Source organism: Streptomyces daliensis (genome assembly GCF_054782395.1).
The window spans coordinates 87,849-145,519 of sequence record NZ_BAAGSO010000133.1 but is presented as its reverse complement, the minus strand read 5'-3'; the positions used below and the strand labels follow the sequence as shown (position 1 = coordinate 145,519).

Sequence of the window (57,671 nt, the reverse complement as noted above, 5' to 3'; positions counted from 1 at the left end):
GCACGAGTCCGCTGACGCGCACGGAGGCGTACTGGCGCGCGGCCCCCGCGGAGCTGCGCTCCCCCGCGATCCGTGAGCCCTGGCGCGAACAGGGCCACACCCTGCTGCGCACGGTCTCCTTCGCGGGCGCCGCCTCGGCCGGTATCGAGGTCTCCTACGGCGACTTCGCGCTGCCCCTGCGCGACGCGTTCCTGGACCGCGCCTTCGAGTGCTGGGTGCACGCGGGGGACATCGCGGACGCCGTCGACTACCCGTACGAGCTGCCCTCGGGCGAGCATCTGAACCGGATGGTGGATCTGGCGGCCCGCCAGTTGCCCGTCACCATCGCGGGGCGCCGCCGCGCGGGGCTCGCGGCCCCGCCCCGCCGACTGGGCGCGGCAGGTGCGCCGGGACGCACGCTGCACCTGGAGGTCGAGGGCAGCGGCGGCGGCCACTGGTACATCCCGCTGGACTCACCCGGAGCGGTCCCCTCCAGAGCGGAGGAGGTGGCGCACGTGGCGCTGGACCGCATGGAGTTCTGCCAGCTCGCGGCGGGCCACGTGCCGCCCCAGGACGCGGCGGCCGGACAGGACGGCGACCGCGAGGCCATCCGCGACGTCCTCTTCGCCGCCGCCTCCCTCTCCCGCCTCTAGGGGGTCTGCCGATTTCGGGTGCGGGTGTTGTTGGGGTTCCCGTTCCCGACCAGGTTGTCCGGGGGCGTTGCGCGGGACGGTTCGCCGGTGTGGTGGGTGCCGTAGGGTCCCGCGCTGATTTTTGCGCCGTTGCACGCAGGGGGGGGTGGCTTGGCGCCGTTTTTCGGGTGCGGCTGTGTGGCTTCGACGCGGCGTGTGGTTGCGGTACGACGCGGCTGGCGCCGCGTGATTCTTGGCTCGGACCGTGGTTGTGGGGTGCTGGTGGGGGTCGGTGCCGTGCCGGGGTGTCTCCTCGGGCGGCGACAAGTGCGGGTCGGCTTTTCGGCTGCCTGTACATACTCGTCGCCACCACTTGCGGGGACACCCCACCACGTCCCCTCCCACCCGGTGGCCAACCTCCGGTCCGCTCCAACTGTTGTGGGCAGGCGTTCCGCATGGCGGAACGGGTGGGCACAACCCACCCACCGGCCCGCAGCCGCGCACGAAACCCAAAGGGGCACCGGGCTACGCACCCCTGCGAAGGGGGGTGGGCGTCAGCCGACCCGGAACCGGATAGCGGGCCACCGGCGGGACGGGGACGGGGCGGGGTGTCCCCGCAGGTCGAGAAAGTCACCGGCCGAGAGTCGACAACGAGACCTTCACGCCGAGGAGACACCCCGGCCCGGCACCGGACACCCCCCACCCACGCGCCCATAACCACGGCCGCAACCCGGAATCACGCGGCGCCAGCCGCGACGCACCGCAACCACACGCCGCGCCGAAGCCACCGGCCAGGCAGCCGAACACGACGCCCCGCCACACGCGCACCCCCGTGCAGCGGCGCAAAAATCAGCGCGGGACCCTACAGTGCCCACCACACCGGGCAACCGTCCCGCGCAACACCCCCGACGAACAGACCAACCCCCCGTTTCCTTCCGCACCCCGCGAAGGGGTTACGCGAAGACGACCGTGCGGTGACCGTTCAGGAGGACGCGGTGTTCGCTGTGCCACTTCACCGCGCGGGCCAGCGCCTGACACTCCACGTCACGCCCCACGGCAACAAGCTGCTCCGGCGTGACCTCGTGACCGACCCGCTCCACTTCCTGCTCGATGATCGGCCCCTCGTCCAGGTCGGCGGTCACATAGTGCGCCGTGGCACCGATGAGCTTGACGCCACGCGCGTGCGCCTGGTGGTAGGGCTTGGCGCCCTTGAAGCTCGGCAGGAAGGAGTGGTGGATGTTGATGATGCGGCCCGAGAGCTGCTTGCAGAGGTTGTCCGAGAGCACCTGCATGTAGCGCGCGAGCACGACGAGCTCGACGTTCTCCTCCTCGACCAGCCGCAGCAGCCTGGCCTCCGCCTCGTCCTTCGTGTCCCGGGTCACCGGGATGTGGTGGAAGGGAATGTCGTACGAGGCGACCAGCTCGGCGAAGTCGGTGTGGTTGGAGACCACGGCGGCGATGTCGACGGGGAGGGCGCCGATGCGGGAGCGGAACAGCAGGTCGTTCAGGCAGTGCCCGAACTTGCTCACCATCAGCACGACCCGCATCCGGTCCTCGGCCCGGTGGATCTGCCAGTCCATCTGGAACGAGTCCCCGACGGCGGCGAAGCTCGCGCGCAGCTTCTCCACCGACACGGGCGCGTCCGCCGAGAAGTGGACGCGCATGAAGAAGAGCCCGGTGTCGTGGTCCCCGAACTGCTGGCTGTCCTCGATGTTGCAGCCGGTCATGAAGAGGTAGCTGGACACGGCGTGCACGATGCCCTGTTTGTCCGGGCAGGAGAGGGTGAGGACGTACTGCTCGGGGCGCTGACCGCCGCGGGCGCGCACGTTCTCGCGGGGTGCCTGGTCAGGGTCGGGGGCGGGGTGCGACTGGCTCATGGGACAAGGTTGGCACACCCCGCACCGCACGCGGCGCCGCGCCCGCCCGTCGGACCGCGCCCGCCCGTCGGACCGTGCCCGTCAGACCTGGCGCAGCATGATCGCCAGCACGTCGAGGGAGCGGGGCGGCTCGTCGGGGTCCTCGCCGTCGTTGGTGGCCAGGCGTACGTGCGCGTCGCGCGCGGCCCGTACCGCCTCGGGCCAGCCGTGGTGCTCCATGTAGGAGGCGACGGGCGCGTCGGCCCCCACCTGGTGCATGATCCGCAGCACGCGGAGTACCGCGGTGTCGACCAGCGCGGCCTCCTGCGAGTCGCGGAAGATCGTTCCGACGTACTTCTCGGCCGACCAGTTGTCCAGCCAGGTGTCCTCGACGAGTCGGTAGACGGCGTCCGTCACATCGCCGTAGCCTTGCCGGCCCGCCGCCCAGCAGTCCTGCTGGAAGGTGAGGTCGGAGAGCATGTGCAGCGCGGAGCGTACGTTGGAGCGCCAGCGCCACCAGGGCATGTCGTTGACAGGCATGTCGCCCATGGTGGTGGACCGACGGCCGCGACGGGAAGACTTCACAGAACCTTGCTGCATGGTCATCGACCATACGTTCCCCGACGCCCCTCTTCGCACGGCCCCCGCTGTTCACCTCACGGCCACCTCACGTTGAGTGGACATCACTCCCGAATTCCGTGCGGAGCGGAATCGTACGGTCCCATGACCGCACGGCGCCGCACCCGTCATCGTCCTCGCACTCTCCTTCCACGCCGCGGCGGCAAGACCCTGGTCGCCGCCACGGCAGCGGGCGCCACCCTGCTGAGCCTGACCATGAGCGGCTGCGGCGTACTGCCCGGCACGGCCGAGGCCAGCGCCGACGACCCGATCACGGTGATGACCTGGGCACCGGAGAACACGGGCGCGACGAACATGCCGGGCATGCCCGCGATGGCGCAGGCGTACGCGCGCTGGGTCAACTCCAAGGGCGGCATCAACGGCCACCCCCTCAAGGTCCTCACCTGCAACGACCACAACGACACGGTGCGCGCGGCGCGCTGCGCGGCCCGCGCGGCGAAGAAGGACGCGGTCGCGGTCGTCGGCTCGTACAGCCAGCACGGGCGCTCGTTCATGTCCTCCCTGGAGGGCGCGGGCATCCCGTACATCGGCGGTTACGGCGTCGCGGACGAGGAGTTCACGAGCCCGCTCTCGTACCCCGTCAACGGCGGCCTGCCCGCCCTCATCGCGGGCAACGGCCGCCAGCTCGCGGCGGGGGACTGCGAGCGCGTCTCGCTCGTGCGCCCCGACACCATCGCGGGCGACCAGCTCCCCGCGCTCCTCAACGACGGCCTCGCGGACGGCGACGCCGACGCCGGGAAGGCCACCGACATCCGCGCCCCCGAGGCGGCCTCGGACTACACCAAGCAGGCCCAGCAGGCCCTGACCGCGGCGGGCGCCGACAGCGAGCGCTACGGATACGCCAAGTACGGCGGCAAGGCGAAGGGCGCCTGCGTCACGGCGGTGCTGGGCGGCCGTACCGACACCTTCTTCGACTCCTTCCGGCGGCTCCAGGAGGACAACCCCCAGGTGCGCACCGCGTCGGTGCTGGGCAGCCTGCGGCAGTCGCTGGTGAACCGCTCGGGCGGGAGCGACAGCCCGCTGGAGGGCGCGTACGCGACGGGCTGGTACCCGGTCGCGAGCGACGAGCGCTGGGACCCGATGAAGAAGGTGGTGCGCGAGCACGCGTTTGGCGACAACCGGATCGACGTCACGGACCCCGGCGTCCAGACGACGTGGATCGCCTACACCGTGCTGCACCACGTGCTGGAGTCGATCGACGGCGGGGTCACGGCCAAGTCCGTGCGGCGCGCCCTGGACACGGGCACGCCGGTCACGACGGGCGGCCTGACGCCGAAGCTGAGCTGGAGCTACGAGAACATGCTCGCGGCCCGCGACTTCCCCCGCATCGTCAACGCGATGGTCACCTACCAGCGGGTGCGCGAGGGCAAGCTGGTCGCGGTGCGCGAGGGCTTCATCGACGTGGAGCGCACACTGGAGGGCGAGCACGAGGGCTAGCCGACGGGGGACGGCGCCGACCCCGGGGGGCGGAGGCCACAAGTGCCGACCGGCTAGAGCTGGCCGAACTGGCGCTCGTGCAGGCCGTACTTCTTCGCCGTCGGGTTCCACAGGCCCGCGGCCTTCTTCTTGGCCGTCGTCGCCTTGCCGCTCTCGGTGTTGCCCGCCGCGGTGTGCCCTGTGGTGCGCGCCTTGCCCTTGGGACAGGCTTTCTTGCCCTTCTTCGCGACCTGGTCGGCCCAGGCGGCGTAGTGGCTGTCGGCCGAGGCCGAGGACTTCCACGCCTGGGTGAGCGAGGACTTGAGGTCCGCGTTGTCCGGGACCTCGTCGATCGTCAGCTCGTTGAGCCGGGTCACCAGGCTGTTGCGCTGCTCGGCCGCTGAACGCAGATCGTCGGCCGACTTGCCCAGCTTCTGGCAGGACTTGATGTTCTCGACGGAGCGGATCACCGTCGAGCGGCTGTTGTTGCTGTCCTGGAGGAGTTTGTCGAGCTGCTTGGCCTGGCCCTCGGCGGGGTCGGGCGCGGCCGAGGACTTCTCGGCCGCCGGAGCCTTGGCCGGCCTGCCCGCGGCACCCTCGTCCTCGTCGCCGCCGCCGCTGATGACGGCGCCCGCCACCAGGCCGACCACGGCGACGGCGCCGATGCCGACACCGATCAGCACGGCGGGCGACATACGGCTGCCGCCACCGCGTCCGCTGCCGCCACGGCCCGCGCCGTGACCGCCATGGCCACCGTGTCCGCCATGGCTGCCGTGACCGGCGTGGCTGCCATGGGCGCCCGCGCCGTGGCCGGCGGCGCGCCGTGCGGCGCGGCCCTGCGGCCCTGCGGCACCCTGGCCGCTCTGCTGATCGGCGGCGTGGTCGAACAGGGGCAGGCTCTGCGTGGAGCCGGGGTCGTTGGCGGGATCGTCCGCCGGATCGGCCCTGAAGAGGTTCTCGAACCCGGCGGGCGGCTGTCTTTCGGACCGCTTCCGCTGCTCACCAGGGGCACCGGGGGCGCTTGGACGGATGCCGTACGGGGCCGAGGCGGGCGGCGGTCCCGCCTGCGCCGAGGCGGACCGCGCCTGGCCGCCGCCGGTGCCGCCTGCGCCGCCGGACTCCGGCGGGAGCGGGGAGCGCAGCGTCGTCGTCGCCTGGGGGCCGCCCGCCGTCTGCGGCGGGATCATCTGCGTGGCCTCGGAGTCGCTCTCCGGCAGCGAACCGCCGTACTGCTCCCCGTAGCCTGGCCCGTCGTTGATGGGGTCTATGTACTGGGTCGCCTCGGAGTCCGAGCGCGCCGCGTCCGGCCACTCGCCGGGCAGGGGGCCGGGCTGCCGCGCCGCTTCGACCTGCACAGGCGGGATCATCTGCGTCGCCTCGGCATCGCTCTCCGGACCGCCCGGGCTCTCCGGCAGCGGCTGCCGTCCGGCGTCCGGCGCGCCCGCGGGCTGCGGCGGCAGCAACTGCGTGCTCTCCTCCGGCGCTACGGGCGCCGCGTGCGCGCCCGGCGCCTCGGCGGGCGGCATCGGCGCTGCGGCCGGGGGCGGGGGCGCCGAGGGCGGCGGGTTGTACGGCACCGGGGCGCCGTAGGACCCCTGGCCCTCCGCGGGGCCGTGGTCGCCCTGCCCGTCCTGGGCGCCGTGCGGGGGCAGCGGGCCCGCGCCGTAGGTGCCCTGGCCGTAGGCGCCGCTGCCCTGCGGGGGCGGTGCGGACTGCTGCGCGGGCGGGCCCATGGGAGGCAGCGGCTGCCCCCCGTATGTGCCGCCCACTTCCTGGCCGCCCTGCGGCGTCCCGGGCATCGGCTGCCGCGCGGGCTGCGGCGGCGCCGTCGGAGGCATGGGCGGCGGCATCGGGGGCGGGGCCGGTGCGGCGTACGGCGCTGACTGCCCGTACTGCGCCTGCTGGCCCTGTTGTCCCTGCTGGTCGTACTGCCCTTGCTGTCCGGGCTGTCCGTACGGCGCCGGCGGGGCCGCGTGTCCTGACCAGGCGTCGTACCCCGGCCGGCCGCCGTAGCCCTCGGTACGGTACGGGTCGGCCGCCTGATACGCGTCGGAGCCGTAAGCGCCCTGTCCCGCCGCGTAGCCGCCGCCGTCCGTCCCGGATGTCCCGGATGTCCCGTACGACTCGGCCGGAGGCTGCTGCGTGGCGGCGCTGGACTCGGGGCCCCAGGGCTGGCCCCACGGCTGGCCTGCCAGGGGCTGCGCGGTGGACTGGGCGACCTGCCGCTGCTGCTCGGGAGTCCACGGGTCACCGTTCGCGGGCAGCACGACTCCCTCGTAGAGGGGCTCGTCGCCCTGTCCACGTCCGCTCTGCGCTGTCACCGGGACTCCTCGATCAACCTGGCTTTCGGAATCGTCGGCTCACGCTACCGGGTCGCCAGGATGGTCGACCACGCCCCTGATCGGGGGACAGCAACCTTTCCCCTCACATAGTGCGGATTTGCCGTGAACCAGCCCGTTACGCCACCGCCGCCAGGTCCAGTCGCGCCGAGAACTCGCGGACGACCGGTTCGTCCGCGTACGGCAGCAACCGCTGGCGGAAGTCGTCCAGATACTCGACGCCGCGGTCCGAGCGCAGCCCCGCGAGGAGTTCCGTGGCCTTTGCTCCGGTATGGCAAGCGTGCTCAATGTCACGCTGCTGCACCTGCGCGCTGGCGAGCAGGAACAGCCCGATGGCCCGCCGCCTCGCCCGCCCCTCCGGGTGCCCCGCGAGGGCCTCCTCGGCGCGTGCGGTGGCGCCCTGAGGCTGGTTCAGGTCGCGGTGGCAGTGCGCGAGTTCGTCGGCGAGGTAGGCGCGGTCGAAGTGCGCGATCCACACCGGGTCGTCGCCCGAGCCCTCCTCGCCCTCGGCCCGTTCCATCGCCGACTGGGCCTGGCCCGACAGGTGCTGGCACGCCCGCGCGTCGCCCATCAGCGCGTGCCCGCGCGCCTCCGCCGCGTAGAACATCGCCTCGGCGCGCGGCGTGACCTGCCCACGCGCCCCCTCCTGCGCCGCGCGCGCCAACTGGGCGATCTCGCGCGGGTTCCCGAACGAGGCGGCCAGGTGGCTCATGCTGGCGGCCAGCACATAGCCGCCGTACGCGCGGTCGCCCGCCGCCTGCGCCATGCGCAGCGCCTGGATGTAGTAGCGCTGCGCCAGACCGTGCTGCCCGGTGTCGACGGCCATGTAGCCCGCGAGTTCGGTGAGCCGCGCGACGGCCGCGAAGAGCGCGCGCCCGACGGCCTCCTTGTACGAGCCCGCGAGGAGCCCGGACACCACGCTGTTGAGGTAGTGCACGACGACGGGCCTGATGTGCCCGCTGCCGAAGCGGTGGTCGAGCCGGGAGAGCGCGTCGGTCGTCGCCCGTACCGCCTCCACGTCCGAAGCACCCACGCGCGCGCCCGCGTTGCGCGCCACCTGGCCGTCCGGCGCCGTGATCAGCCAGTCGCGGCTCGGCTCGACGAGCGCGGAGGCGGCGACGGTCGACCCGGTGAGGAAGTCGCGTCGGCCCACGTCGCTGCGCCACAGCTCACAGACCTGCTCGACGGCGCCGAGCACGGTGGGCGCGAACTGGAGGCCCACGCCGGAGGCGAGGTTCTTGCCGTTGGCCATGCCGATCTCGTCGATCGTGACCGTCCGGCCCAGCTTGCGGCCCAGCGCCTCGGCGATGATGCCGGGCGCGCGCCCGCGCGGCTGCTGGCCCCGCAGCCAGCGGGCGACCGAGGTCTTGTCGTAACGGAGGTCGAGGCCGTGCTCGGCGCCGCACATGTTGACGCGACGGGCCAGCCCGGCGTTGGAGCAGTTCGCCTCCTGGATGAGTGCTTGCAGCCGTTCGTTGGGCTGCCTCGCGACCAGCGGCCTGGCGGCCATGTGATCCCCCTCTGGTGAAGGTTTTGGATGATCACTGCCCAGCGCATATGCAGAAATTCCGCATGAACTCCGGCACTTCGCAGCGCAATGCACCGGAGAGGGACTACCCGCGCACGGACGTACATCTGTGCACGCGCCCCCACACATGCATCTGTGCGCCGTTCCGAGCCCCGTCAGCGACCCCTTGTGAAAACGCAGGTCAGGACACGTACAACGTGGTATCCCGCCCCTCCCTCCGCCCGCCTGGGCCGCCCTCGTGCGGGCCCGCCGCGCGCCCCGTGCGCCGGGGTGACGGGACGGGCGGGGCGACGGCCGCGAAGCGCCCGGGAAGCGCTCGCGGAAGGACCGGGAAGCGCTCGCGGAGGGGCCCGGCGACGGGGTGCGCGGGATGCCACGGGAAGCCCCGAAAGGCCCCGTAACCCTTGCCCACAGGGGCAGTTGGGATGTGCGTGGAAGAGACCATTGGAGTCACATCAGGAATCACGACAACCCCGCACATCCCACAGCAGCGCGGCGAACCCCCGCTCGACCACGCGGTGCGCTACGCGGAGGAGCGGCACTGGGACGTGTTCCCCGGCACCTGGCTGGAGACCGTCGAGGGCGTGCCGCGCTGCACCTGCGGAGAGACCGACTGCGCGCACCCCGGCGCGCACCCCGCCAACCGGCGCTGGTCCGGGGACGCGACGGGCAGCGCGACCGTCGTCCGCCGCATGTGGACGAAGGAGCCCCGCGCGTCCGTACTGCTGCCGACGGGGCGCACCTTCGACGCCGTCGACGTGCCGGAGACCGCCGGCTGCCTCGCGCTGGCGCGCATGGAGCGGATGGAGCTGTCCCTCGGCCCCGTCACCTGCACACCCGACGGACGGATGCTCTTCTTCGTCCTCCCCGGCGGCGCGGCCAAGATCCCCGGTCTCGTACGCAAGCTGGGCTGGGCCCCCGGCGCGCTGGACCTGACGGCGCGCGGCGAGGGCGACTGGATCGCGGCCCCGCCGTCCCGGCTGGGCACCAGGGGCTCGGTCCAGTGGGCCCGCAGGCCCACGGCCTCCAACCGCTGGCTTCCCGACGCTGAGGAAGTGATCGCCCCCCTCGCCTACGCGTGCGGGCGCGACGCGGCGACGTCCCGGCACCAGGGCTGACGGACCGGGCGGGACCCGGCAGGCGGAGTCAGGCAGCCGGGGTCAGGCGGACGGGGGCGACGAAATGGCCGGAAGGGATGCGGCGTAGGGGGCGTACAACGCGGCGCACGGGGCCCAGGGGGAGGGCCCCGCACGTGACACAGCGGCGATCAGGAACTGGTCGCCAACGCGGCCTGGAGGAACGGATCCACGACCCGGCGCCAGTCCCCCGGCTGGTCGTAGTGGATCAGATGCCCGGCCTCCGGCACCTCCGCGTATATCCCGCGGGGCAGGACACGCACCATCTCCTGGGCCTCGGCCCGGCCCAGATCGCCGTCGATACCGCGCACGACGAGCGTCGGGCAGCGCACCTGGGCCAGCTCGTCCCAGTGCGCGTCGTTCACCCAGCCCTCGCGGACGGTCAGCATCTGACGCCGCGAGAACACCGGCCGCCAGCCGTCGCCCCGCTCCGCCATGACCTCGGCGAAGAAGTCACCGCGCGCCGGGTTGGGGCGCTCCAGCGACGGATCCTCCTCGCCGAACCACTTGCGGACGTCCGAAAGCGTCGCGAAGGGGACCGGCCAGGACTTGAACCATTCCTCCCACTCCCGCTGGGACTGCTCCCCCAGCGCCGAGGCGCGCATGTCGCAGACGACCAGGGCGTGCACGAGGTCCGGCCGCTTGGCGGCGAGCTGCCAGGCGGTGAGCGCGCCCATGGAGTGGCCTATGACGGCGAGGGGCGCGAGGCCCAACTGCTCGATCGCGGCCTCGGCATCGGCGACGAAGGACTCCCTGTCGTACGCCCCCTCGGTGGGCTTGTCGCTGCGGCCGTGCCCGCGCTGATCGAGTGCTATGGCCCGATAGCGCCCGGAGAGCCAGCGCGCCGTGCCGGCCCAGTGGGAGGCCCGGCCCATCAGCCCGTGCAGCAACAGCACGCCGGGTGGCTTCCGCGGCTGCGCCTGAGAGCCTTGCGCGGGACCGGCGTCGGGCAGGACCTCCTGTTCGGAGCCTCCCTTGGGCGGGTCGGCGAACTCCCAGGCTGCGAGCCTTACCCCGTCCGCTCCGGTCACATTGATCCGTCGCACCATGCGTCTTGGCACCCCCATTCCGTCTGACCGCTGCGTCACGCTATCGAACTTCTATTCGAACGTATCGACGTCCGCGAGGACACCCCTCGTTCGAGTGACCTTGCTCAAGGGTTGGCCGAGTGCGGCGAGGGGAGACAGCTACCGGGAGGGGGGTTGACCCTGAGAGCTCGGGGCTCCGGGTCACTTCGGGGGGAATTGGGGAAGCGGGGCCCCGGCTGCCGAAGGCGCCGGGGCCCTCGCTGTCGGCCCGGTCAGCTAGCTCGGCCCGCTTCATCGACGGCTCCCCTTCCGCGCGTATGTGCGTAGCCACAGCGTTGCACGCCGCGCACGCGACCGCTCGGATTCCGGCAACTCTGGTACCCGGAGGGCCGTTTGCGAAGTTCTTCCGCCTCCCACACGGCGCCGCCGCCCACGCCTGCGGCAGGGCGCCGCCCGCGCACACCTCCGCCCGCGGCTACCTCAGCCCCTGGTCAGCGCGCTGTTCGACGGTGCCCCGCCGTGCGTGGTCGCCCCGTGGGCGTGCGGGGGCGCACGCCGGAGCGGTGCCGCGAGGCGGGCCGTCGCGGAATGTGACGGTGCGGGGCGGCCGGACGCGGTCGGGTCGGGTCGGCGGGGAGGCGCGGTGGCCCGCAGGGCGGGCGTCGGGCGGGCCCGAGGGCGCGTCGCCGAGGGCGCGGACCGCCCGGGGGCCGGTGCCGGAGGTCCGTTGCCCGTACGTCCATGGGCCCCGTGGCCCGACGGGCCAGGGCCCGCACCCGCCCGCCGGACAGGCGGGCCGAGGCCCGCGGGAGCGGACGGACGTACAGGCGGGTGTCAGCGCTTGGCGACGAAGACGTGTGCCGCGATGTCCGAATCCAGCTCGGCCGCCTCGCCGCTGCTGCCGACCTGCACGCCGCCCGCCGAGCCCGAGTTCACACTGACCACGGCGCCCGGCTGCACACCGGCCCGCCGCAGCGTGTACATCAACTGCGCGTCCATCTGGATCGGCTCGCCGATCCGGCGCACGACGACGGTCTTGCCGTCCCCGCCCGGGTCCAGATCGCCCAGGCTCACCATGCCAGCGTCCAGGAACGGATCGGCCTCGGCCTTCTCGCCCAGCTCCTCCAGGCCCGGGATGGGGTTGCCGTACGGCGACTCGGTCGGGTGCCGCAGCAGCTCCAGCACGCGGCGCTCCACCGCCTCGCTCATCACGTGCTCCCAGCGGCACGCCTCCGCGTGCACCTGCTCCCACTCCAGGCCGATCACATCGACGAGCAGACACTCGGCCAGACGGTGCTTGCGCATCACCCGGGTGGCGAGCCGCCTGCCCTCTTCCGTCAGCTCCAGATGACGGTCCCCGGCCACCGTGACCAGGCCGTCGCGCTCCATGCGCGCCACGGTCTGGCTCACCGTCGGGCCGCTCTGATCGAGCCGCTCGGCGATACGGGCACGCATGGGGACCACGCCCTCCTCCTCCAGCTCCAGAATGGTGCGGAGATACATCTCCGTGGTGTCGATCAATCCGGACATGCGTGCCCCTATGTCAGCTCGTGCGGTGGCCCTGTCTTCAATTCTGACGCATCGCGCCGACAACTGTGCCGCGCAGGAGCGGACAGGCCCCTGGCGCTCTATTGACAGGGCGCTGGTCCGGACCTCACCGTGATCGCGGCGGAGGGCGAGGATGCCCCCGAACCATAGACCGAGGGGCCGTGCGGCATGAGCGATAACACCCTGGCAAGCGACTTCTTCGACGCCGCGATCGGGCTGTTGCAGCAGGTCAGGGACGCGGAGGCGGAAAACATCGCCGCCGCGGGAAAGCTGATCGCCGACACGGTCGCCGAGGGTGGCCGGATCTTCGCCTTCGGTGCGGGCCACTCCTCGCTCCCCGCGCAGGACGTCGTCTACCGCGCGGGCGGGCTCGCCGTCATGAACCTGCTGGTCGTGCCGGGTGTGCTCGGCGTCGACGTGCGCCCGGCGACGCTCGGCAGCGCCCTGGAGCGGGTCGGCGGGCTCGCGGGCACGGTGCTCGACTCCAGCCCGGCGCGGGCCGGGGACACACTGTTCGTGATCTCCCTTTCGGGGCGCAACGAGCTGCCCGTGGAGATGGCGATGAACGCGCGGGCGCTGGGCCTGAAGGTGGTCGGGCTCACGTCGGTGGCGTACGCGGAGAGCACGCGGTCGCGGCACTCGACCGGCACGTTTCTGAGGGATCACTGTGACGTGGTGCTCGACAGCCATATCGGTGTCGGGGACGCGGAACTGGAGGTCCCGGGGATCGAGGCGCGGTTCGCTCCCTCGTCGACGGTGGTGACCAGCGCGATGATGCAGGCGGTTGTCGCGACCGCCGCGGGTGAGCTGGCCCGGCGCGGCATCGATCCGCCCCTGTTGCGCTCGGGCAACGTCGACGGCGGCCACGCCTGGAACGCCCACGTCATGGCGGAATACGCGGACCGCATCTTCTACCGTTAAAACGCAGGGTTCCCCCTTCACCGGGCTGCACCCCCTCACGGGGTACGGGGTGAAGCCTTCCCGGGGGTCCCCACTCACGCAGGGGTGCGCCTACCCGAGTGCCCCTTGGGCTTTCGTTCGCGTGCTGCGGCCCGGTGGCACGGGTTGTGCCCACCCTCCCCCAGCTACCGCTGGGAGGTGCCCCCTCGCCGAGCGGGACGCTTGCCCACAACAGTGGTGCTGGTGGCCACCGGGTGGGAGGGGACGTGGTGGGGTGTCCCCGCAGGTCGAGAAAGTCACCGGCGGAAAGCCGAACACGAGACCTTCACGCCGAGGAGACACCCCGGCGCGGCACCGACCCCCACCACACAGCAACCCCACACGGCCACCGGCACAAGCCAAGAACCACGCGGCGCCAGCCGCATCGCACCGCAACCACACACCGCGCCGAAGCCACCGGCCCGCACCCGAAAAACGGCGCCAAGCCACCCCACTGCGTGCCACGGCGCAAAAATCAGCGCGGGACCCTACGGCACCCACCACACCGGCCAACCGTCCCGCGCAACACCCCCGGCGAACCGACACCCCCCCCGTTTCCTTCCGCACCCCGCGAAGGGGTTAGCGCGTCGTGCGGGAGAGGTCGATGGAGGCGGCGATGCGGATGGCGATGTCCTCGGCGTACGTCGCGTCGGAGCGGTCGAAGGGGCGCCTGCTCGCGCCTCTCAGGAACGTCGCCACCCCCAGCGACCGCCCCCTGCTCCGCAGCACCGTGCACAGCCCGTGCACCGTCCCCTCGGGCCACTTGCGTGCCGCCGCCCAGCCGGGCGCCCCCGAGCCGCCGACACTCGCGCGCACGGAGCCGCAACGCTCGTACGCCTGGAGCGCGGGGTGCCCCGCGTCATAGCCGACGGGGAGGCCGCCGCCGAGGTCGGGCTCGATCAGTGGGAGGGGGCCGGGCGCCGCCACGGGCGTGGCCGCGGCGCGGATGAGGCGGGGGGCGCCCTCGGGGTCGGTCTCGCGGTCGGCCCAGGCCACGGGCGTCAGGTCCAGCAGCGCGTGGTCGGCGAAGCCCGCGAGGGCGAAGTCGAGGTGGATGGTCGCCGCTTCCATCGGGTTCTCGCACTCGGCGGCGGCACGCGCTGCCCGGTGGAGCTGGTTGTCGCGGAAGCGCAGCCGCGCCGCTTCCTGCTCGAGCAGCTTGGTGTCGGTCATGTCCTGGAAGAGCCAGGCGACCCCGAGCGGAACCGGTTCCTCCGCGAGCGGAGAGGCCAGCCGCAGGAAGCCGCTGCGCCAGCAGCGGCGGGACGCGGCCCCCTCCTTCGCGCCGCCGCCCTTCCCCTCGGCGCCCTTCCCGTCCGCGCCGCCCTCGCCGTCGCCCGCGCGTCCAGCGCGCCCGGGGCGCAGGGTCACCCAGATCTCGGCGGGCCCCGGGGGCGTGCCCTCGGCGAGGACGTGCTGGAGGGCGGCCTCCAGCTCTTCCAGACCTTGGTCGACGAACTCCCCCAGCGGCTGCCCCAGCATCGCCGTGCGCGAGACCTGGAAGGCGCGGGCCGCGTGCAGGTTGGCGACGGCGGGGCGCAGATCCGCGTCGACGAGGACCACGCCCCAGGAGGCGTCCTCGAACAGCGCCTCGCTGAGCGCGATGGAGCGCTCCAGGTCGATCTGGGCGTGCACCTCGCTGAAGGCGCAGTAGACGCCCATGGGGTTGCCCTCGGCGTCGGCGACGGCAGAGGACTGGGTACGCACCAGGACCCGGCCGCCCTCCTTGGTGAGCAGCGCGAACTCGTGGACCTGGCGTCCCGGGGACTTCATCGCGCCCAGCAGCCGCGCCTCGACGTCCTGCGCGTCGGCCGCGCGAATGGCCCAGCCCGCCAGTCCCTGGCGGCCGACGGCCTCCTCCTGGGTCCAGCCCAGGATGCGTTCGGCCTCGCGGTTCCAGTGGGTGACGACGCCCTCGGCGTCGAAGGCGCAGAGGGCGGCGTCCATACCGTCGAGGAGGGCGGCGAGGAGAAGCTCGTCGTCGGCCCCGCCTTCTCCGCTGCCTCCGCCGTCGCCGCCGTCGCCGTCACCGTCGGACGACGACGCGGAGTGAATCTTGGACTGTGCGGCCACGAGAGCACCCCCGGCTGAACGCGTTCACGATGAATCTGTCGCCTGCGGCTGTTGCCGCCTGCACGGATCATTCAACTCGAACGTGACCCAGCACACACCGTATTCGGGAAAATCGTTGTCGCCCCGAAATTCGCTTGCGAGGGCTTTTCCCGCTGCCTAACGTGCGGTGCACACGAGAAAGGAGGTGATCCGGCAGATGAGCTACGACCGGACGCGTGAGGTGGCTGCGGCCTAGAGCCGTCGCCACAGTGTGACGCCGGTTCGCCCGGCCAATCTCAGCAGTCACCCGACCCGCGGGCTCGTCGGACTCGTCCGACCGGCGCCTCTCGCCACGGCGAGAGGAGGCAGCCCGCGGGTCGTCTGCTTTCCAGCGCTCCCCAGCGCTTCCCACCGCTCCCCACGGCTCTACGGGGAGAGCCGCTCCACCGTCCAGGAGCCGCCCTCGTCCCCTTCCGCGCGGACGTAGCGGAGCCGGTCGTGCAGACGGTTCTCGCGGCCCTGCCAGAACTCGGCGCTCGACGGGCGTACGCGGATGCCGCCCCAGTGCGGCGGGGCCGGGACGTCCTCGCCCTCCGGGTAGCGCGCCGCGAGTTCCTCGTACACGCGGTCCAGGTCGGCGCGGGACTCCACGCGCGCGGACTGGTCGCTGGCCCAGGCGCCGAGCTGGGAGCCGTGCGGGCGGGTGCGGAAGTAAGCGGCGGTCTCGTCGCGGCCGATCCGCTCGGCCGTGCCCGAGATGATGACCTGCCGGGCGATGCCGTGCCAGGGGAAGAGCAGCGAGACGTAGGGGTTCGCCTCCAGCTCGCGGCCCTTGCGGGAGCCGTAGTGGGTGAAGAAGACGAAGCCGCGCTCGTCGTACCGCTTCAGCAGGACCGTGCGGGAGCTGGGACGGCCCCGCTCGTCGGCCGTGGAGACGACCATCGCGTTCGGCTCGTGCAGCCCGCCGCGCGAGGCGTCGGTGAACCAGCGCGTGAACTGCTCGAAGGGGGTCGGCGCCAGGTCCTCCTCGGAGAGGCCCGTCGCGCGGTAGTGGGCGCGCATGGTGGCGGGGTCGAGCGTGGCGGTCGCCGAGGGCGGCGGCGCGGGCATCGCCGGGCCGGAGCCGGAGGGGGACGCGGCGGGGGATCCGGAGGACGGGGAGGATGCGGAGGATGCGGGGGATGCGGGGGACGTACTGCGGGCGGCGTCATCGTCAGCGTGTGGCACGCGCATATCTTGCAGCATCCCGGCGCGCGTGGCCCCGCCCGTGGCATCCCAGTCTGCCCGTTCCGCCAACGCCGCATGCCTGACGGAGGAAGATCGCGGGCTGTGCCGCTTCTCACCCTTCCCCGCGTGTTCCGGACCCGCCAAAATCGCGAAGCGGAAGACTGTGGCCCCCGGACAGGAGCGGTTATCGTGTCGGCCCGGTCATGACCGGGTGAGCACCGGCCGCGCGGGGCATCACCGGGAGGACGGCGCGGTCCGCCAGCCCCGCGAGGGCGGAGGAACCGTTCCGGCCTGTCCAGCGATCCAGCGATCCAGCAGCAGACCCGGTCCACGGCGCGCTCGCCGTGGGCACCAGTCGTCGCCGACCTGCGGCAGCCCCGTCTGCCGCACACATGAGGGAGCCGCCTGATGTCCGACTTCGTACCCGGTCTTGAGGGAGTCGTCGCGTTCGAGACGGAGATCGCAGAACCGGACAAGGAGGGCGGCGCCCTGCGCTATCGGGGCGTGGACATCGAGGACCTGGTCGGGGAGGTCTCCTTCGGGAACGTCTGGGGGCTCCTCGTCGACGGCAGCTTCAACCCGGGGCTGCCGCCCGCCGAGCCCTTCCCCATCCCGGTGCACTCCGGTGACATCCGCGTCGACGTGCAGTCCGCGCTGGCCATGCTCGCGCCTGTGTGGGGCCTCAAACCGCTGCTCGACATCGACGAGCGGCGGGCCCGCGCCGATCTCGCCCGCGCCGCCGTCATGGCCCTGTCCTACGTGGCGCAGTCCGCACGCGGACAGGGGCTGCCGATGGTGCCGCAGAAGGAGATCGACAAGGCGGAGACCGTTGTGGAGCGCTTCATGCGGCGCTGGCGCGGCGAGCCCGACCCCCGGCACGTGGCAGCGGTCGACGCCTACTGGACGTCGGCCGCCGAGCACGGCATGAACGCCTCCACCTTCACCGCGCGCGTCATCGCCTCCACGGGCGCCGACGTGGCCGCCTCGCTGTCGGGCGCCGTCGGCGCGATGTCGGGGCCGCTGCACGGCGGGGCTCCCTCGCGGGTGCTCGGGATGATCGAGGAGATCGAGCGCACGGGCGACGCGAGCGCCTACGTGAAGCGCCAGCTCGACCGCGGCGAGCGCCTGATGGGCTTCGGGCACCGCGTCTACCGCGCCGAGGACCCGAGGGCGCGGGTGCTGCGCCGTACGGCCAAGGAGCTGGGCGCGCCCCGCTTCGAGGTGGCGGAGGCGCTGGAGCGGGCCGCGCTGGAGGAGCTGCGCGCCCGGCGCCCCGACCGGGTGCTGGAGACGAACGTGGAGTTCTGGGCGGCGATCGTCCTCGACTTCGCCGAGGTGCCCGCGCACATGTTCACGTCGATGTTCACCTGCGCCCGTACGGCCGGGTGGTCGGCGCACATCCTGGAGCAGAAGCGCACGGGGCGCCTGGTGCGGCCCTCCGCGCGCTACGTCGGCCCGGGGCCGCGCGCGCCCCGCGACATCGAGGGGTACGGCGAGATGCACCGCTGACGGCGGCCCCCGCGATCCCCTTTTTCACGCTGATGCCCCGTCCACGGACGTGGACGGGGCACCGGTGTATGCGGGCCGTACGCCCGGCCGTCAGCGGGTGATGACCGTCTCCTCGACCGCCTCGACGTCGCTGGCCGGGGCCTCCTCCAGGAACTTGCGCTCCAGGGCCACCCGCTCCTCCTCGCTCGGATCGTCGTCCAGCGAGTCGACCAGAGCCGAGCGGACGGAGTTGCCCTCCGGGCGTACGAGGCCGATCACTACGTAGAGCACCAGCGAGGTGAGCACGGGGAAGCTGACGTTCTGGGTCTGGGTGGCGTCCTCCATGCCCCAGTAGAGGTAGGCCCAGACGCTGAGGCCGCCCGCCCAGGAGACGATGGCCGCCGTCGGCCCGTTGCGCTTGAACCAGGGCAGCAGGCCGAGCATCAGCGGGATGGAGATCGGGCCCATGGTGGCGGCGACGATGCTGACGACCACCGTCATGATGAAGCCGTCCGGGTCGCTGAACAGCGCGAAGCTCATGCTGACGCAGACGAAGGCGACGGTGGTGATGCGGGCGAACATGAGCTGGCCGCCCGCCGTCAGCTTCCGCACCTTGGGGACGATGACGGGCGCCAGGTCGCGGGTGATGACGGCGGTGATGACGTTGGAGTCGGAGGCGACCATGGCCATGGTGTGCGAGAAGAACCCGGCGAGCAGCAGGCCGATGAGCCCGGTGGGCAGCAGCTCCTGGGCGAGCTTGATGTAGGACTCCTCGCCGTTCTCGATGCCCGGCACGATGAGCGGCGCCGCGATCATCGGCACGAAGAGGATGAACGGCCAGATCAGCCACAGCGCGCTGGAGAGCAGCGCGGACTTCCTGGCGCGGGTGCCGGAGGGCGCGGACATGTAGCGCTGCGCCAGGTTCCACATGCCGCCGTTGTACTCGAAGGTCTTCACCAGCAGGAACGCCATGATCAGCCCTGTGGTGACGGTGCCGTTGACCGGGTCGCTGTGGCTCGCGGGCAGCTCGTCCCACATCGTCCACAGGGTGGAGACGCCGGTGAGGTGGGCCATGACCGCGACGAGCATCGCGATTCCGGCGACGGCCTGGATGATGAACTGCCCGAAGTCGGTGAGGACGTCGGCCCACAGCCCGCCGAAGGCCATGTAGAACATCGTGCAGACGCCGGTGAGCGTGATGCCCCAGACCAGCGGGATGTCGGCGAAGCCCTGGAGCAGCACGGCGATGGCGACCCACTTGGCGGCGATGTCGACGACCTTGAGCGCGGCGCCGCTGTAGGCCAGCACCTGCTGGGTGGGGAGGTTGTAGCGCACCGCGAGGTAGGCGAGCGGCGAGTTGACGCCGTGCTTGGCGCGCAGCCGGTTCCAGCGGGGTGCGAAGAGGAAGGCGCCGATGCCGATGCCGAGCCCGATCGTCAGCGGCCACCAGAAGTAGACGGTGACGCCGTAGTCGTAGGCGACGGCGGCGAAGGTGACGAACATGATCGCGCTGTAGCCCGACATGTGGTGCGAGATGCCGGAGAGCCACCAGGGTATGCGGCCACGGGCCGTGAAGAAGTCGGCCACGTTCTCGATGCGCCGCTTCGACCAGAGGCCGATGCCCACCATGACGAAGAAGTAGCCACCGAGTACGACCCAGTCCAATGTGGACATCACGGCTCCCCATGTTCATTGATATGAACTGCTGCCAGGTCTCTGAATAATCGCCGTCACATTAGAAGTGCCCTCAGAAGCCGTCAATACTGCGCACAATCCCCGTTACACGGGGGCAGCGGCGTGCCAACGGAAGCGGCCCACATCCACGTCGGTGAATGTGGGCCGCAAGAGTGCGGGACGCCGCGCGCTACCGCTCCAGGACGTCGTCCACGATGCGCGCCCACTGCTCCACGACGCGCTCGCGCCGCGCGCTGTCGTCCGTCAGCAGGTTGGCGAGGCCGAGGCCGCGCGCCATGTCGAGCAGGCCCTGCACGGTCTCCCGCACGCCCGGGGCCGCCTCGTCGGCGCCCAGCAGGTCCACGGCCATGCGGTGGGTCTCCCGGCCGATGCGGGCCTCCAGGCCGGTGACGCGGGGCCCGAGCTGCGGCTCGTTCGACGCGGCGACCCACAGGTGGAGCGCCGCGCGGAAGAGGGGGCCCGTGTAGAGGGCGACGAGGGTGGCGACGGCCGCGCGGGTGTCCGCGGTGGGCGCGGGCAGCGCGCGCAGCGCCTTGGACCGCTCCTCGGCGACGTACTCGACGGCGGCCGTGAACAGGTCCTCACGGGTGGGGAAGTGGTGCTGCGCCGCGCCCCGCGAGACCCCGGCGTGCTCGGCGACGACCGTGACCGTGCTGCCCGACCAGCCGTGCTCGGCCAGGCAGGTCACGGCAGACTCCAGCAGCCGCTGCCGGGTCGCCCGGCTGCGGTCCTGCTTGGGAGCGGCGCCACGGGTGTTCACCACTCCGCCGTTCACCCCGCTGTTCGCCCCGCTGCTCACTCCACTGTTCGCCCCTGCCATGTGTTCACCCCGCCCATTCGGGATCCCGTCGTTCGAGGAATGCGGTCATGCCCTCACGCGCCTCGTCGGAGGCGAAGAGGCGTGCGGACAGATCAGCGAGGTTATCGGTGTCGCGGTCGAAGGCCCGCAGCACCTCCGCCGTGACCAGCCGCTTGGACTCAGCGAGCCCCTGCGGTGAACCCCGCCGCAGCCCGTCGAGCACCGGCTCCAGTGCGGCGTCCGGGTCCTCGGCCGCCAGCGTCACCAGGCCGATACGGGCCGCTTCCGCGCCGTCGAACCGCTCGCCCGTGAGGTAATAGCGCGCTGCGGCGCGCGGGTCCAGGCGGGGCAGCAGCGGCATCGAGATCACGGCCGGGGCCACGCCGATCCTGGCCTCGGTGAAGGCGAAGGTCGCGCCGGGGCCGGCGACGGAGATGTCGCAGGCGCCCAGCAGCCCCGTGCCGCCCGCGCGCACATGGCCCGTGGCGCGGCCCACGACGGGCTTCGGCAGCTCGACGAGCGCCCGCAGCAGCGTGGCCAGCTCGTGCGGGGTGCCGCTGCCCTCGCGCAGGTCGGCGCCCGCGCAGAACGTGTTGCCCGTGTGGGTGAGCAGGACGGCGCGGGTCTCCGCGTCCGCCGCCGCCTGGTCCAGGGCCGCGTGGAGTTCGCGTACGAGGCGGGCCGAGAGCGCGTTGCGGTTGTGCGGCGAGTCGAGCGTGACGGTCATGACGCGCCGGTCCCGGCCGACCCGAACGAGGGGTTCCCCGGGCTGCTCCGGCTCCGCGGCCTGCCTTTCGCTGTTCCGGGCTGGGGTCACTGGTGGGGTCCTCTCGTACGGGGTGGGGACGGGACGCTGTGACGGCGGGGGGTGGTGGTCATCGGGGGGCCTGTCCCGTGGCGGGGCGGAGCCGGCGGCGGAGGATCTTGCCGCTGGCCGCGCGGGGCACCGCGTCCACGAACTCCACGCGCCGCACCTTCTTGTACGGAGCCACCCGTTCCGCGACATACCGCAGGACCTCGTCCGCGCCCGGCCCCGTCGCGCCGGGAAGACGGACCACGAACGCCTTGGGAACCTCCTGCCCGTCCTCGTCCGGCACGCCGACCACCGCCGCGTCCGCGATCTCCTCGTGGCCGAGCAGCACGGCCTCCAGTTCGGCGGGGGCCACCTGGTAGCCCTTGTACTTGATCAGCTCCTTGACCCGGTCGACGACGAACAGCCAGCCGTCCTCGTCCACCCGGCCGACGTCCCCCGTACGCAGCCAGCCCTCGGCGTCGATCATCGCCTCGGTCTCGTCCGGCCGCCCCAGGTACCCCTTCATCACCTGCGGCCCCCTGAAGAGCAGTTCGCCCTCCTCGCCGGGGCCCAGGTCGCGGGACGGGTCGTCGAGCGCGACGACGCGCATCTGTGTGCCGGGCAGCAGCTTGCCGACGGTGCCGGGCGGCGGGTCCGGCGCGTCGAGCGGGACCACGTGGGTGCCGGGCGACAGCTCGGTCATGCCGTACGCCTGCATCACCGTGGGCAGGCCTAGCCGCCGCGCGCACGCGGTGCCGAGCCGCGCGTCGAGCGGGGCCGCCGCGCTGACCACGTACTTCACGGAGGACAGATCGTGCTGGTCCACCTCCGGGTGCTTGGCGAGTGCCAGCACGACGGGCGGCGCGACGTACAGCGCCGTCACCCGGTGGCGCTCGATCGCCGTCAGGAACTGGGTGAGGTCGAAGCGCGGCAGCACGACGACCTTCGCGCCCTTGCGCAGCGGCGCGTTCATGAGCGCGGTCAGCCCGTAGATGTGGAAGAAGGGCAGCACGGCCAGCACGGTGTCGTCCGGGCCGCTGGGGATGAGCGGGTCGAGCTGGGCGAGGTTGGTGGCAATGTTTCGGTGGGTGAGCATCACGCCCTTGGGGGTGGCCGTGGTGCCCGAGGAGTAGGGCAGCGCGGCCAGGTCACGGGCGGGGTCGAGCGTGACGCGGGGTTCGGGCGCCGTCGAGTCGCGCATGTCGAGCACGGATCTGTGGCCCTCGGCACGGTCGCACACGAAGATCTCGCGCACGCCGCCCGCGTCGCCGTCCCCTGCGCCGCCGCCCCCTGGCACGAGGCCCGCCGCCTCGCGGGCCGTCGCGAGGAGCGGCGAGACGGTGACGATCCAGCGCGCGCCCGCGTCGCGCAACTGGCGCGCGAACTCCTCGGGCGTGCACAGCGGGTGCACGGTGGTGACGGCCGCGCCGGCGCGGCTCGCGCCGTAGAAGACGGCGGGGTAGAGCACAGAGTTGGGGCTGTGCAGGGCCAGCACGTCACCCTGCCGCAGCCCCGCCTCCGTGAGCGCGGCGGCGATACGGCGGCTGAACGCGTCCAGCGCCGCGTAGCTGAGCGTGGTGCCGTCGAGCGCGTCGACCAGCGCGGGCCGGTCGGCATACTCGACGGCGGAGCGGCCCAGCACCGCCTCGTGGATGGGCTGGTCGACGACGGGCACGTCGGCGTACTCGCTGCGGAACACCATTGTCCGGTACCTCCCGCTTGTCCGTGTCAGTAGGACGTGCGTGGCGTGTCAGTAGGACGTAGCGCCTCAGTAGAACCCGGAGCCTCAGTAGGACTTGGGCAGGCCGAGGCTCTGGTGCGAGACGAAGTTGAGGACCATCTCGCGGCTGACCGGCGCGATCCGGGCCACCCGCGCCGCGGTGATCATGGCGGCGAGGCCGTACTCGCGGGTCAGGCCGTTGCCGCCGAGGGTGTGCACGGCCTGGTCGACGGCCTTGACGCACGCCTCACCGGCCGCGTACTTCGCCATGTTCGCCGCCTCGCCCGCGCCCATGTCGTCACCCACGTCGTAGAGGTGGGCCGCCTTGAGCATCATCAGCCGGGCCAGCTCGACCTCGATATGGGCCTGCGCGAGCGGGTGCGCGATGGCCTGGTGCGCGCCGATGGGCTCCTTCCACACCTGGCGCGTACGGGCGTACTCCACGGCCCTGTTGATCGCGTAGCGCCCCATGCCCAGCGCGAAGGCCGCCGTCATCACGCGCTCCGGGTTGAGCCCGGCGAAGAGCTGGAGCAGGCCCGCGTCCTCGTCGCCGACCAGCGCGTCGGCGGGCAGCCGCACCTCGTCGAGAACCAGCTCGAACTGCTTCTCCGGGGCGCCGATCTCCATGTCGATCCGGTGGCGCTCGAAGCCGGGCGCGTCGCGGGGCACGATGAACAGGCAGGGCTTGAGCTTGCCGGTGCGCGCGTCCTCCGTACGGCCCACGATCAGCGTCGCGTCCGCGATGTCCACGCCCGATATGAAGACCTTGCGCCCGGTCAGCAGCCAGTCGTCGCCGTCCCTGCGGGCTGTCGTGGTGATGCGGTGCGAGTTGGAGCCCGCGTCGGGCTCGGTGATGCCGAACGCCATCTTCAGGCTGCCGTCGGCCAGCCCTGGCAGCCACTGGCGCTTCTGTGCCTCGGTACCGAAGCGGGCGATGACGTTCCCGCAGATGGCGGGCGAGACGACGAGCATCAGCAGCGGGCAGCCCGCCGCGCCCAGCTCCTCCAGCACGATGGACAGCTCGGTGATGCCGGTGCCTCCGCCGCCGTACTCCTCGGGGAGGTTGACGCCGAGGTAGCCGAGCTTGCCCGCCTCGGCCCACAGCTCGTCGGTGTGCTTGCCGTCGCGGACGACTCCGGCGAAGTACTCGCGTCCGTACCGCTCGCCGAGCGCGGCGACCGCCTGGCGCAGCGCCCGCTGCTCCTCGGTCTCCAGGAGGGCTGAGCTGGTGGCGCTGGAAGGTGTGGCGTCGGTCATGCGGACTCCTTGGGAGAGGTGGTCTCTTCGTGGGTCGCGGCGGGGGTCGCGGGGGGGCTCGTCCGAGACGACGGCCAGCAGCGTGCCGACCTCGACCTGACGGCCGGGTACCGCGCCCAGCGCGGTGAGGGTGCCGGAAGCGGGCGCGACGACCTTGTGCTCCATCTTCATCGCCTCCAGCCACAGCAGCGGCTCGCCCGCCGCCACCCGGCTGCCGACGGCGAGCCCTTCGGCCACCCGCACGACCGTGCCCGGCAACTGCGCCAGCAGCGACCCCGGCTCGGTGCGGTCGGCCGGGTCGGGGAAGCGGGGCAGCGGGGTGAGGGCGTGGGAGCCGAGCGAGGAGTCGACGTAGACGGCCGGGTACGCGTCCGTGTACGTCCCCGCGCGCCCGGTCCCGCCGTACGCGCTGACCTCGAACTCCCTGCGCACGCCGTCCACCTCCAGCACGACGCGCTCGGGTGCCGCGTCGAGCAACTGGACGCCGGGCAGGCCCTCGGCGGTGAGCCCTTCGCGGGTGAGCGTGTAGCGGATCTCGTGCTCCGTGCCGTCGGGTTCGCTCCGGTAGCCCTTGGTCTGCGGGCGCGAGGGCACGTTGCGCCAGCCGCCCAGCCGCGCGGCGACGGAGGTGCCCGAGGCGCGGGTGCGGGCGGCGTCGGCGAGCGCCGCCGCGAGTGCGGCGAGCCGCGCGCGGCGGCCGTCGTCCGCCGCCTCGTCGGGCCGGGTCAGCGCGTCGAGGTGGCGCTCGTAGAAGCCCGTGTCCAAGCGCGCCGCCATGAAGTCGGGATGGCGCAGGGAGCGTACGAGCAGCTCGCGGTTGGTGACGGGCCCGTGCACGCGGGCCCGCTCCAGCGCGCGGGCCAGCTTGCGTACGGCCTCGTCGCGGCCGGGCGCCCAGGCGATGACCTTGGCGAGCATGGGGTCGTAGTGCACCCCGATCTCGTCGCCGCCGCTGACGCCGCTGTCCAGACGCACCCCGTCCGGCACGTCGAGGCGGTGGAGGGCGCCGGTCTGGGGGCGCCAGCCGCGTGCGGGGTCCTCGGCGTAGAGGCGGGCCTCGACGGCGTGCCCCTGGGGCGCGGGCGGGCCCGCGGGGTCGAGCGCGGCGCCCTCCGCGACGCGGATCTGGTGTGCGACGAGGTCGAGGCCGTGGACGCACTCGGTGACGGGGTGCTCGACCTGGAGGCGGGTGTTCATCTCCAGGAAGTACGCGCGCTCCTGGGCCCGCTCGCGGGGGGCGTCGGGCGTGCCGGGGGCGCTTGAGGTGTCGGGCGCGGCGGGGGCGTGCGGTGCGTCCGGCGCGCCCGCGACCAGGAACTCCACCGTGCCCGCGCCCCGGTACCCCACCGCGCGCGCCGCCTTGACCGCCGCCTCGTGCAGGGACGCGCGCAGCGCGTCGCTCAGCCCCGGCGCCGGTGCCTCCTCGATCACCTTCTGGTGGCGGCGCTGCAAGGAGCAGTCCCGCGTGCCCAGCGCCCACACCGTGCCGTGCCCGTCGGCGAGCACCTGGACCTCAACGTGCCTGCCCCGCTCCACATACGGCTCCACGAAGACCTCGCCGTCACCGAAGGCGGAGGCCGCCTCGGCGCGCGCGGCCTCGATCTCGCCCTCCAGCGCGGCCAGTTCCCGCACGACGCGCATCCCCCGGCCACCGCCGCCCGCCGACGCCTTCACCAGCAGCGGCAACTGGTCCTCGCGCGCCTCCCCCGCCGCGACGGGCGCGAGCAGCGGCACCCCGGCCTCCGCCATCAGCCGCTTGGCGCGGGTCTTGGACGCCATGGCCTCGATCGCCTCGGGCGGCGGGCCGATCCAGACCAGGCCCGCGTCCTGGACGGCGCGCGCGAAGTCGGCGTTCTCGGAGAGGAAGCCGTAGCCGGGGTGCACGGCGTCGGCTTCGGCGGCGAGCGCCGCCTTCACGATCAGGTCGCCGCGCAGATACGTCTCGGACGGGGCGTTGCCCGGCAGCCGTACCGCCGCGTCGGCCGCGCGGACGTGCGCCGCCGAAGTGTCCGCGTCGGAGTGGACCGCGACGGTCCCGATGCCCATCTCCTCGCAGGTACGGAAGACGCGCAGCGCGATCTCCCCCCGGTTGGCCACCAGTACGCGTCGCATCACGCCTCGTCCCGCCCTCGTTCCGCTTCCGCTTCCGTTTCTGCTTCTTTCAACGGCTGTCTCCTCCCGCATACCGCTCATCCCCCGGCTCACATCCGGAAGACGCCGAAGCCGCCGCGGGCGCCCTCGACCGGTGCGGTGTGGATGGCGGACAGGCACAGGCCCAGCACGGTCCTGGTGTCCCGAGGGTCGATCACGCCGTCGTCGTAGAGCCGCCCGGAGAGGAACACCGGCAGCGACTCGGCCTCGATCTGCTGCTCCACCATGGCGCGCAGCCCTGCGTCGGCCTCCTCGTCGAAGGGCTTGCCCTTGGCCGCTGCCGACTCCCGCATCACGATCGACAGGACCCCCGCGAGCTGCTGCGGGCCCATCACGGCGGACTTCGCGCTCGGCCAGGCGAACAGGAAGCGGGGGTCGTAGGCCCGGCCGCACATGCCGTAGTGGCCCGCGCCGTAGCTGGCGCCCATGAGGACCGACAGGTGGGGGACCTTCGAGTTCGAGACCGCGTTGATCATCATCGAGCCGTGCTTGATGATGCCGCCCTGCTCGTACTCCTTGCCGACCATGTAGCCGGTGGTGTTGTGCAGGAACAGCAGCGGGATGTCGCGCTGGTTGGCGAGCTGGATGAACTGGGTGGCCTTCTGCGACTCCTCGCTGAACAGCACGCCCCGCGCGTTGGCGAGGATGCCCACGGGGTAGCCGTGCAGGGCCGCCCAGCCGGTGACGAGGCTGGCGCCGTAGAGGGGCTTGAACTCGTCGAAGTCCGAGCCGTCGACGAGGCGCGCGATGACCTCGCGCGGGTCGAAGGGGACCTTCAGATCGCCGGGCACGATGCCCAGCAGCTCCTCCTCGTCGTACTTCGGCGGCTCCGCGATCCCCGTAGACGGGGACGGGGACGGGTGCGCCTTGCGCCAGTTGAGGCGGGCGACGACGCGACGGGTCTGACGCAGCGCGTCGGGCTCGTCCAGCGCGAAGTAGTCGGCGAGCCCCGAGCCGCGCGCGTGCATCTCCGCGCCGCCCAGCTCCTCGTCGTCAGCCTCCTCGCCGGTGGCCATCTTGACCAGGGGCGGGCCGCCGAGAAAGACCTTGGACTGCTCCTTGACCATGATCACGTGGTCGGACATGCCGGGGATGTACGCGCCGCCCGCCGTCGAGTTGCCGAACACGACGGCGACGGTGGGGATGCCCGCCTCGGACAGCCGCGTGATGTCCCGGAACAGGGCCCCGCCGGGGATGAAGATCTCCTTCTGGCTGGGCAGATCGGCGCCGCCCGACTCCACGAGGCTGATGCAGGGGAGCCGGTTCGCGTACGCGATCTCGTTGGCGCGCAGGGCCTTCTTGAGCGTCCAGGGGTTGCTGGCACCGCCCCGTACGGTCGGGTCGTTGGCCGTGATCAGGCACTCGACGCCCTCGACGACCCCGATCCCCGTGACGAGCGAGGCACCCACCGTGTAGTCGCTGCCCCAGGCCGCGAGCGGGGACAGCTCCAGGAACGGGGTGTCGGGGTCCAGCAGCAGTTCGATCCGCTCGCGCGCGAGGAGCTTGCCGCGCTTGCGGTGGCGCTCGACGTACTTCTCGCCACCGCCCTCGCGCGCCTTGGCGTGTTCGGCCTCCAGCTCGGCGAGCTTGCCGAGCAGGGCCTCGCGGTTGGCGGCGTATTCGGCGCTCTTGGCGTCCAGCGCCGACGGGAGCACGGTCACTTCAACAACCCCTCCGGTATGTCCATGTGCCGGGAGCGCAGCCACTCCCCTAGTGCCTTGGCCTGCGGATCGAAGCGCGCCTGCGAGGCGACGCCCTCTCCGAGGAGGCCGTCGATGACGAAGTTGAGGGCGCGGAGGTTGGGGAGGAGGTGACGGGTGACTTTCAGCTGACGGGCTTCAGGTGTCGGCTGACGGACTTCAGATGACGGCTGACAGATTTCGGGTATCAGATAACAGATTTCAGATTCCGTCAGCGCATACGCCAGCCACCGCCACGCCTCCTCACTCCGCACCCACACCCCGACGTTGGCGCTCCCGCCCTTGTCCCCGCTGCGGGCCCCGGCGATCGTCCCCAGGGGCACGCGGCGCGTGGGCCCGTACGAGTCGGGCAGCGGCTCCGGAAGTTCCGGTTCCGTCACCTCGGCCAGTTCGCGGGTCTCCTCGAAGGGCCGGGCGGGGATGTCCACCCGGCGCCCGTCGGGCAGTACGGCGATGTGCGGCACTCCGTCGGCGGCCGTGTACGCCGCCTCGAACACCCCGTACGGCGCGCCCTTCCCCGGCGGCGCCGTGACGTGGAAGCCGGGGATGCTGGCCAGGGCGAGTTCGACCGCGCCGCCGCTGACCGCGCGCCCCACCGCCTCCTGGTCCGCGTCCCGTACGACCAGGCGCAGCATGGCGCTGGCCTCTTCCTGTACGGACGCGTCGGGCCTGTCCGTACGGGCGAGGCTCCAGTTCACCTCCCTGGGCCGTCGCCCTGCGCGCGCGAAGGCGTCCTCCATCTGACGGCGTACGAGCGCGTCCTTGGCCTCGATGTCGAGCCCTGTGAGGACGAACACGACCTCGTTGCGCCAGCCGCCCAGCCTGCTGCACCCCACCTTCAGCGTGGACGGCGGCGCCTCGCCGCGTACGCCGTCGATCCGTACCCGGTCGGGGCCCTCCTGGGCGAGCCGTACCGAGTCCAGGCGCGCGGTCACATCGGGCCCGGCATAGCGCGCCCCCGACGTCTCGTACAGCAGTTGCGCCGTCACCGTGCCCACCGTCACCGCGCCGCCCGTGCCCGGATGCTTGGTGATCACGGCGGAGCCGTCGTGGGCGATCTCCGCGAGGGGGAAGCCGGGCCGCAGCACGTCGATGCCCTCGGTGTCGAAGAAGGCGTAGTTGCCGCCGGTCGCCTGGGCACCGCACTCCAGCACATGCCCCGCGACGACCGCACCGGCCAGCGCGTCCAGGTCCGCCGTGCCCTCGTGGCTCCAGCCGAAGTGCGCCGCCGCTGCACCGCTCACCAGGGCCGCGTCCGTGACCCGGCCCGTGACCACGATGTCCGCGCCCGCGCGCAGACACTCCGCGATGCCGCCGCCGCCCAGATAGGCGTTGGCCGTCAGCACGCCCTCGCCCCAGCCGCGCGCGAGCAGGTCGTCGCCCTCGACGTGCGCCACCCGCGCGGGCACCCCGACGCGCTCGCTCAACTCCCGTACGGCGTCGGCGAGCCCGGCCGGGTTGAGGCCGCCCGCGTTGGCGACGATCCGCACGCCCCGCTCCTTCGCGAGGCCGAGCCCGGTCTCCAACTGCCGCAGGAAGGTCTTCGCGTAGCCGCGCGCCGGGTCCTTCATCCGGTCGCGGCCGAGGATGAGCATGGTCAGCTCGGCGAGATAGTCGCCGGTCAGCACGTCCAGGGGGCCGCCGGTGAGCATCTCCTCCATGGCGGAGAAGCGGTCGCCGTAGAAGCCGGAACAGTTGCCGATCCGCAGCACCCCGGGGCCTGCCCCCTCTGCCGTGCTCCGGGCGGCAAACGTGCCGGGGGAGTTGGCTGTGCGGGACGGGCCGGGCGCACCGGTTGCGCTGGGCGCACCGGTTGCGCCTGCCGTGCCGGGCGCGCCGCCGCCCGTCGCACCGTCGCCGCCCGTCACGCGGACTCCCCCTCGGACGCGGACCCGGGCTCCGGCCCGGACCCGGACCCGGACGCGCGGCCCGCGCCCGGCGGGCCCGCGAACGCCTGGGCGATGTCGAGCCAGCGCCCGGCCTCCGCGCCCTCGGCGCGCAGGCCGGTGTCGTCACGGTGGACGCGCTGCGTCACCAGCAGGCAGAACTCCACGGCGTCCCCGGTCACGCGCTCGGCCGCGTCCTCGGGCCCGTAGACCCACGGTTCGCCGTCCGTGCCCGTCAGCTCGACCCGGAAGGGCGCGGCGGGCGGGGTCAGCCCGTGTGCCGCGTACGCGAAGTCCCGGGCCCGCACGCCGATCCGGGCCACGTGCCGCAGCCGGACGGTGCGCGCGCGGCGCACGCCCAGCGCGTCGGCGACGTCCTCGCCGTGCGCCCATGTCTCCATGAGGCGCGCCGTGGCCATGCCGGCGACGCTCATCGGCGGCCCGTACCAGGGAATGCGGCGCCCCTCCGGCTGGTCCGCGAGCGTCCTCAGCAGCGCGGAACGGCCCTCGCGCCAGCGCTCCAGCAGCTCACCGGGTGCGAGAGTCGCGCCCTCCTCGGCGCCCTCGTCGACGAAGCGGTCCGGCGCGGCCATGGCCTTCTCCACCTCGCGCTGGAAGGCGGCCTCGTCCGTGGCGGCGGTCAGCGACTGCCCGTCCGTCCACGTCAGATGGGCGATCTGGTGCGCGACGGTCCAGTTGGGCGCGGGTGTCGGCAGCGCCCACGCCTTCGCTTCGAGCCCGGCCACCAGGGCCTCCAACTCGTCGCCCTCGTCCCGCAGGTCGGTCAGCACGGCACCGGCTGCCCCGGTGCCGACGGTTCCGGTCATGGCGCGCTCCCCGCTCCCTGCGTCGACGGCCCACTGGCCCACTCGCACAGCGCACGCAGCGCGTACGCCCCGTACCGGCCGGGCCGTCGACGCGAGTCGCCCTGTGCGCCACGAGCGTGGCAGCGCGAGGAAAAACAAGCAAGCGTGCTTGCATGACTTCTTGCGAAGCGCGGACCACGGAGCACGGAGCGACGGCGGAGGTACCGCGCATGCGGCAGGAACCGGGGCCCGGGGGCAGGCGGTCGCCGGGACGCCGCAGCCTCTGGGCGGCCACGGCGGGGAGCGCGGTTCCGGACCGCCCCGATCCGCTCCCGCTCCCACCCCCGGCCCCGCCGTGCCGCGCGTCTCACCCCACGTCGTCGGCCCGCTCGCCCGTCCGGCCCGTCCTGCTCCCGATACTCCCGACGCCCCCGAGGCCCTCCGCCAGCACCTCCGCGAGGTGGCGGCTGTGGTGGCCGCCGAGCTGTTCCAACTGGGTACGGCACGAATAGCCGTCGGCGATCAGTTCCGTGCCGGGCGCCGCGTCCCGTACGGCGGGCAGCAACTGGTCCTCGGCGCAGGCCGCCGAGACCTCGTAGTGCCCCTTCTCGAAGCCGAAGTTGCCCGCGAGCCCGCAGCAGCCGCCGCTCAGCTCGCCCGTCAGCCCGGCCTTCTCGCGCAGCCGCCTGTCCGCCGCGTCGCCCAGCACGGCGTGCTGGTGACAGTGCGTCTGGCCCGCGACGGGGCGCTCCAGGCGCGGCGGCTCCCAGTCGGGCGCGTACTCCTCCAGCGTCTCGGCGAAGGTCCGCACCGACCGCGCCAGGCGCTCCGCGCGCGGGTCGTCGCCGAGCAGTTCCGGCAGGTCGGTCTTGAGCGCCGCGGCGCACGGCGGCTCCAGCACCGTCACGGGCAGCCCCGCGTCCAGCGCGGGCTCGACGCGGTCCAGGGTGCGGCGCATCACCGCGCGGGCGCGGTCCAGTTGCCCCGTGGAGACGTACGTCAGGCCGCAGCACACCTGCTTCGGCGGTACGGCGATCCGCAGCCCCGCGTCGCGCAGGACCCGGACGGCCGCCGAACCGGCCTCGGGCGAGAGGTAGTTGGTGAAGGTGTCGGGCCACAGCACCACCCGCTGCCCCTCGCCGCCGCCCTGCTCGGCCATGCCGCGCCCCGGCTGCGCCCGCCACCAGCGCGTGAAGGGCCGCGTGGGCAGCGCGGGGATGTCCCGTTCGGGCGCGAGGCCGCCCGCCTTCTTGGCCAGCGCAGCCAGCGGGCCCGCCTTCGCGCCCGCGTTCAGCAGCGGGACCGTGCGGCTGGCCGCCGCCAGCCGCAGCCACTCGGGGAGTCTGCCCATCGAGTGGTGGGCCATCGGGCGCCGCTTGCCGCCCTCGTCGCCGTAGTGGTGGTGCAGGAACTCGGCCTTGTACGTGGCCATGTCCACGCCCACCGGGCAGTCCGTCCTGCACCCCTTGCAGGACAGGCACAGGTCCAGGGCGTCGCGGACCTCCTCGGACTGCCAGCCGTCGGTGACCACCTCGCCAGCGAGCATCTCGTGCAGCAGCCTGGCGCGCCCGCGCGTGGAGTGCTTCTCCTCGCCGGTGGCGCGGAAGGAGGGGCACATCACGCCCGCGCTCGTCGTCGTGTCGCGGCACTTGGCGACGCCGACGCAGCGGCGTACGGCGGCCGAGAAGTCGCCCCCGTCGTGCGGATAGCCGAACTCCACGTCCACCGGCTGACGGGGCAAGGGCGCGAACCGCAGGTTCTCGTCGATGCGCCCCGGGCGCACCAGCATGCCCGGGTTGAGCCCGCCCGACGGGTCCCACAGATCCTTGAACCGGTTGAAGAGGCCGACCATCTCCGCCCCGTACATCTTCGGCAGCAGCTCGGCCCGCGCCTGCCCGTCCCCGTGCTCCCCGGAGAGCGAGCCGCCGTGCGCGACGACGACGTCGGCCAGGTCGTAGGAGAAGTCGCGGAAGCGCTGGACGCCCTCGCGGCCCATCAGGTCGAAGTCGATGCGTACGTGGATGCAGCCGTCCCCGAAGTGCCCGTAGGGCAGGCCGCGCAGGCCGTGTTCGCGCAGCAGCTTGCGGAAGTCCCGCAGATACGCGCCGAGCCTGGCCGGGGGCACCGCGCAGTCCTCCCAGCCCGGCCACGCCTCGCTGCCGTCGGGCATGCGCGTAGCCGTGCCCGAGGCGTCCTCGCGCACCCGCCACAGCGCGCGCTGCTCGGCGGTCCCCGCGACCAGCAGGTGGTCCGTCGCGCCGTCCGCCAGCGCGGCGCGGCACAGCGCGTCGGCGCGGGACCGCGCCTCGGCCGCGTCGTCGCCGCCGACCTCCACGAAGAGCCAGGCGCCGCCGCGCGGGAGGGAGCCGCGGGCCGCATCGCCGACCAGGTCGTTGGCCATGCCCTCGACGGTGAGCGGCCCGTGGGGCAGCAGTCCGGCCGCCGCCTCGGCCGCCGCGCTCTCGTCCCCGTAGGCGAGCACGGCCAGCACGCGGGCGCCCGGCACGGGCACCAGCTCGACCGTGGCCTGCGTGAGCACGCCGAGGGTGCCCTCGCTGCCGGTGAAGGCGCGCGCCCAGTTCTCGTGCTTCTCGGGGAGCAGTTCGTCGAGCGCGTAGCCGGAGATGCGGCGCGGCAGCTCGGGGAAACCGGTGCGCAGGCGGGCGAGTTCGCCCTGCACGAGGTCCCGGGCGCCGTTGCGCAGGCGGGCGGGGACGCCGCCTCCGCCTCGGCCGAGCACGGCGCGCTCGCCGCCGTAGGTGAGCACGTCCAGTTCGCGCACGTTGTCGGCCGTGGTGCCCCAGGCGACCGAGTGGGAGCCGCACGAGTTGTTGCCGATCATGCCGCCGAGGGTGCAGCGGCTGTGGGTGGAGGGGTCGGGTCCGAAGGTGAGCCCGTACGCGGCGGCCGCGGCGCGCAGGTCGTCGAGGATGACGCCCGGCTGGACGAGCGCGGTGCGCGAGCCCGGGTCGATCGCCTCGATCCGGTTCATGTGACGGGTGAAGTCGAGGACGACTCCGACGCCCGTGGCCTGCCCCGCGATCGAGGTACCGGTGCCGCGTGCGAGCACCGGCACATGGTGCTCGCGGCACACGGCGAGGGTCGCGCGCACGTCCTCCGCGTCGCGGGGCGCGACGACGCCCAGCGGCACGCGCCGGTAGTTGGAGGCGTCCATCGTCATGAGCGCGCGGCTGCCCGTGTCGAACTCCACCTCGCCGCCGCGCACCGCCGCGCGCAGGGCCTGTTCCACATCCCGTACGTCTGCCATGGGTCCAGCGTGCACGCTGGGACGGTTTTCGCGCGGGCACTTTCACCGGGCGCGCCCGATCACTCCATGCGGTGGTCGCGGGGGTCGGGGCGGAGCCGAGGGGGCGGGGGTTCCGGTTTCCGGCCGGGGCGGCGGCGGGGCGGCGGCGGGGCGGCAGACTGGGGAACCATGAGAATCAGAGCCGCACGCCCCGAGGAGGCCGGGGCGCTGAGCGAACTCGCCCTCCGTTCCAAGGCGCACTGGGGTTACGACGAGGCTTTCCTCGCCGCCTGCCGCGACGAACTCACCCTCCACCCCGCGGAGATCATCCGCCGCCGCACGCTGGTCGCGGTCGACGAGGACGGGGGCGCGGGTGCCGGTGCGGGTGCCGGTGACGTGGCGGGCGGCGAGCGTCTGCTGGGCTTCACGACGCTGGAGGGCATCCCCACCCTGGCCGTGCTGGGGATGATGTTCGTGGAGCCGGACGCCATGGGGCGGGGCGTGGGCAGCCGCCTCTTCCGGCACACCGTGGACCTCGCGCGGGACCTGGGCTTCGCGCGCATCTCCATCGACGCCGACCCCCACGCCGAGCCCTTCTACCTCGCCATGGGCGCCGTACGCGTCGGCACCACACCGTCCGGGTCGATCGCGGGACGCGTGCTGCCGCTGCTGTCGCTGGAGATCGGGGCACACGACGCCGGGGGAACGTGACGTCCACGTTTGGGGGCGCGGAGAAGCGTGAGCGGTGATCCGCGAAGTGGACCACGCGTCATGATCACGCAAGGTATCGTTCCCGCAGTCATGATCGCGTCGGGCGCTGAGCGCCTGGCGCCGGAGGCCGACGCGCCCGACGGCGCGGAAGCGCGCGGGGCGACGTGCCTCCCTCTCGCACAGCACGGGGAGAACTTCACATGAAGCGCAAACTGCTGGGACCCGCTCTCGGCACGGCCGCCCTCATCGGCACCGCACTGACCGGCGGTGTCGCCACGGCAGCCACACCCGGAGCCGCCGCCCCCACGGCCGCGGTGACGAAGGCCGCGGCGCACAGCTGCTCCAAGGCCATCGTCAACGTCCCGTCCAAGGAAAGCGTCAAGATCCGGAAGACGATGAAGGTGAGCGGCACCGCCCTCGCCCTGTGGCCCAAGGGCAAGAAGGGCACGGTCTGCGACGACGGCAAGGCGTCGAAGGGCGGCTCCTACAAGCTCTGCGGCAAGTCGAGCAACAAGTGGTATTACGTCGCTTACGGCAACACCAAGGGCTTCGTCCCCAGCGCCTGCATCAAGTGGTGACGGCACGGCACTGATCCTCTGAGGCAGACGTGATCTGAGTTACCGGAGGAACCCTGTGGTGCGGGCGGTACTGATCGTCCGCACCACATGTGTATGCGGACCCGGACGCCTCCGGCCAGGCCCGGAAGGGCGCCGTCCCCCGGTGAGGCCAGGTCACACGGGGACCGTGGAGCGGAACGGGAGCGGGCGGCCTGTCCAGGTTTCAGTCCATTCCGTGGACGCGGGGCGTACGGGTACTGCCCGACGGGCTACCCTCGCTGCGTGGCTGATCTCCAGATTCCCGCTGACATCAAGCCCGCCGACGGTCGATTCGGCTCGGGCCCGTCCAAGGTGCGTACGGAGGCGCTCAGCGCCCTGGCTGCCACCGGTACCTCTCTCCTCGGCACGTCCCACCGCCAGGCTCCCGTCAAGGATCTGGTCGGCAAGGTGCGCGAGGGCATCAAGGAGCTGTTCCAGCTCCCGGACGGCTATGAGGTCGTCCTCGGCAACGGCGGGTCCACCGCCTTCTGGGACGTGGCGACTCATGGCCTGATCGACTCCAGGTCGCAGCACCTCTCCTTCGGTGAGTTCTCCTCGAAGTTCGCCAAGGCAGCCAAGCAGGCCCCGTGGCTGGACGCGCCGAGCGTGATCGAGTCCGAGCCGGGCACGCATCCGGCGGCCCGCGCCGAGCAGGGCGTCGACGTGTACGCCCTCACTCACAACGAGACCTCGACCGGTGTCGCCATGCCGATCGAGCGGGTGGCGGGAGCCGACGAGAACGCGCTCGTCCTTGTCGACGCCACTTCCGGCGCCGGTGGCCTCCCCGTGGACATCAGCCAGACCGACGTCTACTACTTCGCCCCGCAGAAGTCCTTCGCCGCCGACGGCGGGCTGTGGATCGGCGTCTTCTCCCCGGCCGCCATCGAGCGCGCCGAGCGGATCGCGGCGTCCGACCGTCACATCCCCGCGTTCTTCGACCTGAAGACCGCGATCGACAACTCGCGCAAGAACCAGACCTACAACACCCCCGCTCTCTCGACTCTCTTCCTGTTGAACGACCAACTGGAGTGGATCAACGGGCAGGGCGGCCTGGACTGGGCCGTGCGCCGCACCGCGACCTCCTCGCGCACCCTCTACGGCTGGGCCGAGGACTCCAAGCACGCGAACCCGTTCGTCGCCGAACCGGCTCAGCGCTCGCAGGTCGTCGGCACCATCGACTTCGAGGACGGCATCGACGCCGCCGCCATCGCGAAGACGCTGCGCGCCAACGGCATCGTGGACACCGAGCCCTACCGCAAGCTGGGCCGCAACCAGCTCCGCGTGGCTATGTTCCCCGCGGTCGACCCGGCCGACGTCGAGGCGCTGACCGCCTGCGTCGACTACGTCATCGACAAGCTGTAACCCCGGGGCCCCGAGGGGTAGGCCGTGTGCGGGCGGGTCCGGATGGCAGACATCCGGGCCCGCCCGTTTTCCGTGCCCGGGCGGTCAGGCCCGTCCTCGTCTCGTCAGGCCCGTCCCCGTCTCAGCGGCTGAGGTGCTGGAACTTGCGCACCGCGAGCGGCAGGAAGATCGCCGTGATGACCAGGGGCCAGACGACGGCCATCAGCGCGGAGTTCTCCTCGATCCAGCTTCCTCCCGTGGGCAACGGGTTGCCGTACAGCTCGCGGATGGCGTTGGCGGTGGCGGAGACCGGGTTCCACATGGCTATCGCGCCCAGCCACTCCGGCATCACGGACGGCGGGGTAAAGACGCTGGAGATCATCCCGAAGGGGAAGGCCACGGCGAAGAGGTTGCCCGCCGCCTCCTGGTTGGGGGTGATCAGGCCCAGCCACACGCCTATCCAGATCAGCGAGAAGCGCAGCAGGAGCAGCAGCACGAAGGCGTAGAGCGTGGCTATCAGCCCGCCGTCCGAGCGCCAGCCCACCACGAGCGCGATGCTCGCCAGGACCAGCAGATCCAGCGCGGCGTGCAGGACGTCCGAGACGCCGCGCCCGGTGACGACGGCCGAGGATGCCATCGGCATGGACCGGAACCGGTCGGTGACGCCCCGTTCCTTGTCGATGACGACGGCCATCGCGGTGTTCATGAACCCGAAGGCCATGGTCATCGCGAACATGCCGGGCATGGCGAAGTCCTTGTAGTCCACGCCCTCGCCCACGTCCATCGCGCTGCCGAAGACGAACACGAAGAGCAGCACGGAGACGATCGGGAAGCCCAGTTGCCAGGCGATCAGCGACGGCTGCTTGGCGAGGTGCGTCAGATCGCGCCGCACGATCGTCCAGCAGTCGGCCACCGCCCAGTACAGCCGACGCTCACGGCCGTCCAGCTCGTCCGGTGACGGGGGTGTGGCTGCGACCGCGCCCTTCACCGCCCCCTCCTCCTTCGTTCCCACCGTCCCCGTCGTCGCATCGGTGCTCATGCCGAGACCCCCTCTCTCGTCGCGCCCCGCGTGCCCTCGTCCTTGTGCTCGCCCCCGCTGCCGCCCCCACTCCCGTGACCTCCGCCGCTCCCGTGCCCGCGGTCCTCCTCGCTCTCCGCCGTGGTGTGGCCCGTCAGCTTCAGGAAGACCTCGTCCAGCGTCGGCCGGCGCAGCCCGATGTCCTCCACCGTGACGCCCTCCTCCTGGAGCGTGCGCGCGACCTCCGTGAGGGCCGCGACTCCGCCGCCCACCGGCACGGGAGCATGGACCCGCAGCTCCTGCTCCTCCGTCTCCGGCGCCGCACCCTCGGCCGCCGCCCGCCCGACCGCGCGCACGGCGGCGGGTATCTCGAAGCGCTCGCCGACGACCACCTCGACGCGATCGCCCCCGATCGCACGCTTGAGGCCCGCCGGGGTGTCCTCGGTGACGGTCCGGCCGCGGTCGATGACCGCGATGCGGTCCGAGAGCTTGTCGGCCTCGTCCAGATAGTGGGTGGTCAGCAGGACCGTGGTGCCGCCCTCGGCCAGGGAGCGGACCGCGTCCCACACCTCGCTGCGCCCGCGCGGGTCCAGCCCCGTGGTCGGCTCGTCCAGAAAGAGGACCTGCGGGGCCAGGATCATGCTGGAGGCGAGATCGAGACGGCGCCGCATGCCGCCGCTGAAGTCCTTGGGCTGCTTCTCCGCCGCCTCCGTCAGACTGAACTGCTCAAGCAGCTCATCGGCCCGCCGCCGCGCCCGCGCCGCGCCCAGGTGGAAGAGGCGGCCAAACATCTCCAGGTTCTGCCGCGCGGTGATGATCTCGTCCACCGCGGCGTGCTGCCCCGTCAGGCCGATGCGCCTGCGGACCTTGCGGGGTTCGCGCGTGACGTCATGGCCGCCGACCCGCGCACTGCCGCCGTCCAGCCTGACGAGGGTGGACAGGATGCGGACCGCGGTGGTCTTCCCCGCGCCGTTCGGGCCCAGCAGGCCATAGACGCTGCCGCGCGGCACCGCGAGGTCCAGGCCGTCGAGCGCGCGCTTCTCCCCGTACGTCTTACGCAGTCCCTCCGCGAGGACCGAGAACTCCGCGGACTCTGCGGTCTCTGCGGACTCCGAGGCACCTGAGAAATCTGAGGACACGGATCTCCCCCTTGTTTCCGTGGCCGACCCGGGCACTGTTCCCGTGGTCGATAAAACTGGGTACGCTGTACTCACATGGAAAAGCGTACACCCTACGCAGATCTTCGCAAGCGATTTAACCGAGCGACTTAAAATGGCGATCACCATGACGACCGAACAGACCGGAAGCGGGGACCTCGCCCGCAGCCTCGACCTGCTGTGGGGCACCAAGGAACAGCCCAGCCGCGGACCCAAACCGGGCCTCACGCTGGAGCGGATCGTCAGCACGGCCGTCGCGCTGGCCAACAGCGAGGGCCTGACCGCGCTCTCCATGCGCAAGGTCGCCGCGGAGCTGGGCGTCGGCACCATGTCCCTGTACCGCTACGTACCGGGCAAGGGCGAGCTGCTGGACCTCATGCTCGATCACGTCAACGCGCCCGGCGAGGACGCGGACCGGCTGAGCGGCAAGGGCTGGCGCACGAGCATGGAGCAGCTCGCGCTCGATTCCTGGGAGCTGTACACGGGCAACCCGTGGCTGCTCCAGGTCAACCAGGTGCGGCCCGTCCTCGGCCCCAACTCCATGGCGGGCTTCGATCTCGCCCTGGCCTCCCTGCACGGGATCGGTCTGACGGGCCGCGAGAAGGTCGGGCTGCTCGTCGCGATAGACAACTACGTGGTGGGCGCGGCCCGCGCGCACGTGCTGCACCAGCAGGCGGCGCAGCAGTCGGGCCTCAGCGACGAGGAGTTCTGGGCGACGCAGGAGCCGTACATGATCAAGGCGATGGAGACCGGCGTGTATCCGGAGATCGCCACTCTGCCCGACGACACGTTCACGATGACGGCGTACGAGGCGATGAGGTTCGGCCTCGAACCGCTGCTGGACGGGTTCCAGGCGTTCATCGACCGCCGGGGCGGCGAGGAGGAGGCGGCAGACGAGGGGACGGGGGCGGCGGGCCGCTGAGCCCCCGAGCGTCGGACCCCGCCCCCGGCGCCTCTCTTCCCCCGGCGGGCTCCCACACGGGCCGTGCGCTCAGTCGCGGCGGCGGAACAGCCTGCGCAGCCCCATCCAGAGGCCGACGGCGACGGCGAAGGTGACGCCGCCCACGACGATGTTGCGGTCGTCGCCGGAGTCCGCGCCGGAGCCGGAGTCGCCGTCCCTGCGCTCCTTGTCCTCGGCCTTCTTCTCGCGGGCAGCGTCCTCGGGGAGGAGTTCGCCGTCCAGTTCCTCCGGTTCGACGGTGCTGTTCTCGCCCTCCGAGCCGTACATCAGATAGCGCCCGTCGGGCGTGAAGGTGACCGATTCGCCCTGCCCCTGCATGGGCACGGACACCATGCTGTCCAGGGCCTTCGGCTTTCCGTCGCGCCAGGCGTACATCCCGCCGCCGAAGTAGCTGCGCAGCATCAGCCGCGTGCCGTCCGGTGAGAAGGCGCCGTCGGTCGCCCAGATCTCGGTGCGCGCGATGCGCCGGAAGGTGTTGACGCCGGAGGCGGACAGCTCGGCGGGGCCTTCGTAGATGCCGCCCTTCTCCTTGTCGTTCTTGCTGGCTATGTAGACCCGGCCGGTCTTGGGGTGGACCATCAGCGACTCGGCGTCGCGCGGTCCGTCCGCGTAGCGCACGGTGTAGCGGGTCGGCGTGACCGTCGTGTCGCCCAGCTTCTCCGGCTCGGGGAAGCGGTAGATCCACACCTCGGGCCAGGTGCCGTTGAGGTTGTCGCCGATGTCGCCGACGTAGACGCTGCCGTCGGGGCCGACGGAGATGGCCTCCACGTCGCGCGGGTCGACGCCGCTCATGGTGACGGTGGCGACGGTCTTGCCTGTGCGGCTGTCGACTCCGTAGACGTACGGGCCGTCGTCGCTGTCGTTGTGCGTCCAGTAGACGCCCTTGTGCGCGCGGCTGGCGGCGAGGCCGCTGGACTCCGTGATCCGGGGGTCCTTGATCGTGAACGACGACGGCTTTCCGTCGTCGTCCGCCACCGCGACGGCGGCCGTGCCCATGGCCGTGACCCCGGTGACGGCGAGGACCAGGGCGCCGCGCAGAAGCGGGGATATCCGGACGAGCGGGAGCACCCGGGCGAGCGGAGAGATCCACACACGCTGAGACGTCTGAGACATGAGCCCAAGTGTCCAGCATCACGGCGGCCCCTCGGTGCGGGCCCGGCGATCTTCGGTCAGTATGTGCGGGTGCGGATCATGTTCGTCGGCGACAGCATCACGATCGGCAGCGCCGGTGACTTCACCTGGCGCTACCGCATGTGGCGGCACCTCAACTCCGCGTACGGGGGCCCGTTCCGCGTCGTCGGACCGCGTACGGCGCTCCACGAGGACTCCCAGGACTACGGCGACCCGGCCTTCCCCGAGAAGGCGCGCTGCCACCTGGCCGGGTGGGGCGAGGGCTGGCTGCACATGGCCCCGCTGATCGGCGACGCGGTGCGCAGGCACAAGGCCGACACCCTCCTCGTCTCCCTCGGCCTGATCGACCTCGGCTTCTACGCCGACGCGCGCGAGACGGCACGGAACGTGCGCCGCTTCGTCGCCGAGGCGCGCGCCGCGCGGCCCGGTGTCCGCGCGGTGATCCTGCCCGTGGTGCCGAACGTCCGCGCGCTCACGGACCCGGACTTCGCGGCGGAGTGCGAGCGCTTCAACGAGCTGCTGGCGAAGGCCGTCGCCGACCTCTCCACCCCGTCCTCGCCGCTGCTCCTCGCCTCCCCGCCGCCGGACTGGACGGTGGACCGCGACACGTACGACGGCACGCACCCCTCCCCCTCCGGCGAACACCGCCTGGCCGCCGCCTTCGCCACGGCGCTGCACCAGGCGTGGGACGTGGGCGGCCCGTACGAGCCCTGACCGGCCGCCCCGTAGGAGCCCTGACGCGGGCCGGGCCCTGAGCGGCGCGAAGCGGACGGCCCGCCGCCGGGGGCGCGGCGAGGGGCCTTGCCTAGAGCGGGCTTCAAGGGCTTGGGTGGGCTGACATGAAGTACACGCAGCTCGGGCGCACGGGTCTCAAGGTCAGCCGGATCGTCCTCGGGACGATGAACTTCGGTCCGCAGACGGACGAGGCCGAGAGCCACACGATCATGGATGCCGCGCAGGGCGCGGGCATCAACTTCTTCGACACCGCCAACGTCTACGGCTGGGGTGCCAACAAGGGGCGCACCGAGGAGATCCTCGGCAGCTGGTTCGCGAAGGGCGGCGACCGCCGCGAGAAGACCGTCCTGGCCACCAAGGGCTTCGCGAACATGGGCGTCGACGGCAAGGTCTGGCCCAACCAGGACAAGCTGTCGGCGCTGAACATACGGCACTCCGTCGACGCCAGCCTCAGGCGTCTTGGCACCGACTACATCGACCTGTACCAGTTCCACCACGTCGACAGGTCGACGCCCTGGGAGGAGATCTGGCAGGCCATGGACGTCCTGGTCCAGCAGGGCAAGGTCCTCTACGTCGGCTCCTCCAACCACGCGGGCTGGAACCTCGCCCAGGCGAACGAGACGGCGGCGCGGCGCGGCTCGTACGGGCTCGTCAGCGAGCAGTGCCTCTACAACCTCGCGGAGCGCCGCGCCGAGATGGAGGTCATCCCCGCGGCGCGCGAGTACGGGCTCGGCGTCATCCCGTGGTCACCGCTGCACGGCGGCCTGCTGGGCGGCGCGATCCGCAAGGAGAGCCAGGGCGGCTCCGGGCGCACAGGTTCGGGCCGCTCGGGCGACGCGCTGGCCAACACACAGCTCCGCGCGCAGGTGCAGCGCTACGAGGATCTGCTGGAGAAGCACGGCCTGGAGCCCGGTGAGGTCGGCCTGGCCTGGCTGCTGACCCGCCCCGGTGTGACGGGTCCCATCGTGGGTCCGCGCACGGCCGAACAGCTCGCCTCCGCGCTGCGCGCGGTCGAGCTGGAGCTGGACGAGTCGCTGCTGACATCGCTCGACGAGATCTTCCCCGGCCCCGGCCCCTCGCCGGAAGCCTTCGCCTGGTGAGGGTCTCTCGCTGGTGAGGTCCCCGGTGGCCACCGCGCACGGCGTTCGGGGGCTCCTAGCCGCCGAACGCGGCGGCCACCGCCACGACGACGAACATCAGCAAGAGCGCACCGGTCACGATCCGCATCCTGGTCTTGGCATTCACGCCCCCCACGGTAACGGGAGCCGTCACCGGCCCAGTGGCCAGCCCTCCACCTGTTCGTATCGCGGCTGCTCGCCGGGCACGCCGTGGACGGGGAGGTTGCTGCGGACGAGGGCCAGCTCGGTCGCCGTCCAGGGCGCGCAGCGCACGGCGTCGAGGGCCCGCAGGTAGGGGGTCAGGTCGACGGGGCCGCCGTCACCGCCCTTGCGGGTCCTGGCAAGGGTGAGGTGGGCGCGGAAGCGGCCGGGTTCCTCCATGGGGAGCCCGGCCTTGCGGCCCGCCGCCGCGGAGGCTTCGGCGAGCCGGCGCAACCGCAGCGGACCCGCCCCCTCCGTGTTCTCCGTGCCCTCGGCCCCCTCCGGTTCGGCGACGGCGATCCCCGCCCACAGCGCCCGGCCCCCGAACTGCCCGCCGCCCGCGCACCGCAGCCGCAGCGGCGCCGCGCGCGCCGCGACGCGCGCCAGCCGTTCCCTGAGCGCGGGCAGGGAGGCGTCGTCGACCTCCCCGTAGAAGGCGAGGGTGATGTGCCAGTTGACGCGTGGTGCCCAGCGGAGCCGCTCGGCGCCGTCGCGCTCGCGCAGTTCTCCGACGGCGTCCGCCAGCGCGGCGGTGGCCTCCTCGGGCGGGAGGAGGGCGGCGAAGAGTCTCATGCGGCACAGTCTGCCGCCGCGCCGCAGCGCCCGTACCCCGGAACCCCCGAGCGATCGACGGGGGGCGCCCCGCTATGCCGCCGGAGCCACCCGTTCCCGCTCGGAACCGGTGTCGGCGCGGCCGTCCTCCGCCGTCGCACCGTCCGTACTGTCCGCGCCGTGCCCCGCGCCTTGCCCCGCCGCAGCCGCCCCGTACGGCACGAACGTCACATGCCGGTGCCCCCGCCGCAGGTCCACGCGCAGCCGCAGCCCGCTCGCCCTGGCCAGGACGAGGCCGACGGCCACGGCGATACCGGCCGAGATCAGCCCGCCGGAGAGGAAGCCGACGCGCGCCCCGTACGTGTCGGTGATCCAGCCCATGATCGGGCCGCCGATGGGCGTGCCGCCGACGAAGACCATCATGTAGAGGCTCATCACCCGCCCCCGCATCAACGGGTCGGAGGCCATCTGGACGCTGGCGTTCGCGGTGACGTTGAAGGTGAGCCCCATCACGCCGATCGGCGCCATCAGCGCGGCGAACAGCCAGAACGACGGTGAGATCGCGGCGGCCATCTCCAGTACGCCGAAGAGCAGCGCAGCCCCGGCCATCAGCCGCATCCGGGACGTGCCGCGCCGCGCCGCGAGCAGCGCGCCGGCCACGGAGCCGACGGCCATCAGGGTGTTGAGCAGCCCGTACGTGCCCGCGCCCTCGGAGAAGACCTGGTCGGTGAACGCGGTCAGCCAGATGGGGAAGTTGAAGCCGAAGGTGCCGACGAAGCCGACCAGCACTATCGGCCACAGCAGCTCGGGGTGCCCGCCTACGTAGCGCAGACCCTCCCTGAGCTGGCCCTTGCTGCGCGGGGCGCGCTCGCTGACGTGGAGTTCGCCGGTGCGCATCAGCAGCAGTCCTGTGAGGGGCGCGATGAAGGAGAGGCCGTTGAAGAGGAACGCCCAACCGCTGCCGACCGCCGAGATCATGACACCGGCGACGGCGGGGCCGACGAGCCGGGCGCTCTGGAAGTTGGCGGAGTTGAGGGAGACGGCGTTGCGTATCTGGTCAGGGCCGACCATCTCGGAGACGAACGTCTGACGCGTCGGGTTGTCCAGGACGGTCGCGAGGCCGAGGACGAAAGCGAGCGCGTACACGTGCGCCACCTGCACCTGGCCGCTGAGCGTGAGCGCGGCGAGGGCGAGCCCGGTCAGCCCCATCACGGACTGCGTGATGAACAGGAGCTTCCGCTTGTCGCAGCGGTCGGCGATGACACCCCCGTAGAGGCCGAAGAGCAGCATCGGCAGGAACTGGAGCGCCGTGGTGATGCCGACGGCCGTCGACGAGCCGGTGATGCTGTGCACCAGCCAGTCCTGGGCGATGCGCTGCATCCAGGTGCCGGTGTTGGAGACGGCCTGGCCCATGGCGAAGAGCCGGTAGTTACGGATGCGCAGCGAACTGAACATCGAGGGCTTCGCCGGGCCCGGTGTCTTCGTCTGGCCCGGACCTGGGCCCGGACTCTGGTTCTGGTTCTTGTTCTGGGACTCGGGTGCGGATGAGGGTGCGGGTGCGGAGTCGTCTGCTCCGTGGCCCGTACTCAATGGGGGTTCGCCTCCTCGGCTGTCGCTTACTGCTGCTCCTCACAAATGCGCGAGCTTCTCCAGCACGGGCGCCGCCGCGCGCAGCCGCGCCCACTCGTCCTCGTCCAGCTCACCGACCAGCTCGGCCAGCCACGCGTTCCGCTTCTCGCGGCTCGCGGCGAGCATGGACTCGGCCTGCTCGGTCTGGGTGACCACCTTCTGGCGGCGGTCCTCGGGATGCGGTTCCAGCCGGACCAGGCCCTTGGCCTCCAGCATCGCGACGATGCGCGTCATGGACGGCGGCTGTACGTGCTCCTTGCGGGCCAGTTCACTCGGCGTGGCCGTGCCACAGCGGGCGAGGGTGCCGAGCACCGACATCTCGGTCGGGCTCAGCGACTCGTCCACCCGCTGGTGCTTGAGCCGCCGGGAGAGGCGCATGACGGCGGAGCGGAGGGCGTTCACGGCGGCGTCGTCGGCCTCACCGTGCTCGGGCAGTTCCGGCATAGTCATTAGCGTAACTCATTACCTCGCCTAATGAACACCCCGTGTCCCCCCTCTTCCGGACCGCTCGCCTCACACGTACGGGTGAGGCGGCGCGGAAAACTGACGCACGGCACCTGATCCGCCGTGGACCGTTGGGGGCATGACCTCGCCGACCTCGAAGGTACTCAGCCTGCGCATAGACACCGACCTCTTCGACCGGGTACACGCCCACGCCGCCAAGCGCGGGATGAGCGTCCAGGACTACGTCGTCCGCACGCTCGTCCGCGAGGACTTCGACGAGCGCTTCAAGGAGTCCGTCGACGAGACGGAACGGTTCTACGGCGGAGCGGCCTGAACCCCTGTTCCGGTTCCCAGGAGAGTGGCCCCTACACACACGTACGGCGGCGCCGTGTGGCACCGCCGTACGCGAAGGGGAGGAGCAGAGCTCCGCAGAGGGCTACTTCACGCCGATGAGCTGCTCGATCGGGTTGAGCAGGAAGTAGACGAGGAAGCAGGCGCCGACGACGCTCAGCAGCCACGGGATCTCGCGGATCCGCCCGGTGGCGGCGCGCAGCACGATGAAGGCGAGGACGCCGATGCCGATGCCGTTGGTGATGCTGTAGGTGAAGGGCATCGAGACCAGTGTCAGGAACGCGGGGATGCCGACGGAGGCGTCGCTCCAGTCGATCTCCCGCACGTTCGAGGCCATGATCAGGAAGCCCACGACCACCAGGGCAGGGGTCGCGGCCTGGGACGGCACGACCGTGGCCAGCGGGGTGAAGATCAGGGTGAGGAGGAAGAGCGCGCCGGTCAGCACGTTGGCCAGACCCGTGCGCGCGCCCTCGCCGACGCCCGCCGTGGACTCGACGAAGCAGGTGTTGGCGGAGCAGGAGCCGAAGCCGCCGCCCGCGACGCCGATGCCGTCCATCATCAGGATCCGGCCCATGCGCGGGAGCTGGCCGTTCTCGTCGGCGAGCTTGGACTCCTCGCCGACGCCGATGATCGTGCCCATCGCGTCGAAGAAGCCGGAGAGCAGCACGGTGAAGACGAAGAGGCAGCCGGTCAGCCAGCCGACCTCCTTGAACCCGTCGAAGAGGCTGATCTGGCCGACGAGGCCGAAGTCCGGGGTGCTGACGACGGAGTCGGGCACCTTCGGGACGGCCAGGCCCCAGGCGGTGTCCGGGATGGTGGCGATGGAGTTGATGACGATCGCGACGACGGTCATCACGACGATGCCGATGAGGATCGCGCCCTTGGTCTTGCGGACGACGAGGATGAACATCAGCGCCAGGCCGAGCACGAAGACCAGCACGGGCCAGCCCTGGAGCTGCCCGCCCTGGCCGAGACCGAGCGGCACGGTGGTGTTCGCGGCGTCGGGGTTGCGGGTGACGAAGCCCGAGTCCACCAGGCCGATGAGGCAGATGAACAGGCCGATGCCGATGGCGATGGAGCGGCGCAGCCCGTTCGGGATGGCGTCCATCACACGCTGCCGCAGACCCGAGGCGACCAGCAGCATCAGCACGAGACCCGCCAGGACGACCATGCCCATGGCGTCGGGCCAGGACATCTTCGGCGCGAGCTGGAGGGAGACGACGGCGTTGATGCCGAGGCCCGCCGCGAGGGCGATCGGCACATTGCCGATGATCCCCATGAGGAGGGTGGTCAGTCCGGCGATCAGCGCGGTGGCGGTGACGAGCTGGGTGTTGTCGAGCTGGTGCCCGAACTTGTCCTCGCCGGCGCCCAGGATGATCGGGTTCAGCACGACGATGTACGCCATCGCGAAGAAGGTGGCCAGGCCACCCCGAATCTCACTGCTGACGCTCGAACCGCGCTCGGAGATCTTGAAGAAGCGGTCGAGGGCGTTCTTGGGGGCGGGGGGCGGGGAAGCGGGCTGCTTCCCCGACTCGACCGATCCGGTGGCCGAAGCGGACATGCGTGACCTCAGTTGTGGGGGCCTGCGGGGGCGGGCCTAGGGGGTGCTGCCTGAAGAGTAAATGGATCAAATTAGAGCATCAGACGAACGAAACCGGTCAGATCCATTTAGGTTCAGTATGAACAAACAACAGTAATGATCGCTATCTCCGCGCGTAGACCCTTGCGGCCGCTCGTTAGTCTGGTAACGACCGACCAGCGACAGGGAGCCAGGGAGCCATGGCGATGGGCCTCATGAACAAGTGGACCAACGGCGAGCGCGAGGCGCCGGAGCCACTGGAGGGGAACGTCGTCGCCACCGTCACCGTGGGCACGGTGCTGTGGTTCCTCCTCTTCCTCGGGCAGTTGCCCTTCTACGGCTGGTACGCCGACCACGGACACACGTGGTGGATCTGGACGTGCGCGGCCGGCGCTGGACTCGGGTGCGTCGGCATCTGGTACGTCCGCGGCCGTGACGCCGCGATCCGCCGCGCCCAGGATCAGGGCCAGGATCAGACCCAGGCCCAGGATCAGGTCCAGGGCGAGGGCTGAGAAGACCCGGGCCCGACGGGACCCGACCCTGATGGGGCCCCTGAGACAGGAGTCCTACCAGAAGAGGAACGGAGCCCTCTGTTCCCCCAGATACATGGGGGATCCGCGCAGAGCCGGAAAAACGACCGTACCGTCGAAGGCATGACGCACCGGGCAGAGACCGAGGCCGGACGCGGAGACACCGCGCTGCCCGGCACCGACACAGACGCATCCGCGAGGGCGGACGCGGGGGCGGCGGGCGCCGGCACGCCGCGCGGGGGCCGCGCGTGGGGGCTGACGCCGGACGAGGTCGCCGAGCGCGTCGCGCGCGGGGAGGTCAACGACGTCCCGGTCCGCAGCAGCCGCTCCACGGCGGACATCGTCCGCGCCAACGTCCTCACCCGCTTCAACGCCATCATCGGCGTCCTCTTCCTCATCATCCTCGTCGTCGGCCCGATCCAGGACGGCCTGTTCGGGTTCGTCATCGTCGCCAACACGCTGATCGGCATCGTCCAGGAGCTGCGCGCCAAGAAGACGCTCGACAGCCTCGCGGTGATCGGCGAGGCCAGGCCGACGGTCCGGCGCGACGGCACCGCCGTACCGCTCCCCACGGGCGAGATCGTGCTCGGCGATCTCGTCGAGCTGGGTCCGGGCGACAAGTGCGTCGTGGACGGGGAGGTCGTCGAGGCCGACGGGCTGGAGATCGACGAGTCGCTGCTGACAGGCGAGGCGGACCCGGTGCTCAAGCGGCCGGGCGACACGGTGATGTCGGGCAGCTTCGTGGTCGCGGGCAGCGGCGCGTTCACCGCGACGAAGGTGGGCAGGGAGGCGTACGCCGCACAGCTCGCCGAGGAGGCGTCCCGCTTCACGCTCGTCCACTCCGAGCTGCGCAGCGGCATCAGCACGATCCTGAAGTACATCACCTGGATGATGGTCCCGGCCGCGGTCGGGCTGATCCTCAGCCAGCTCGTGGTCGAGGACCACGACGCCGACGAGGCCATCCGCCGCATGGTCGGCGGCATCGTCCCGATGGTCCCCGAGGGCCTGGTGCTGCTGACCTCCGTCGCCTTCGCGATCGGCGTCATCCGGCTGGGCCGCAAGCAGTGCCTGGTCCAGGAGCTGCCCGCGATCGAGGGGCTGGCGCGGGTCGATGTCGTGTGCCTGGACAAGACGGGCACGCTGACCGAGGGCGGGATGGACGTCGCGGAGGTGCGGACGCTGGGCGGCGCCGAGCGGGCGCACGTGGAGCGGGTGCTCACCGCGTTCGGCGCCTCCGACCCGCATCCCAACGCCAGCCTCCAGGCGATCGTCGAGAGCTTTCCGGCGACGGCGACGGACCCGGGCGCCGGTCCGGGTTCCGACGGGGTGGCGCCGTTGCGCTGTGTCGGGACGCTGCCCTTCTCGTCCGCGCGCAAGTACAGCGGCGCCGTCCTCGAAGACCCCGCACACGGAGGGGAGGCCCGCGCCGGCTCATGGCTGCTGGGCGCGCCCGACGTGCTGCTCCCCCAGGGCCACCCCGCGCTCGCTGACGTCGACCGGCTCAGTAAGGACGGGCTGCGGGTGCTGCTGCTGGCCCGTACGCGGGCAGCACTGGACGCGGCGGACGTGGCGGACGGCGCTGAACCCACGGCCCTGGTGGTGCTGGAGCAGCGGCTGCGCCCCGACGCCGCCGACACCCTCGCCTATTTCGCCGAGCAGAACGTCCAGGCCAAGGTCATCTCCGGGGACAACGCGGTGTCGGTCGGCGCCGTCGCCGGAAAGCTGGGGCTGCCAGGGGCTGACGCGGCAGCCGACGCGCGGCGGCTGCCACGGGAGCCCGCTTCGATGGCGCGCGAGCTGGAGGAGGCCACCGTCTTCGGCCGGGTCACCCCGCAGCAGAAGCGGGACATGGTCGCCGCGCTCCAGTCGCGCGGGCACACGGTGGCGATGACGGGCGACGGGGTCAACGACGTGCTGGCGCTCAAGGACGCCGACATCGGCGTCTCGATGGGCTCCGGCTCGGAGGCCACGCGCGCCGTGGCCCAGATCGTGCTGCTGAACAACAGCTTCTCGACGCTGCCCTCGGTCGTCGCCGAGGGCCGCCGGGTGATCGGGAACATCGAACGTGTCGCCAACCTCTTCCTGACGAAGACGGTCTACTCCGTGCTGCTGGCGCTGCTGGTGATCTGCTGGCAGGTCCCGTACCCGTTCCTGCCCCGCCATCTGACGCTGATCTCCTCGCTGACCATCGGCATACCGGCGTTCTTCCTCGCCCTGGCGCCCAACCGCGAGCGCGCGAAGCCGCACTTCGTGCGCAGGGTGATGCGGTACGCGATCCCGGCGGGCCTCATAGCCGGAACGGCCACCTTCGGCACGTATCTGCTGGCCCGCAGCCACTACAGCGGCCCGGACGCGCTGGACGCGGAGACGAGCGTGGCGACGCTGACGCTGTTCCTCATCGCGATATGGGTGCTGGCCATCGTGGCCCGCCCCTACACCTGGTGGCGGGTGGGGCTGGTGCTCACGATGGGCCTGGGCTTCCTGGTGGTGCTGGTGACGCCGTGGCTCCAGGACTTCTTCGCCCTTAAGCTGGTCGGTACGACGATGCCGTGGACGGCCGTGGGTGTGGCCGCCGTGGCGGGCGCGGTGCTGGAGGTCGCCTGGCGGGTGGTGGCGCGGACGTTCCCGGCCGAGCCGAAGCGCGCTGAGTAGGCGCCGAGCAGGCGAGGCGAGGCACGGCGCGGGCCGGGCGGCCGGGTGAGCGGTCCGGTCCGGCGGGGTGTCGGGGGCGGGTGAGATGTCGGGGGAGGTGTCAGGTGAGCGGGACGACCGTGCGGTACTTGCCGCCCGGCGCCTGCCGGGGCGGCTCCTCGGCCCGCTCCAGCGTCACGTTCCGTGCCCCGTTGTCGGCGAGGAGACGGGCCAGCTCGTGCTGGACGGAGTGCCACACGCGGTCCGGCTCCGCGTCCGTAGCGAGGAGCATCCGCACGCGCAGGACCGACGGCGCGGTCTGCTCGATCTGGAAACGCTCGACGCCGGGCGTGCGGTCGAACAGCGTGCTGAGGGCCAGCGGCGCCAGGGTGACCCACCCGCCGCCCCCGCCCTCGTCCCCGCCTCCGTTCCCGTCGCCTCCGTCGCCGCTGGTGGGCAGGGTCAGGGTGTCCCCGGCGCGGCCCTGTACCCGGACCGCCGGGGTGGGGTCGCCGCAGGGGCAGGGGTCGGGCCGGAGCAGGACGCTGTCGCCGAGGTCGTAGCGCAGGAACGGCTGGATCCGGTTGGCGAGGTTGCTGAGCAGGACGGTGTGCGACAGCTCGCCTGGCGGGGTGGGCCGGTGGTCCGCGTCGACGGGTTCGAGGACGGCCCAGTCGCTGTTCACGTGGTACCAGCCGTGAGAGCAGCCGTAGCTGAGGTAGGTGCACTCCGTCGCGCCGTACACGGGGCGGACGGTGGCGCGGAAGGCACGGGCCATGCGGTCGGTGTCGTCGGCCGTCATCGTCTCGCCTGCGGGTTGCACCAGCAGCGGGGCGATGCGCAGCCGTCCGGCCTCCTGCTCGGCGGTGAGCAGCATGATCGTGCTGGCGTAGCCGATGAGGACGGCCGGGCGGTACGCGTTGAGCGCGGCGACCAGCTCCGGCATCGGCGTGTGCACGGAGAACGGCCGCACCACCTTGGTCTGCCACCGGCCCTCGCGGACCAGTTGCGCGTAGGCGGCGTAGCCGACGTAGTGCCCGCCCGTCGCGACGAGCTGCGCGAACCGTCCCCGGCGTGCGACGGCGCGCAGCAGGCCGCCGGTGCCCAGTGCGGAGGTGAGCGCGCGGGAGCTGAGGGCCGAGGCCACGGTCATGTACCGGTCCTCCAGCAGGAAGAAGCCGCGTCGGCCGCTGGTGCCCGAGGTGGTGGCCACCAGGTACTCACCGAGGAAGCGCTGCCCGATCAGGTCGGGGTCGTCGACGAACGCGCGCACGTCCTCGTAGGTCACCGCGCGGTCGGCCGCCCAGTCGTCGAAGCGGCTCATCAGCGTCCGCTTGTCGGTGACCGGCAGCAGCGCCGGGTCCTCGACCCGCTCCGGCAGACCCGCGTACAGCTCACGGTAGTAGGGCGAGTGGGCCCGTGCGTGGGCGACGCTGTCGGCCAGCCGCTCGCGCTGCCGCCGCGCCAGCGCTGCCTCCCCGCCAGCGCGTGCCCCACGGATGTCCCTGGCCAGCCAGGACGGACTCTCACTCACCGGCGCTCCCTCCCCCGTGTGCCGCGTAGCCCGCCTGCCGGAGTACGGCGACGAAGTAGTCCTTGACCTGCGCCTCGTCGGCGGCGGTGTCGGGGTATCCGAGGTGATGCAGCGCCGCGCCGCTGAGGATCTGCTGGAGAACCGCCGGATCGCTGGACGGCGGGAGCTGCCCGGCCGCGCGAGCGCGGACGAGCGTGGCGTGCACCGCCTCCGTACGACGGTGACCGTGCACGTCGGCGTAGGCGCGCAGCAGCTCGGGGAGGTCGTCGACGGCCGCGTACAGGCGGCGCATGAGACGTCGGCCACGGGGGCGGCTGAGCTGCGCCGCCCACGCGGAGATCATGGCGTCGACGTCCGGCCAGTGCAGGCTCTCGGGGTCGATGCCGCGGTACTCCCACTCGACGGCGCGCACGAGCAGCGCGGTGAGGTCGGGGAAGCGCCGGTACACCGTGGCGCGGGTGACTCCGGCGCGGCGCGCGACCTGTTCGACGCTGACACAGCCGACGCCCCGCTCGATGAGCAGATCGAGTGCCGCCGCGAGGATGGCCTCGTCCGCTTCCCTGCTGCGCGGCCGACCGGGGGACCGTCCCGGGGACCGCGTATCTGTCTCGGACTCCATGCGAATACGATACAGAGCAGTGCTGTATCGAAACAAGAGGACAGGCAGACGGGCTCCGCACCCGCACAGAGCCGTCAGGTACAGAGCCGTCAGAAGGTCAGAAGGGGAGCCAGCGCACCGTCGTGTCGCCCTCGCGCAGGGAGGCGACGCGGCGCGCGAACTCACGCCCCGCCGCCGGGTTCACCGGCGCGTGCTGCGCGACCCACGCACAGCTCGCCGTCTCCCTCGCCCCGCGCAGCACGGCGCAGCCCGGCCAGTCGCGCACGTCGTAGCCGTAGGTGCCGGTGAAGTCGGCGTAGCCCTCGTCGCCGAGGCCGTAGCGGTCGTGACTGAGGGCCATGACCACCAGGTCGTGTTCGCGCAGGTCGTGCGAGAACGTCTCCAGGTCCAGCAGTACGGGCCCGTCCGGGCCCACCTGGATGTTGCGGGGCAGCGCGTCGCCGTGGATCGGGCCCGGCGGCAGTACGGGGATCAGCTCGGCAGCCGCCGCGGCGAAGTCGTCGCGGCGTGCCCGCAGGTAGGCGGCGTCGGCGGCCGGGATCGCGTCGCCCGCGATCCGCAGCCAGCGCTCGATGCCGCCCAGCAGATCGCGCGGGGGCAGCGCGAAGGGCGGCGCGGGCAGCGCGTGGACACGGCGCAGCAGCGCGGCGAGGTCGCCGGGGCCCGGGGTCCTTACGGGCTCGGGCAGGCGGCGCCAGAACGTGAGCGGGTGCCCCTCGATGACGACGGCCTCGGCGCGCGCTGCCCGTACGGCGGGCACCCCGCACTCCTCCAGCCACGAGGCGACGCGCAGCTCGTGCGCGGCGCGGGCGACGAGGTCGGGCTGCGCCCGCCCGACACGGACGACGGTGCCGCCCGTCCACGCGCCGTCGCCATCGCCATCGCCGCCGGAGTCCGTGGCCGACGCGACGGCGGGGTCTCCCTCCGCGTCGCCCCCGCTGCCGGGGAGGACGAAGACCGCGTTCTCGCCGTGCGCCAGCAGCCGCGCCCGCCCGGGGTCCTCCCCCGCCAGGGCCAGCACCTCCCGTGCCCGCGCCTCGGTGAACGCCCCGCTCGCCCCGCGTGCCCCACTCGCCTCGCTCTGTGCCGCCATGCCGACCCGCTTCCCTCTCCCGTCTCCGGGGACCCGTATGGGGACGGTCCCCGGCGGACCGCCTGGGAGCGGCCGTCCGCCGAAGGGCGAGCCTATGCGGTCCGGACCTGCGGCTTCGCCGCGAGGGCCCCGCCCCGCTCGCGACGCCCTGCCCGTACGCGCTGCCCGTCCCGCTCAGTCGAACCAGCGTGCCGCCGCCAGCTCAGCCGCCCTGGTCAGGTCCTCCAGGAGCGCCGCCGTCTCGAAGCGCCGCGACCACTGGCCCGCCGCCCAGGCCAGCCCGGCGGCCACACCTTCCAGCGTGGCCGCGTGGAGGACCCCGTCGGGGGTGAGGCGCCAGTCCATTTCGGTGCCGTCGGCGAAGAGCTCGTCGTGCTCGCGGTACGTGGCGGGCGCGCCCGGCAGGAGGACGCGGACGGCCTCGGGCACGTCGCGCTCCGTGCCCTCGCCCTCGCCCTCGCCCTCGACGGCGCCCTCGACCACCTCGCTGAGCCGCCGCACCTCCAGCACAGCGGCCAGCGCCCCGGCGCGCGCGGGGCTGACGGGGAGCAGGGCGCGGGAGCCCGCGAGGGGGATGAGGTCGGGCGCGTCCGCGACGACCGCGCTCCGCGCGTCCACGACCTCGACGGCTCCCGCCGCACCGCCGTCCGCGAAGGTCACCGCGCGCAGTTCCTCCGGCAGCGTCACCTCGGACGGCTCCAGCTCGGCCAGCAGCCCGTAGAGGCCGTGCAACTGGGCCGCGCTCACCGGCAGCCGGTCGTCGGCCAGGCGGCCGAGGAGTTCGGCCGCGCCGCCCGGCTCCTCCAGCAGCGCGGCGGCCGACGTACGGATGCCCAGCGCCCGCAGCACCATCGCGTCGCCGAAGCCGGAGGCGTCGGCCTCCTCGTAGAGCCCGTCCAGCAGCGGATCGACCCCGGCGGCGCGCAGCCCGGCGGGGCGGCGGCCGTCCAGTACGGGGTGGCCGCGCAGCCACCACGCGGTGTAGGGGCGCACCGTCTCCGTGATCCCGTCGGGGAGCAGGACCCGCACGGGCGCGGTCAGCGCGTCGCGCAGCGGCGGCTGCGCGAGCATGGCCAGCGCCTCGGGCCAGCGGTCGTCGTCGACGAGGTCCAGGTCCCGCACCGCCACGATCTCCGACGCGACGGGCGGCACGGCCGTCTCCGGGAGCTGGTCGAGCACGTCCTCGCACCACACGTCGACGGCGTCGAGCAGGCCGACGTCGTCCGGCTCGGCGAAGTCCGCGTCGCGCGGCTCCAGTTCGTCGGGGTCGAGGACGACGTCCGTCGCGCGCACGAGCGCGAAGCCCGCCTGCACACCGACGGCCGTCAGCGGCTGCTCGCCCCAGCGTTCGGCCAGCTCGGCGTCACAGGCGGCGAGTTCGCCCTCGCGGATGACGCGCTCGAAGGGGCTGCCCGGGTAGACGAGTTCGCCCGCGGGGGCCAGTTCGCCGTCCTCGTCGGGTAGGGCGAGCGCGCCGAGCCAGGGCTCGTCGCCGGGGGCGAGACGGGCGTCCCGTACGAGCCCGAGAACCGTTTCCGCAAGCTCCTCCGCGTCCAGCGGTCCACGCCGCCCGCCCGCGTCGCCCTCGCCCTCCTCCAACTGGTCCAGTTGGTCCAGGTCCCAGTCGTCGTCGGCCTCCAGGGAAGCGGCGACCGCCGCGCGCACCTGGGGCGTGGTGAGCACGGAGCGCGGGGTCGCGGGCGTCGCGCCCAGCTTCTCCAGGAGCGGGTGCACGGCGTCGGCGTGGGCGACCTTCAGACCCAGGCGCCCGAGCCGTTCCGGCGCGATGACGGACTCGGGGAGGGGAAGGAGCACTTGCCGGGGCCCGATCGTCGTCCGCGCGCCCCCGGCGGCGCCGCCCGGAGCGCCCGCCAGCGGTACGGGAAGACCGGTCAGCCGGTCCGGGTCCACACCAGCCAGCGAGTCGTAGAGCCGACGCCACCACTCCGGGGCGCGCACCACCCCGGCCAGGCGGTCGATGACCTCGCCCAGCGGGACGCGCGCCACCTCCAGCACGCGCAGCTCCGTGCGGCGCTCCAGCCCGGCGGGCAGCAGACTCGGGAACAGCTCGGCCAGCACGTCCACCGTTCCGGCCCCGGCGCCCTCCACGATCTCCGCGTCGCGCGGACGCAGCACGACGGGCTCGCCGCGCGCGCCGGACTCGCCGCGCACACCGGACCCGCCGTCGCTCGCCTCGTCCTCCTCTGTCGCGGCGCCCGCGAGGAACGGGACGCCAGGCAGCCGCTCCAGCAGCAGCCGTCGCAGCTCACCGTCCAGCTCGCCCTTGCCCAGCGGGCCCGGCACCAGCCCCACGGTGGCGGAGCTGACGGGCCGCCAGTCCCGCAGCAGCGCGGTGTACGCGTCGGCGGCGCGCTCCAGCAGGAAGTCCCTCAGCGGGCCGGGCGCGACGTGGCGCCGCGTCGGCTCCAGCGGGAACGACGCGATGAGCAGCGCGGGCACGCCGAGCGGCTCGTCCGTGGGCGTGGGCGCGTGCACGAACGGCGCCGTACGCGGCCGTACGGGCGCCCCCTCCGCGTCCACCGGGACGGCCCAGGTCACCGACCAGGCCCGGCGCAGCCGCTCCTCGACGGGGCGGTCGGCGAACAGCGCCGCGTCCGCGTACCCGCCGTCGGTGGCGACCCGCCAGCGGGTCGGCGCGTCGGCGGCCGAGTCCTCCACCCGTACGTACGGGCCCTCCTCGTGCCGCGTCAGCACGCGGGGTCCGGACGCGTCCGGGTTGTCCGTCGTGTCCGGGGTCTCGACGACGATCTCGGCCAGCCCTGGGAGGGTCAGCAACAGCGCGTCGTCGACGGCGTCGAGCAGCCGCTCCGTCAGCTCGCGCGCGGCCGTGTCGCGCAGCGGCAGCACGACGGCGGTGTCGTAGCCCTCCGGGGCCATGCCCTCGGCGGGCAGCGGGAGGCGCAGCAGCGGTACGTGGCCGTCGCGGCGCCGCAGTTCGTCCGCGAGCGCGGGGACGTCGCCGGTGGCGGCGCGCTCCAGCGCCAGCTCGCGGGCCTCGGCGAGCGACCAGCGGACGCCGCCCGTGCGGCTGACGACGGTCGGCTCGTCGGTGACGGCCAGCACGGCGGAGAAGCCGACGCCGAACCGGCCGACGGTCGGGGCGCCGTCCGACGACTCGGGGTTGTCCTCGCGCTTCGCGGAGGCGCGGAGCGTCGACAGGGACTCGACGCCCTCCGCGTCCAGGGGGCGGCCCGTGTTGGCGGCGACGAGCACGCCGTCGCGGAGCGTCAGGCGCAGCCGTCCGGGGACGCCTGCGCGGGCTGCCGCGTCCGAGGCGTTCTGGGCCAGCTCGATGACGAGGCGGTCGCGGTAGCCGCCGAGGACCAGTTCCTGCTCGGCGTTGGCGTCCTCGCGGAAACGGGTGCTGGACGCGGCCCACGCGTCCAGGACGCCGCGCCTGAGCCTTGCGGTGTTCAAGGGGTCCGTGTGCGTTTCCGCCGCTGCCCCGGGGTCGCCGCTCCCCATCACCGTCCCGCCGCCGCTCACGTCGTCTCCCTCCGTGCCGTGGGTACCGGCCTGCGGCCCGCGCCCGTCATCTGACGGGTGACGGTATCCCCTGCCGGGGCAACCCCACGAAGTCGGTCACCTCTACGCCCCGCATGCGCTGTGCGGTTCGACGTTTGCGGGTTCCCGCTTCACGGGGGTGTTACGCGGGACGGGTCCCCTTCGCGGGGTGCGAAAGGAAACGGGGGGTGCCGGTTCGCCGGGGGTGTTGCGCGGGACGGTTGGCCGGTGTGGTGCGCACTGTAGGGTCCCGCGCTGATTTTTGTGACCCTGCCCGGGGGTGCCGTCGTGTGGCTTGGCGCCGTTTTTCGGGTGCGGGTCGGTGGCTTCGGCGCGGCGTATGGACCGGTACGA

42 protein-coding genes and 2 pseudogenes (1 of these 44 only partly in view) are annotated in these 57,671 nt (G+C 72.5%); 15 read left to right on the top strand and 29 right to left on the bottom strand.

The annotated features are described in order from the left end of the window. Positions 1-632, top strand: the end of a protein-coding gene (locus tag ACYVOO_RS37995; RefSeq protein WP_461020281.1) for a zf-HC2 domain-containing protein. Its footprint begins 907 nt before the window's first position; 632 of the gene's 1,539 nt are visible here — the last part of the coding sequence; its start codon lies off the left edge, out of view; it ends in the stop codon at positions 630-632. A 932-nt stretch (positions 633-1,564) separates the two neighbouring features. Here the strand turns inward: ACYVOO_RS37995 and purU are convergent. Next, positions 1,565-2,488, bottom strand: coding sequence for a formyltetrahydrofolate deformylase (gene purU, locus ACYVOO_RS37990; RefSeq protein WP_453344822.1), 924 nt, complete (start codon positions 2,486-2,488; stop codon positions 1,565-1,567). A gap of 81 nt (positions 2,489-2,569) precedes the next feature. Further along, positions 2,570-3,016: an SCO4402 family protein gene (locus ACYVOO_RS37985; RefSeq protein ID WP_453344821.1), complete on the bottom strand. Its 447-nt coding sequence runs from the start codon at positions 3,014-3,016 to the stop codon at positions 2,570-2,572. A gap of 174 nt (positions 3,017-3,190) precedes the next feature. Between ACYVOO_RS37985 and ACYVOO_RS37980 the strand changes: the two genes are divergently transcribed. Continuing rightward, positions 3,191-4,543 carry an ABC transporter substrate-binding protein gene (locus tag ACYVOO_RS37980; protein ID WP_461020280.1) on the top strand — a complete coding sequence of 451 codons (1,353 nt, stop codon included), beginning with the start codon at positions 3,191-3,193 and terminating at the stop codon, positions 4,541-4,543. Positions 4,544-4,596: 53 nt separating this feature from the next. On the opposite strand, the gene ACYVOO_RS37975 is transcribed toward ACYVOO_RS37980, so the two are convergent. Both ACYVOO_RS37975 and ACYVOO_RS37970 read right to left on the bottom strand, forming a co-directional pair. After that, positions 4,597-6,843, bottom strand: a complete 2,247-nt coding sequence (locus tag ACYVOO_RS37975; protein ID WP_461020279.1) for a hypothetical protein — start codon at positions 6,841-6,843, stop codon at positions 4,597-4,599. Between the two features lie 136 nt (positions 6,844-6,979). Next, entirely contained in the window at positions 6,980-8,371 is a 1,392-nt protein-coding gene (locus ACYVOO_RS37970; RefSeq protein ID WP_461020278.1) for a transcriptional regulator, read from the bottom strand. 449 nt (positions 8,372-8,820) lie between these two features. Between ACYVOO_RS37970 and ACYVOO_RS37965 the strand changes: the two genes are divergently transcribed. Next, positions 8,821-9,507, top strand: a complete 687-nt coding sequence (locus ACYVOO_RS37965; RefSeq protein WP_461020277.1) for a bifunctional DNA primase/polymerase — start codon at positions 8,821-8,823, stop codon at positions 9,505-9,507. Between the two features lie 149 nt (positions 9,508-9,656). On the opposite strand, the gene ACYVOO_RS37960 is transcribed toward ACYVOO_RS37965, so the two are convergent. Together ACYVOO_RS37960 and ACYVOO_RS37955 are read right to left on the bottom strand one after the other, a co-directional pair. Then, entirely contained in the window at positions 9,657-10,574 is a 918-nt protein-coding gene (locus ACYVOO_RS37960; RefSeq protein WP_461020276.1) for an alpha/beta fold hydrolase, read from the bottom strand. Positions 10,575-11,387: 813 nt separating this feature from the next. Then, positions 11,388-12,083, bottom strand: coding sequence for a metal-dependent transcriptional regulator (locus ACYVOO_RS37955; RefSeq protein ID WP_453344815.1), 696 nt, complete (start codon positions 12,081-12,083; stop codon positions 11,388-11,390). A 186-nt stretch (positions 12,084-12,269) separates the two neighbouring features. On the opposite strand from ACYVOO_RS37955, the gene ACYVOO_RS37950 reads away from it, so the two are divergent. Continuing rightward, the gene (locus ACYVOO_RS37950; RefSeq protein ID WP_461020275.1) at positions 12,270-13,022 is read left to right on the top strand and encodes an SIS domain-containing protein; all 753 of its coding nucleotides are present in this window, start codon (positions 12,270-12,272) and stop codon (positions 13,020-13,022) included. Between the two features lie 597 nt (positions 13,023-13,619). On the opposite strand, the gene ACYVOO_RS37945 is transcribed toward ACYVOO_RS37950, so the two are convergent. Continuing rightward, positions 13,620-15,113, bottom strand: coding sequence for a PAS domain-containing protein (locus ACYVOO_RS37945; RefSeq protein ID WP_461020274.1), 1,494 nt, complete (start codon positions 15,111-15,113; stop codon positions 13,620-13,622). Positions 15,114-15,518: 405 nt separating this feature from the next. Continuing rightward, entirely contained in the window at positions 15,519-16,154 is a 636-nt protein-coding gene (gene pdxH, locus ACYVOO_RS37940; RefSeq protein WP_461020402.1) for a pyridoxamine 5'-phosphate oxidase, read from the bottom strand. A gap of 573 nt (positions 16,155-16,727) precedes the next feature. On the opposite strand from pdxH, the gene ACYVOO_RS37935 reads away from it, so the two are divergent. Further along, complete coding sequence (locus tag ACYVOO_RS37935; protein ID WP_461020273.1) at positions 16,728-17,828, top strand: citrate synthase 2; 1,101 nt, start codon at positions 16,728-16,730, stop codon at positions 17,826-17,828. Between the two features lie 90 nt (positions 17,829-17,918). Here the strand turns inward: ACYVOO_RS37935 and ACYVOO_RS37930 are convergent, their stop codons facing one another. The 10 genes and pseudogenes from ACYVOO_RS37930 to ACYVOO_RS37885 form a co-directional block, all read right to left on the bottom strand. Then, entirely contained in the window at positions 17,919-19,481 is a 1,563-nt protein-coding gene (locus ACYVOO_RS37930) for a sodium:solute symporter family protein (RefSeq protein ID WP_461020272.1), read from the bottom strand. A gap of 190 nt (positions 19,482-19,671) precedes the next feature. After that, a complete protein-coding gene (locus ACYVOO_RS37925) occupies positions 19,672-20,322 on the bottom strand; it encodes a TetR/AcrR family transcriptional regulator (RefSeq protein WP_461020271.1) in 651 nt (216 codons plus the stop codon). A 4-nt stretch (positions 20,323-20,326) separates the two neighbouring features. Then, positions 20,327-21,028 (bottom strand): enoyl-CoA hydratase family protein, encoded by a 702-nt coding sequence (locus tag ACYVOO_RS37920; protein ID WP_461020270.1) that lies wholly within the window; start codon positions 21,026-21,028, stop codon positions 20,327-20,329. Positions 21,029-21,176: 148 nt separating this feature from the next. Further along, positions 21,177-22,796, bottom strand: a complete 1,620-nt coding sequence (locus ACYVOO_RS37915) for a 4-coumarate--CoA ligase family protein (RefSeq protein ID WP_461020269.1) — start codon at positions 22,794-22,796, stop codon at positions 21,177-21,179. An 84-nt stretch (positions 22,797-22,880) separates the two neighbouring features. Further along, positions 22,881-24,011, bottom strand: a pseudogene (locus ACYVOO_RS37910) (acyl-CoA dehydrogenase family protein); the annotation flags it as partial. Between the two features lie 102 nt (positions 24,012-24,113). Continuing rightward, positions 24,114-26,186: pseudogene (locus ACYVOO_RS37905) on the bottom strand (acetyl/propionyl/methylcrotonyl-CoA carboxylase subunit alpha); the annotation flags it as partial. 86 nt (positions 26,187-26,272) lie between these two features. Continuing rightward, a complete protein-coding gene (locus ACYVOO_RS37900) occupies positions 26,273-27,883 on the bottom strand; it encodes an acyl-CoA carboxylase subunit beta (RefSeq protein WP_461020268.1) in 1,611 nt (536 codons plus the stop codon). Beyond that, positions 27,880-29,583 carry an acyclic terpene utilization AtuA family protein gene (locus ACYVOO_RS37895; protein ID WP_461020401.1) on the bottom strand — a complete coding sequence of 568 codons (1,704 nt, stop codon included), beginning with the start codon at positions 29,581-29,583 and terminating at the stop codon, positions 27,880-27,882. Before ACYVOO_RS37895 ends, ACYVOO_RS37900 begins: the two co-directional genes overlap by 4 nt. Positions 29,584-29,786: 203 nt before the next feature. Continuing rightward, complete coding sequence (locus tag ACYVOO_RS37890) at positions 29,787-30,635, bottom strand: TIGR03084 family metal-binding protein (protein ID WP_461020267.1); 849 nt, start codon at positions 30,633-30,635, stop codon at positions 29,787-29,789. 346 nt (positions 30,636-30,981) lie between these two features. Then, positions 30,982-33,882 (bottom strand): FAD-binding and (Fe-S)-binding domain-containing protein, encoded by a 2,901-nt coding sequence (locus ACYVOO_RS37885; RefSeq protein ID WP_461020266.1) that lies wholly within the window; start codon positions 33,880-33,882, stop codon positions 30,982-30,984. Between the two features lie 168 nt (positions 33,883-34,050). Here ACYVOO_RS37885 and ACYVOO_RS37880 point away from each other — a divergent pair, with 168 nt between their 5' ends. The 4 genes from ACYVOO_RS37880 (at position 34,051) to serC (ending at position 36,530) form a co-directional block, all read left to right on the top strand. Continuing rightward, entirely contained in the window at positions 34,051-34,572 is a 522-nt protein-coding gene (locus tag ACYVOO_RS37880; protein WP_461020265.1) for a GNAT family N-acetyltransferase, read from the top strand. 60 nt (positions 34,573-34,632) lie between these two features. Next, positions 34,633-34,776, top strand: coding sequence for a hypothetical protein (locus ACYVOO_RS37875; protein ID WP_461020264.1), 144 nt, complete (start codon positions 34,633-34,635; stop codon positions 34,774-34,776). After that, positions 34,773-35,150, top strand: a complete 378-nt coding sequence (locus ACYVOO_RS37870) for a hypothetical protein (RefSeq protein WP_461020263.1) — start codon at positions 34,773-34,775, stop codon at positions 35,148-35,150. Before ACYVOO_RS37875 ends, ACYVOO_RS37870 begins: the two co-directional genes overlap by 4 nt. A 261-nt stretch (positions 35,151-35,411) precedes the next feature. Continuing rightward, positions 35,412-36,530 carry a phosphoserine transaminase gene (gene serC / locus ACYVOO_RS37865; RefSeq protein ID WP_453344800.1) on the top strand — a complete coding sequence of 373 codons (1,119 nt, stop codon included), beginning with the start codon at positions 35,412-35,414 and terminating at the stop codon, positions 36,528-36,530. A 121-nt stretch (positions 36,531-36,651) separates the two neighbouring features. On the opposite strand, the gene ACYVOO_RS37860 is transcribed toward serC, so the two are convergent. Both ACYVOO_RS37860 and ACYVOO_RS37855 read right to left on the bottom strand, forming a co-directional pair. Continuing rightward, complete coding sequence (locus tag ACYVOO_RS37860) at positions 36,652-37,548, bottom strand: ABC transporter permease (protein WP_461020262.1); 897 nt, start codon at positions 37,546-37,548, stop codon at positions 36,652-36,654. Continuing rightward, complete coding sequence (locus ACYVOO_RS37855) at positions 37,545-38,666, bottom strand: ATP-binding cassette domain-containing protein (protein ID WP_461020261.1); 1,122 nt, start codon at positions 38,664-38,666, stop codon at positions 37,545-37,547. Before ACYVOO_RS37855 ends, ACYVOO_RS37860 begins: the two co-directional genes overlap by 4 nt. Before the next feature lie 145 nt (positions 38,667-38,811). Here ACYVOO_RS37855 and ACYVOO_RS37850 point away from each other — a divergent pair, with 145 nt between their 5' ends. Beyond that, complete coding sequence (locus ACYVOO_RS37850; RefSeq protein WP_461020260.1) at positions 38,812-39,606, top strand: TetR/AcrR family transcriptional regulator; 795 nt, start codon at positions 38,812-38,814, stop codon at positions 39,604-39,606. A gap of 69 nt (positions 39,607-39,675) precedes the next feature. Here ACYVOO_RS37850 and ACYVOO_RS37845 read toward each other — a convergent pair whose 3' ends face one another. Beyond that, on the bottom strand, positions 39,676-40,641 hold the full coding sequence (locus ACYVOO_RS37845) for a hypothetical protein (RefSeq protein ID WP_461020400.1): 966 nt from the start codon (positions 40,639-40,641) through the stop codon (positions 39,676-39,678). A 195-nt stretch (positions 40,642-40,836) separates the two neighbouring features. On the opposite strand from ACYVOO_RS37845, the gene ACYVOO_RS37840 reads away from it, so the two are divergent. Together ACYVOO_RS37840 and ACYVOO_RS37835 are read left to right on the top strand one after the other, a co-directional pair. Further along, entirely contained in the window at positions 40,837-41,490 is a 654-nt protein-coding gene (locus tag ACYVOO_RS37840; RefSeq protein ID WP_461020399.1) for a GDSL-type esterase/lipase family protein, read from the top strand. 125 nt (positions 41,491-41,615) lie between these two features. Continuing rightward, a complete protein-coding gene (locus ACYVOO_RS37835) occupies positions 41,616-42,611 on the top strand; it encodes an aldo/keto reductase (protein ID WP_461020259.1) in 996 nt (331 codons plus the stop codon). A gap of 168 nt (positions 42,612-42,779) precedes the next feature. On the opposite strand, the gene ACYVOO_RS37830 is transcribed toward ACYVOO_RS37835, so the two are convergent. The 3 genes from ACYVOO_RS37830 to ACYVOO_RS37820 form a co-directional block, all read right to left on the bottom strand. Then, the gene (locus ACYVOO_RS37830) at positions 42,780-43,403 is read right to left on the bottom strand and encodes a 2'-5' RNA ligase family protein (RefSeq protein ID WP_461020258.1); all 624 of its coding nucleotides are present in this window, start codon (positions 43,401-43,403) and stop codon (positions 42,780-42,782) included. 72 nt (positions 43,404-43,475) lie between these two features. Next, positions 43,476-44,972 carry an MFS transporter gene (locus tag ACYVOO_RS37825; protein WP_461020257.1) on the bottom strand — a complete coding sequence of 499 codons (1,497 nt, stop codon included), beginning with the start codon at positions 44,970-44,972 and terminating at the stop codon, positions 43,476-43,478. Between the two features lie 39 nt (positions 44,973-45,011). Next, positions 45,012-45,455 carry a MarR family winged helix-turn-helix transcriptional regulator gene (locus tag ACYVOO_RS37820; RefSeq protein ID WP_453344793.1) on the bottom strand — a complete coding sequence of 148 codons (444 nt, stop codon included), beginning with the start codon at positions 45,453-45,455 and terminating at the stop codon, positions 45,012-45,014. 139 nt (positions 45,456-45,594) lie between these two features. Between ACYVOO_RS37820 and ACYVOO_RS37815 the strand changes: the two genes are divergently transcribed. Continuing rightward, positions 45,595-45,789 (top strand): ribbon-helix-helix protein, CopG family, encoded by a 195-nt coding sequence (locus ACYVOO_RS37815; protein ID WP_453344792.1) that lies wholly within the window; start codon positions 45,595-45,597, stop codon positions 45,787-45,789. 102 nt (positions 45,790-45,891) lie between these two features. Here the strand turns inward: ACYVOO_RS37815 and ACYVOO_RS37810 are convergent, their stop codons facing one another. Next, positions 45,892-47,367 carry an NCS2 family permease gene (locus ACYVOO_RS37810; RefSeq protein WP_453344791.1) on the bottom strand — a complete coding sequence of 492 codons (1,476 nt, stop codon included), beginning with the start codon at positions 47,365-47,367 and terminating at the stop codon, positions 45,892-45,894. A gap of 233 nt (positions 47,368-47,600) precedes the next feature. On the opposite strand from ACYVOO_RS37810, the gene ACYVOO_RS37805 reads away from it, so the two are divergent. Further along, complete coding sequence (locus ACYVOO_RS37805) at positions 47,601-47,897, top strand: DUF2530 domain-containing protein (protein WP_461020398.1); 297 nt, start codon at positions 47,601-47,603, stop codon at positions 47,895-47,897. 141 nt (positions 47,898-48,038) lie between these two features. Next, entirely contained in the window at positions 48,039-50,567 is a 2,529-nt protein-coding gene (locus ACYVOO_RS37800; RefSeq protein WP_461020256.1) for an HAD-IC family P-type ATPase, read from the top strand. A 100-nt stretch (positions 50,568-50,667) separates the two neighbouring features. Here the strand turns inward: ACYVOO_RS37800 and ACYVOO_RS37795 are convergent, their stop codons facing one another. The 4 genes from ACYVOO_RS37795 to ACYVOO_RS37780 form a co-directional block, all read right to left on the bottom strand. Continuing rightward, positions 50,668-52,080, bottom strand: coding sequence for a phenylacetate--CoA ligase family protein (locus tag ACYVOO_RS37795; protein ID WP_461020255.1), 1,413 nt, complete (start codon positions 52,078-52,080; stop codon positions 50,668-50,670). Further along, positions 52,073-52,699, bottom strand: a complete 627-nt coding sequence (locus ACYVOO_RS37790; protein ID WP_461020254.1) for a TetR/AcrR family transcriptional regulator — start codon at positions 52,697-52,699, stop codon at positions 52,073-52,075. The genes ACYVOO_RS37795 and ACYVOO_RS37790 overlap by 8 nt, the downstream gene beginning before the upstream one ends. Before the next feature lie 97 nt (positions 52,700-52,796). Continuing rightward, positions 52,797-53,792: a phosphotransferase gene (locus ACYVOO_RS37785; protein ID WP_461020253.1), complete on the bottom strand. Its 996-nt coding sequence runs from the start codon at positions 53,790-53,792 to the stop codon at positions 52,797-52,799. A 174-nt stretch (positions 53,793-53,966) separates the two neighbouring features. Continuing rightward, positions 53,967-57,278, bottom strand: a complete 3,312-nt coding sequence (locus ACYVOO_RS37780; RefSeq protein ID WP_461020397.1) for a sacsin N-terminal ATP-binding-like domain-containing protein — start codon at positions 57,276-57,278, stop codon at positions 53,967-53,969. Positions 57,279-57,671: the final 393 nt, after the last annotated feature.

Coding starts and splice junctions, on each gene's coding strand:
- ACYVOO_RS37870 (WP_461020263.1), top strand. CDS start 34,773: ATGAAGCGCAAACTGCTGGGACCCGCTCTCGGCACGGCCGCCCTCATC.
- ACYVOO_RS37820 (WP_453344793.1), bottom strand. CDS start 45,455: ATGCCGGAACTGCCCGAGCACGGTGAGGCCGACGACGCCGCCGTGAAC.
- ACYVOO_RS37915 (WP_461020269.1), bottom strand. CDS start 22,796: ATGGTGTTCCGCAGCGAGTACGCCGACGTGCCCGTCGTCGACCAGCCC.
- ACYVOO_RS37830 (WP_461020258.1), bottom strand. CDS start 43,403: ATGAGACTCTTCGCCGCCCTCCTCCCGCCCGAGGAGGCCACCGCCGCG.
- ACYVOO_RS37785 (WP_461020253.1), bottom strand. CDS start 53,792: ATGGCGGCACAGAGCGAGGCGAGTGGGGCACGCGGGGCGAGCGGGGCG.
- ACYVOO_RS37845 (WP_461020400.1), bottom strand. CDS start 40,641: ATGGGCACGGCCGCCGTCGCGGTGGCGGACGACGACGGAAAGCCGTCG.
- ACYVOO_RS37920 (WP_461020270.1), bottom strand. CDS start 21,028: ATGACCGTCACGCTCGACTCGCCGCACAACCGCAACGCGCTCTCGGCC.
- ACYVOO_RS37985 (WP_453344821.1), bottom strand. CDS start 3,016: ATGGGCGACATGCCTGTCAACGACATGCCCTGGTGGCGCTGGCGCTCC.
- ACYVOO_RS37880 (WP_461020265.1), top strand. CDS start 34,051: ATGAGAATCAGAGCCGCACGCCCCGAGGAGGCCGGGGCGCTGAGCGAA.
- ACYVOO_RS37815 (WP_453344792.1), top strand. CDS start 45,595: ATGACCTCGCCGACCTCGAAGGTACTCAGCCTGCGCATAGACACCGAC.
- ACYVOO_RS37800 (WP_461020256.1), top strand. CDS start 48,039: ATGACGCACCGGGCAGAGACCGAGGCCGGACGCGGAGACACCGCGCTG.
- ACYVOO_RS37935 (WP_461020273.1), top strand. CDS start 16,728: ATGTCCGACTTCGTACCCGGTCTTGAGGGAGTCGTCGCGTTCGAGACG.
- purU (WP_453344822.1), bottom strand. CDS start 2,488: ATGAGCCAGTCGCACCCCGCCCCCGACCCTGACCAGGCACCCCGCGAG.
- ACYVOO_RS37885 (WP_461020266.1), bottom strand. CDS start 33,882: ATGGCAGACGTACGGGATGTGGAACAGGCCCTGCGCGCGGCGGTGCGC.
- ACYVOO_RS37780 (WP_461020397.1), bottom strand. CDS start 57,278: ATGGGGAGCGGCGACCCCGGGGCAGCGGCGGAAACGCACACGGACCCC.
- ACYVOO_RS37950 (WP_461020275.1), top strand. CDS start 12,270: ATGAGCGATAACACCCTGGCAAGCGACTTCTTCGACGCCGCGATCGGG.
- ACYVOO_RS37980 (WP_461020280.1), top strand. CDS start 3,191: ATGACCGCACGGCGCCGCACCCGTCATCGTCCTCGCACTCTCCTTCCA.
- ACYVOO_RS37835 (WP_461020259.1), top strand. CDS start 41,616: ATGAAGTACACGCAGCTCGGGCGCACGGGTCTCAAGGTCAGCCGGATC.
- ACYVOO_RS37790 (WP_461020254.1), bottom strand. CDS start 52,699: ATGGAGTCCGAGACAGATACGCGGTCCCCGGGACGGTCCCCCGGTCGG.
- ACYVOO_RS37840 (WP_461020399.1), top strand. CDS start 40,837: ATGTTCGTCGGCGACAGCATCACGATCGGCAGCGCCGGTGACTTCACC.
- ACYVOO_RS37890 (WP_461020267.1), bottom strand. CDS start 30,635: ATGACCGGAACCGTCGGCACCGGGGCAGCCGGTGCCGTGCTGACCGAC.
- ACYVOO_RS37860 (WP_461020262.1), bottom strand. CDS start 37,548: ATGAGCACCGATGCGACGACGGGGACGGTGGGAACGAAGGAGGAGGGG.
- ACYVOO_RS37960 (WP_461020276.1), bottom strand. CDS start 10,574: ATGGTGCGACGGATCAATGTGACCGGAGCGGACGGGGTAAGGCTCGCA.
- ACYVOO_RS37875 (WP_461020264.1), top strand. CDS start 34,633: ATGATCACGCAAGGTATCGTTCCCGCAGTCATGATCGCGTCGGGCGCT.
- pdxH (WP_461020402.1), bottom strand. CDS start 16,154: ATGCGCGCCCACTACCGCGCGACGGGCCTCTCCGAGGAGGACCTGGCG.
- ACYVOO_RS37955 (WP_453344815.1), bottom strand. CDS start 12,083: ATGTCCGGATTGATCGACACCACGGAGATGTATCTCCGCACCATTCTG.
- ACYVOO_RS37925 (WP_461020271.1), bottom strand. CDS start 20,322: ATGGCAGGGGCGAACAGTGGAGTGAGCAGCGGGGCGAACAGCGGGGTG.
- ACYVOO_RS37810 (WP_453344791.1), bottom strand. CDS start 47,367: ATGTCCGCTTCGGCCACCGGATCGGTCGAGTCGGGGAAGCAGCCCGCT.
- ACYVOO_RS37970 (WP_461020278.1), bottom strand. CDS start 8,371: ATGGCCGCCAGGCCGCTGGTCGCGAGGCAGCCCAACGAACGGCTGCAA.
- ACYVOO_RS37895 (WP_461020401.1), bottom strand. CDS start 29,583: ATGGAGGAGATGCTCACCGGCGGCCCCCTGGACGTGCTGACCGGCGAC.
- ACYVOO_RS37850 (WP_461020260.1), top strand. CDS start 38,812: ATGACGACCGAACAGACCGGAAGCGGGGACCTCGCCCGCAGCCTCGAC.
- ACYVOO_RS37930 (WP_461020272.1), bottom strand. CDS start 19,481: ATGTCCACATTGGACTGGGTCGTACTCGGTGGCTACTTCTTCGTCATG.
- ACYVOO_RS37805 (WP_461020398.1), top strand. CDS start 47,601: ATGAACAAGTGGACCAACGGCGAGCGCGAGGCGCCGGAGCCACTGGAG.